Consider the following 57,671-nt stretch of genomic DNA (forward strand, 5'->3'; position numbering starts at 1 on the left):
TGACGTTCCTGACGACCAAAGTCACCATCCGGATCCTTCTTGCGCATCCTTGTAAACGCAAGGGCTTCATCCCCGTTTTGTAGGGTAATCATTCCATCCTTAAACAAGTATCCTTTATAGGAAAACGGAAAATCATTTTTAACGACAACACCATCTAGTAAATCAATAGTATCCTGGAACCCTTCCATATTAACGCGAACATAATGGTCAATCGGTATATCCAGGAATTGTTCTACTGTATTCACAGTCATCTGCATTCCACCATAGGCATACGAATGATTAATCTTCGTTACACGGCCGTCTCCAACAATTTCGGTTCTTGTATCCCTAGGAATACTGACCATCTTCATACTATCTTTCTTTCGATTCACCGTTACCAACATTAGCGCATCGCTACGTCCTACATCATTGTTTCTTTCGTCCACACCAGCTAATAGAAACGTAAGTGATTCTTCGATGTCTTCGCCACTCTTTCTTTGTATAGGATTCAAATCTTGTAGTTGGAAAGAGGATTTTTCATCATGATGTCCCATTAATCCATCTTCTTCTAAAGGCGTATAAACAGAGTCGACTGTGTTTCTTACCTCGGAATACATATAAAACAACCAGCCGCACACGCTAAAGAATAAGATAATAAAAATAAGCCACACACGTTTTCTTTTAAGTATTTTTTTCTTGCGTGTCATTTTCATTTTAAGATTCCTCATTTATTAATAGTCTTGCAAAACATAATTATATCAGAAAATGGAATTAAGAGGAGTAAATAGAAAGAAATTCATCAATAGACAGAGGGTTTATCTACAGTAATATACAAAAAAGGTATTAATTTTATACCATTCGACACAGTTCGCTATTCCCAATATAGGATTATACTGGTAGAATTGGAAACATCATTGTAATAACAGGAAGTTAAAACCATTAAATAAATGCAAATTACTCAATTTGATAAAGGTGTGTAGGTCTAATGATAGATGTCCACAGTCATATATTACCTAATATGGATGACGGCCCTCAAAATGTAGAAGAAAGTAAAAATATGGCGAAAGCCGCTATGAATGATGGAATCCATACCATCATCGCTACCCCACATCACCAAAATGGAACCTACCTTACATACCCTGATTCCATTCGAAAGTCCGTCTCCAACCTCAACCAAGTACTAGAAGAAGCCAACGTTCCCATTACCATCCTTCCTGGTCAAGAAACACGCATTAACGGAGACATGGTAACCGACTTACAACAAGGAAACATCCTACCACTCAACGAAACAAGCGGCTATGTCTTTGTCGAACTGCCATCTGATCACGTACCACGATATACCGGACAAATGCTATTTGATATCCAAGTAGCTGGATACAAACCAATCATTGTCCACCCAGAACGCAATAGCGAACTGATTCAACATCCAGATCAACTTTATATATTTGTGAAAAACGGCACATTCACCCAAGTGACTGCTGCCAGCGTTTGTGGGAAATTCGGTAAAAAAATCCGTAAGTTCTCCCACCAACTTATAGAGGCCAACTTAACACACTTGATTTCGTCTGATGCCCATAATACCTCCACCCGTAATTTCTGCATGCGAGAAGCCTACGAAGAAATTGAAAGAGAATATGGCATCTCAGCTAAATACACTTTCAGTGAAAATGCAGAGCTACTAGTAGAAGGAAAAGTCCTAGCCATGGACGTCCCAGAACGAATCAAAAAACGCAAAATACTAGGATTATTCTAACAACATCCAAATGAATCGAACGTGCAAAGAATCAACAACAAGGTGATGTCTCCTAACCTCTATCAACGGAGGCACTCGGCCACACTGTGGGTGCAGCACAAGCTGGACACCTTAGACGCAAGTCGTCACCGGTGGGGTGTGAGGTAGGGTTTAATGCCCTGTTTTTTTAATTTACATAGGAAATTGGGATAAATATCTAATGAGTGAGTAGGTGATCGTATTTATTCATTAGGTGATTATCAGCAGTTTTAACAAAAGACTTGAAACCACAATTGTCTTAAAAAGGAAATATCTTGACTAATCATTAGCACTTTAAATTTTTACTAAACAATATTCACGGAGGTAATTACATTGGTACAAACATTAACAAACGAATCCAATCCCCATGGTGGTACACTTGTAAACCAAATAGATGAATCACAAAAAGCTAGAGAAGAAGCGGAATCACTTCAGAAGTTAACCATTTCCGATTGGTCCGTTTCTGACCTTGAATTAATCGGTATTGGTGGATTCAGTCCACTTACTGGTTTTATGAAGGAACAAGATTACACTCGTGTTGTAGAAGAAATGCGCCTTAAAACAGGTGAGATTTGGAGTATTCCAATTACCCTTCCTGTTAGCGAAAAAGAAGCAAAGCGCTTCGACTTAGGTGAAAAAATCGCACTGCAAGGAGAAGACGGCATCATTTACGGTACGCTAATAGTAGAAGAAAAATATACGTATGATAAAGAAAACGAAGCAGAAAAAGTGTACGGTACCAAAGAAGAAGCACATCCTGGTGTGAAGAAGGTATATGACAAAGGAAATGTTTATCTTGGTGGCCCGATAACTCTTATTAATCGTCCTAATCACGGCGAATTCTCTGACTTCTATTTAGATCCAGCAGAAACTCGTCAACTGTTCGCTGATCTTGGTTGGAAAACAGTAGTAGGATTCCAAACTCGTAACCCAGTCCATCGTGCACACGAGCACATTCAAAAAACAGCCCTAGAAGCGGTAGATGGTCTACTTCTTAACCCACTTGTTGGCGAAACAAAGTCTGATGACATTCCAGCAGATGTTCGTATGGAAAGCTATCAAGCTATCCTTAATAACTATTATGTAGAAGGTCGTGTACGTCTTGTTATCTACCCTGCTGCGATGCGTTACGCAGGTCCACGTGAAGCAATTCTTCACGCAACAGTTCGTAAAAACTACGGTTGCACGCATTTTATTGTTGGTCGTGATCACGCTGGGGTAGGCGACTATTATGGCACATATGATGCGCAGCGTTTAATCGAAACAGTAGAAGACGAACTAGGCATTGCCATCTTCAAGTTCGAACACGCATTTTATTGCACTGTATGTGAGAACATGGCATCTGCGAAAACGTGCCCTCACGATAAAGAAAACCATGTTCATTTAAGTGGAACTAAAGTTAGAGAATTGCTACGTAATGGAGAACGTCCTCCAAAAGAATTCTCCCGTCCTGAAGTAGCGGACGTACTGATTAAAGGTATGAAGCAGGACTAGAGGTGACAACTACATGACAGCTGAAATGATCATTGTGATCATAGCTATCTTACTAATGTTGGTCGGGCTATTCTTCGAGATAGCCCGACCGGATTTGTTGGTATTTGGGACTTTATTCTTTTTTCTGATGATGGGCTATGTAGATACAGAACAAGCACTATCTGGTTTTTCTAATGAAGGGATGCTTACAATCGCATTGCTTTTTATTGTAGCGGGAGTTTTTGAGAGAAGTGGACTGATTGAGAGGTTGATAGGGAAATTTTTAGCTAATACCAATTCTGAAAGAGGAGCTTTAATGAAATTGCTACTTCCTATTTCGGGTTTCTCTGCCTTTGTAAATAATACCCCAATCGTAGTTACACTTACGCCCATTATTAAAAAATGGGCCGCTGAAAACAACATTTCACCTTCTAAGTTTTTAATTCCTTTGTCTTATGCATCCATTATTGGAGGAACTATCACTTTAATGGGGACTTCAACAAACCTAGTTATCCATGGTTTGCTATTGCAAGAGGGAGATTTAGGGTTTACCTTTTTTCAGCTAGCGTGGGTTGGATTACCAGTTACTATTATAGGAGTAATCTATTTAATCCTATTTGGACCCAAAATTCTGCCAAATAATCAGAGTTTAATTGACAAGGTGAAAATGAACACTAAAGACTACTTAAGTGAAATGGCAGTTACCTATGAGTTTCCCTCCAAGGGGCGGACAGTTGAAGAGGCTGGTTTAAGAAACTTAAAGGGATTATATCTCATTGAAATACTTAGAGAGAACAAAAGCATCTCTCCTGTCACGGGAGAAACAATGATTCTCGAAGGTGATAGGCTCTTATTTACAGGTATGCTTTCTACAATTGCGGATTTGCAAAAACGAAAAGGTTTAACTCTTGATACTGGAACAGATATTTCAATTGATGACGTAGAGCAACAAGAATCTCCGTTGGTAGAAGCAGTAGTGTCACATCAATCGTATTTGTTAGGGAGAACCATCAAGCAAAGTCGTTTTCGTGAAAAGTATAATGCAGCCGTGCTTGCTGTTCATCGAAATGATGAGCTAGTACAGGGGAAAATCGGTGATATTGTTCCAAAAGCAGGAGATCTATTATTACTTGTTACAGGGGAAAATTTTGACCCTCACCAAGACCATCGTGATTTTTATACTACATCACCTGTCGACGAGCAAAAGTTTTATGAAAGTGAAAATAAGGGTTGGTTTGCTCTCGTTTTACTCCTCAGTATGATTGCCTTAGTAACATTTCAGGTTATTTCTATTTTTAAGGCAATGGTTATAACCGTAGGAGTATTAATTGTTACTAAAGCCATTACCCCTAGGCAAGCTAAACAATCCGTTCAATTTCAGGTGTTGTTGTTAATAGCAAGTGCATTAGGTATAGGGAGTGTTATTAAGGAAACAGGAACAGCAGAATTTCTAGGGAACTCTCTAGTTAACTCACTTGCTCCTTTAGGAGTAATTGCAATTCTAGGTTCAATTTATATGATGACCAATATATTTACGGAGTTAATTACAAATAATGCAGCTGCAGTTATTATGTTCCCAATTGGGTTGGAAGTAGCATCCAGTGTTGGTATAGAGCCTATTGGTATGGCGGTGTTAGTAGCAATAGCAGCTTCTGCTAGTTTCTTATCGCCTATAGGTTATCAAACCAACCTAATTGTCTATGGCCCAGGCGGCTATACCTTTAAAGATTATTTAAAGAGTGGTTTTCCACTAACGCTATTAGTTATGATAACCACGATAATGATTGTACATATAAAGTATATTTAGGAGTGTTACATAGTGGAATCAACTAATATTACTTGGCATAATTCTAAAGTTACTAAAGAAGATCGCCAAAAACAAAAAAATCATAAAAGCCCTGTCATTTGGTTTACTGGACTTTCTGGTTCAGGAAAATCAACAGTTTCCGTAGAACTGGAAAAAGCATTATTTGAACATGGTGTTCATGCTTATCGTCTAGATGGGGATAACATTCGCCATGGACTTAACAATAACCTTGGATTTAGTCCTGAAGATCGTAAAGAGAACATTCGACGTATTGGGGAGGTAGCTAATTTACTGAATGATGCAGGTTTAGTTACACTCACAGCATTTATTTCTCCTTATAGGGAAGACCGTAATCAAGTAAGGCAACTACTTGAAGATGGAGATTTCATTGAGGTTTTTGTGAAATGTTCTTTGGAAGAATGCGAAAAGCGAGATCCAAAAGGGCTTTATCAAAAAGCGAGAGATGGGGAAATCAAAGGTTTTACAGGAATTGATGCACCATATGATGAACCAGAACAACCAGAAGTAACGGTGGAAACAGATGAAATGGAGTTAAAGGAATCTGTTGAAGTAATAATGGATTATTTAAAAGAAAATAATCATATTTAAATAACTTATATGCCTGCAATCATTAAAGAGAGCAGTCCTGTAAATAAAAACGTATATGCTACAAATTTCGCTACATATTAGTGAAGAGGAAATCATGAACGGTGAGATTGTCCAGAAAGATAATAGAGTGATAAAGGCGAAGCGAGTTTAGATTTTACTCACTTCGCCTTTTTTAAGCAATTGTTGATGAAAGATTATTTTTTCATAACGGGTGTACCTGCTCTATTATATTGAAGGTAAACTATAACTTGGTCATTGCAACACCACACCATCAAAATGGAACCTTCAATAAATTTCTATTCGTAACGTTTTAGGATTATTCTAACAACATTACAAAACATGAAAGGGGGAGGATATATGTCTTTTAGTAAGCGATTGGCATTATTGATCTTCATAGATTCTATGATTGTTTCCTTTTCTATCTATATGTCGCATTTCTTTTTAAATCCTTACTATGCTATCTTTGATAATACTATATTAATGTCATCAATTATTCTACTTGTTTGTCATCATTTATTCTCTTGGTTATTAGGCATGTACAGGAAAGTGTGGAGATATGCCAGTATGGAAGAACTGGTAGGTATTATTATTGTAGTGACATCATCAATTGCAATTACCGCTGTAATTCAGCTCATAACTATTGGTGCGATTTATGAGAGAGCATTAACAGTGACATGGATGTTACATATTCTGTTAATAGGTGGCGTTCGTTTCGCATGGAGATACTATAAGACTTATGGTGTTACTTTTCGACCAAAAGGAAAAAGAGTAAATGTAATAAAAAATAATGAAAATATTCAAAGAACATTAATTGTGGGAGCAGGTTCAGCAGGACAAATGCTTGCACGACAAATGAAAAATAACAAGGAAGAACATTCTCAGCTTATAGGTTTTGTGGATGACGATGAGACGATGCATGGGCTAAGTATATCTGGTATCCCGGTTCTTGGAGGTGCTCACCAATTAAGCTCAATAGCTGAGGCCAGAAATATTGATCATATCGTTATAGCGATGCCTTCAGTAGAGCTTCATCGTAGAAAAGAAGTTATTCAACAAGCACAAGCAGTTGTAAAGAATGTTCAAACGCTACCCATGATCGAAGATATAGCTATGGGAAACGTCTCCACTAGCCAAGTCCGTGATGTGTCTATTGAAGACCTTCTTGGAAGAGAACCAGTAGAATTAGATATGGAATCAATTTCTTCTGAAATTAACGGAAAAACGGTTCTTGTGACAGGTGCGGGTGGATCAATAGGTTCGGAAATTTGCAGGCAAATTGTAAAATTCAAACCTTATCGTCTAGTTCTTTTAGGTCACGGTGAAAATAGCATTTATACCATACATATGGAGTTATCAAAGTTAGATTTAGATATCAGTATTGTTCCTGTCATAGCAGATGTGCAGGATCGTGAACGTATGTTTGATGTGGTCCGAGAGTTTAGTCCTTCTTATATCTATCATGCAGCAGCACATAAACATGTTCCATTAATGGAAGCTAATCCTAAAGAAGCTGTTAAGAATAATGTAATGGGGACAAAGAATATAGCAGAAGCAGCTAGCACATTTGGTGTTCGTAATTTTGTACTGATTTCATCCGACAAAGCAGTGAACCCTCCTAATGTGATGGGGGCAAGTAAGCGTATTGCTGAAATGATTATTCAATCATTGAATGGCGTGAGTGACACAAACTTTGTTGCAGTGCGTTTTGGAAATGTACTGGGCAGTCGCGGTAGTGTCATTCCATTATTTAAAAAGCAAATAGAAAGTGGCGGACCAGTAACCGTAACCCATCCAGAAATGACACGTTACTTTATGACAATTCCGGAAGCTTCAAGACTTGTTTTGCAGGCAGGTGCCTTAGCGCGTGGTGGAGAAATTTTTGTGCTAGATATGGGTGAATCTGTGAAAATTGTAGACCTTGCTCGTAACTTAATACATCTATCTGGATTCACCGAAGACGATATATCTATAGAATTTGCTGGAGTTAGACCAGGAGAGAAATTGTATGAAGAGTTGCTTAATAATAATGAGGTATATGACAAACCAATATTTCCAAAGATTTTCATTGGTAAGCCAGTTGAGATTAAGGATGAGTATGTTGAATACTTAATTGATCATCATGAGTCTTTTCAATTAGATCAATTAAGATATTATGTACTATCTCTAGCAAACAATGAAACTATGGATAACTTCAGTTATGCAAAATAGAGGAGAATGTATATGGAGAAAATATTAGTCACAGGTGCAGCCGGTTTTATTGGCTCTCATGTAAGTAGTAGATTATTAAAAGAAGGACATACAGTAATAGGAATTGATAACCTAAACGATTATTACGACCCTTCCCTTAAAGAGGATAGACTAAACAAAATTGACAAGGAAAACTTTTATTTTGAAAAAGTATCTTTAGAGGATAAGGCGGAAATGGAAAATGTATTCCAAGAACATAAGCCTAGTATTGTTATTAACCTTGCAGCTCAAGCAGGAGTAAGGTACAGCCTTGAAAACCCTCATGCCTATATAGATGCAAACGTAGTAGGGTTTATTAATGTATTAGAAGGATGTAGACATCATGATATCAAACATTTGATCTATGCATCTTCCAGTTCTGTGTACGGAGCCAACACAAAATTGCCATTTTCAGTTCATGATAATATCGACCATCCAGTTAGCCTCTATGCAGCTACTAAAAAATCGAACGAGTTAATGGCACATACCTATAGTCATTTGTATAATTTACCAACAACTGGGCTTCGGTTTTTCACTGTTTATGGCCCATGGGGTAGGCCAGACATGGCATTATTCTTATTTACAAAGGCAATTATGAATGGTGAACCTATTAAGGTTTTTAACAATGGTGATATGATGCGTGACTTCACTTATATTGATGATATTGTAGAAAGTATTACAAGATTGACCAATCAACCACCTGAACCAAATGAAGATTGGTCAGGAGATGCACCAGATCCAGGGACGAGTTACGCATCATACAAAGTATATAATATTGGTAATAATTCGCCTGTAAAATTAATGGATTTCATTTATGAAATAGAACAAAAACTTGGAACTGAAGCAAAGAAAGAATTCTTACCTTTACAAGCAGGAGATGTTCCTCAAACGTATGCTGATGTGGAGGATTTATTTAATGCAGTTAATTTTAGACCACAAACAACTATAAAAGAAGGCATCAATAACTTTATTGACTGGTACCTAGATTATTATAAGGAGAATACAATACATGGCTAATAATATTGCAGTAGTTGGTTTAGGATATGTAGGGCTTCCCGTAGCCGTTGCATTTGGTAAAACAGAAAAGATTATAGGCTTTGATATTAATGAAGAGCGTATTAATACACTAAATGAGGGTGTTGATTTTACTAATGAGATAGAACCGAAAGATCTTCAAGAAGCAAATATTGAATTCACTAGCGACCCTTCGAAATTGGAGGAAACCAACTTTATTATTGTTGCTGTTCCAACTCCAATAACTGAAAATAAACAGCCGGATTTAACACCTGTTATCAAGGCCTCTGAAACGTTAGGGAAACATTTACAACCTGGAACAACTGTTGTTTATGAATCTACTGTGTATCCAGGAGCTACCGAAGAAGTATGTGTTCCAGTGTTAGAAGAGCATTCAGGCTTAAAAGCAGGTGAAGATTTCTTTGTGGGGTATTCCCCTGAAAGGATCAACCCTGGCGATAAGGAGCACACTTTTACAAAAATCACGAAAGTGGTTGCAGGACAAAGTGAAAAGATAACAAATGATATAGCAGAAGTATATAGTGGTGTAGTTGAAGCAGGTGTACATAGAGCAGAATCAATTAAAGTAGCAGAAGCTGCCAAAGTAATTGAAAATACACAAAGAGATTTAAATATTTCCTTGATGAATGAACTGGCAATGATATTTGACCGTCTGGACATTGATACAAACGATGTATTAAGAGCTGCCAGAACTAAATGGAACTTCTTGCCGTTTAGTCCTGGACTAGTAGGTGGTCACTGTATAGGAGTTGATCCATATTATTTAACTCATAAAGCAGAGAGTATAGGATATCATCCTCAGGTAATTCTAGCGGGTAGAAGAATTAATGATAACATGGGTAAATATATAGCAACTTCCTTAGTAAAACAAATGATTCATAGGAACCTTCCAATTCAAGGTGCTAGAGTAACTGTAATGGGTCTAACATTCAAAGAGAATGTTCCGGACCTTAGAAATTCTAGGGTGATTGATATCATTAGAGAACTAGAAGACTTTGGAGTAGAAGTACAGGTTACTGATGCTTTAGCGAATCCAATAGAGGCTTATGAGGAATATAATATTGATTTAATTCACTATAATGAACTTAGACCGGCAGATGCTGTGGTAATGGCTGTTCCTCATGATGAATACCTTAAGCAAGGTTGGGGGCAGTTTGAATACTTATTAAAGCATGGTAGAGGTATAGTTGTGGACATTAAAGGAAAATTAGATCATAAAAATTATCCAGATAACATAAGTTTATGGAGATTATAATGTATTATTATTTTAATTAATTTGATAGTAAATTGTTAAAAAATTTTTTATGAACATATTAATTCTAGAAGGTGGATAGTTATGAATACTATATTTGTTACTGGTGCTATACAAAAAAAACAAGCCCACTCTTTACAAGGTTACAATAAATATGAAGTTGCAAGAATATTAGAATTAGATGTAGAAAGAATAGAAGTTGTTAATGATTATAATTATTCGTCACCTAAAGATGTAATTCCAAAAGAAGAAATTTCAATAGTTTTTAAAGCGGGCACATTACAAGGTGATTATATACACGTTTGTACAACAACAGAGGTTATGACTTTACATGCTGAAACACTTGAGAAAGTAAATTACTTTTCACACAAATCATTTAATGATCTACACCATGTTAGAATGACCAAGAATGGAAATTACTTAGTGGTGAATACTGGATTAGACTTGCTAATGGAATTTTCATATGAAGGTGAATTATTAGCTCAATGGCCGGTGCACGATGATGTTGAAACTTATAATAGTGATGTTGACTATAGAAAAATTCCTTCAACTAAACCACATACTTCTCATCCCAATTATGTAACAATATTAGATAATCATTATTGGGTTACCAGGTTTAAACAAAAAGATGCAATAAATATTCATAATAATAATAAGGCTAAAATAAATATCGAAGGAATGCATGATGGTATTGCATACAAAAATTTCATTTATTATACCACTGTTAATGGCCATATTGTTAAATATGATACAGTAACTCATACTTATGAAGATTATGATTTAAATAAATTAGAAGAAAGCTTTATTACCACTTTTAAAGCTTTAGGCTGGTGTCGTGGATTAAAGGTAGTTGATGAAGAGACTGTGATAGTAGGTTTTTCTCGATTGCGACCAACAAAGCAAAAAGATTATACTCAGTGGCTAAATGGAAATATTGATAAGTTGAAAAGTAGTCGTCACTTACCAACTAGGATTGCAAAATATAACTTAAAGAAAAAAGAAAAGATGTGGGAAATAAATCTTGAAAAGCAAGGGCTTAACGTAGTTTTTTCAATTCTTTAGAAAACTTCTTTTAGCAATGAGGATAATCAAATGATAACTAAAGTATTAAATAATAATATGAATGTGTTAAAACGTAAACATAATAAAGAGATTATGAGTGGTGCTGTCTATGGCATCTTAATAAAAATCTTTGCTTTCCTTATAAATTATTTACTTATATGGTATATAGCACAAAGATATGGCGCTTCTCAAATGGGGATATTTAACTTAATAATTACATTTCTTAATATATTTACCATATTATCCATGTTAGGAACAGGAAATGGAAGCATAAGATATATATCTAATTACAAGAAACAATCATCAAACGTTGAGTTGATATATTTTGTGAAAAAGATATTATTTTTAGGCTTTATTGGTACATTAAGTATTACAACTTTACTTGTATTTTTTAATGTACCAATTGCTGTTACGTTTTTTGATGGAAATGTATCGTTGGTATATATTATATGTTTCACTTTACCATTTTATGTGTTTAATAGGTACACTACATTTATTTATCGTGGATTAAAAAAAGTTAGTACTTCACTTATGTTTGAGAGCGTTTATTTTCGAGTATTAGTTTTAATAATACTACTCTTATTATCGATAGTTAACTTTGGGATCATAAATTATGAGGTAGCTGCCAGTGTTATTATATCTGCAATATTAGTTTCAATTGTTAGTTTTATTTATCTTTATAAAGATAGCTTTTTTTCAAAAAAAACTAATAATTATAAAACATTAAATAATTATTCTCCCTCTTCTAAAGATATTTTAAATATTTCTTTACCAATGATGATTTCATCAGCTACTCATTTAATGCTATTTTGGACAGATACATTAATGTTAGGCGCTTTCTTAGGTCCAGAGGAGGTGGGAATCTACAATGTGGCTTTAAGAATTTCGTTACTAACTAGCTTCTTTTTAATTGCTATAAATAACATTATAGCTCCTAAAATTTCTGAGCTATATTGGAATTCCGAGTATCAGAATTTGAAAGAAATTATTCAATTTTCTTCTAAGATATTGTTTGTTTCTTCTACACCTGTGTTAGTAATTATTATACTTTTTTCAGGTTTTTTCTTGAACATTTTTGGATCTGAATACACGAGTGGTAAATATGTTTTAATAGTATTATGTTTCTCTCAATTGATAAATTCAGTTACAGGATTTAATTATCAATTATTAAATATGACCGGTAGTCAAAGCTTGGTTCAAAAAGTATTAATAGCTGTGTTATGTTTGAATGTTATTTTGAATGTATTCCTAATATTAATTTTTGGAATGATAGGGGCAGCCATAGCTACATCACTTACCTCAATAATTAGGGATTTAACATTAACTTATCACTCAAATAAGAAACTTGGATACAGAATATATTATTTACCATTTAGTAGGAGGGAGTAAATTGCAAATTATCTTCATATTTACTTCGATTATAGGAACTCTCTTCTTCTTACTTTGTAAAAGAAGGTTTGATTTATTTTCACTAGCATATTTTAGCTCTTTAGTGTATTTTTTACCGGCTTACTTTGGTTTTGTTTATACCATTTATGGGGATAAAATTTCTCTTTCTAGCTCCACTTATATTATAATGACGATTTTGTTAAGTTCATTAATAATTTCCGCTCTTTTATTTGATAAAGTTAAAGTGAAAAAAAGTATATTTAAAAAAATAGAAGGGCAACATTTTTTTTTAACAAGCTTATTACTCTTTTCTGGATTATTTATATTTTTAACATTGATTGGTGCAGAAGGGCTTTTTAAGAGTGAAAAAAAAGAAATTAGGGATCAACTATCATATTCTTTTCTATTATGGGGAGTTACTGCCAGTCTAGGGTTAATACATTCTGTAATTACAAAAAGGAAAAGCTATATAATCGTTTTCACTTTATTTTTAATAGTTAACTTACTAATAGGAAATAGAACTTCTATTATATTAGCTGTAATGTCTATTATATTATTTCACTTCTATAGAAATGGTTCAAAACCAATAATACAGCAAGTAAGTGTGAAAAAGATTTTCTTAATTTTATGTTTCATTTATATTTCTTTTATGGGGAAAATCATATATGGATCTTTTAATCAAGGTGGAATTAATTCCGTAGTAAGCAATTTGTTTAAATGGGAGAACATAGAAAGAAGCTTCTCTAATAGTGAACCATTTGGCAGACAATTAATCTTAGAGACGATTGTTCAGACGAATTTTAATCTAGATTTAAATTATGTATTAATATTATTAGTAAATTTTATACCTATTCCTATTTCTATTTTTGGCTTTAACTCTGGAATTTTTAATGAGAAGTTCCAAACTACATTATTTCCTAATGCTGATTATGGGATGGCATACAATTTTTGGGCTGAAGGTTATGCTATAAAAGGATTTTTTGGGATTGTAATTTTTATCCTAATTTATAACATAGGAATTGCTTTATTCAATACCATGCTTCAATCAGATATTAGTCTTATAAATACAGTAGCATTATTGATGGGTACTTACTGGACATTTTATATACATAGAAATTCCATGGGAACTATTTTTTCCTTTGAGAAACAAATCTTCTTCGTTGCTATAGGTGCACTTATTTTATCAGTAATATTATATATTTTTAATAGAGGAATTACAAAAAGAGTGGTGGATGATTAGTGAAGATAAATATTACACATGTTATATCTGGATTGGATAAAGGTGGAGCTGAAACTATGCTATTTAAGCTCCTTAATAACATAAATTTAGATAAATATAATATAACCGTAATTTCTCTCACTGGTAAGGGATTTTACGGAGAAAAAATAGAAAATTTAGGTATCCCTGTATTCACTCTTGATTTACAAAAAAAACTTTTATTTCCATTTGAAATCTTTAGAGCTTATAAGATTACAAAAAAAGCAGATTTAATTCAATCATGGATGTATCATGCTGATTTATTTTCAGTGTTTCTAGCGAAGTTTTTCAGGAAAAAAGTTTTATTTTGGGGTATTAGACATAATAACACTGACTTTAAAGAGAATAAGTTTACAACAGTTTTAATAGTGAAAATTAATAAGATGTTATCTAAAATACCAAATAAAATAATAAGTTGTTCAGAAAATGGTATGAGGGAGCATATTAATATTGGTTATAATGCTAATAACTTTTTAGTTATACCAAATGGTTTTTATTTACCTGACTTAAATGCTTTTAATAAGAGTGAAAAAAATATGTTAGACCCTAAAATTACAAAAATTATTCACGTGGGAAGGTGGAATAAACTTAAAGATTATAGCAATCTATTAAGTTCATTGAAGTATGTAATGGATAAAGGGTATTCCTTTGAATTAACTTTGTGTGGTAAAGATATTGATTCAAATAATACCGAGCTGTTAAAGATGATAGAGTCAAATAAACTATCAGATAGAGTTAAATTACTTGGAAGAAGAAACGATGTACTACATTTGATGCAATCTTCTGATGTTTTAGTCTCTTCTTCATCTGGAGAGGGTTTTTCGAATGTAATTGGGGAAGCAATGGCATGTGAAACTCCATGTATCGTTACTGATGTCGGTGATTCTAGTTATATAGTAAATAATGAAGAATATACAGTACCTCCAAAGGACTATGTTTCTTTAGGAAATGCAATAATTAATTTTATTAACAAATCTTCTTATGAAGTTAAAAATGATGGAAAATTAGCTAGGCAAAGAGTTTTAGAGAAATTTGAAATATCTAAAGTCGTTGAGGATTTTGAAAAGCTATATGATAATTATAATGTTTAAATAGCTAAACATTTAGGCTTAGGAGGTTTTATGAGAACAAAAAAAATTGTGATATTCGTAGCTAATAGAGGATTTGCATTAACTAATTCAAGAGAGAGAATTATCAAGGAATTCATTAATATGGGGTGGAGGGTAGTCGTAGCTACATCAAAAGATCATCATTCTACAAAATTAATTGAGTTAGGAGCTGAATTTGAAGAAGTCAATTTTAACAGAGGTGGATTATCGATAGGGAAGGATTTAAAAGCTCTTTTTGATTTAATAAAAATCTATATGAAACACAAACCTAGCTTAATTCACCATTTTCATGCCAAACCGATACTTTTCGGAACTATTGCAACATTTTTTCACAATAAAGCAAAAATTGTAAATACAGTAACGGGTTTGGGGCATTCATTTATTAAGGGAGGATTTCTAAAGAGAGTAAGCTCCCTGGGATACAAACTACTCTTATCAAAAGCTGATCGAACTATTTTTCAAAATAGAGATGACTATAAAATGTTCTTAGACAAAAAATGGGTGTTTGATAACAACTCATCATTGATAATCAGTTCAGGAGTTGATATTGAAAAATACTCACCTCTAGCTAAAAATAATTCAAAAATAAATGTAATAATGGTAGGGAGGTTATTATGGCAAAAAGGTGTAAAAGAATACATAGAAGCTTCAAAAATACTTAAGGACACCCATCCTAATGTAACCTTCAATCTTGCTGGAGAATTTGATGATATACACCCTGATGCAGTTGATAAAAGATATGTTTATGATGCTCAAGAAAAAAGTATAATAAATTATTTAGGATTCGTAGATATGGAACAAGTATTAAAAGAAACAGATATACTAGTATTACCTTCATATAGAGAAGGAGTGCCAAGAACTATCTTAGAAGCATCTGCATGTGCTATACCTGTTGTAACCACAAATGCTCCAGGTTGTAAGGAAGCAGTTCTTAATAATGAAACTGGCTACTTAGTTCCTATTAAAAACAGTGAGCTACTAGCTGAATCTATTTTGAAACTATTAAATTCCTCAAGGCTACGCCAAGAATTTGGTAACAGAGGAAGGCAGTTTATTGAAAAGAATTTTGATATTAGCGAAATAACCAAGCAACATTTTCATGTATATAAAAAAATAAATGCATTATGAGGTGAAAAAATGTCGTATATACCGGTTATTATTATAGGTGCTGGAAGATCCGGGACAAACATGTTGAGGGATACGCTTACAAAGATTTCTGGTGTGAAAACTTGGCCTTGTGATGAAATAAATTATATATGGCGCCATTATAACGTTTCTTATCCTAATGATGAATTCACTTCTGACATGGCAACTGAAAAGGTTAAGAAATATATTCATAAGAAATTTGATGAGATGGGAAATAATTCTCATACAACTCATTTGATAGAAAAGACATGTGCCAACTCCTTAAGGGTGGACTTTCTATATGAAATATTTCCAAATGCAAAGTTTATACATATAGTCAGGGATGGGAGAGACGTAGTTGAGTCAGCTAAAAAAAGGTGGACGGCTTCTCTAGAACCATCTTACCTTTCCAAAAAGCTTAAATTTGTTCCCAAAACTGATTTGCCATATTACGGTTTTAATTATTTTATAAACAGATTATATAAAATCTTTTCAAATAATAATAGGTTAGCTTATTGGGGGCCAAAATTTTCTGGGATGGAAGATAAACTTAAAAGTTATTCTTTAGAAGAGGTTTGCGCATTCCAATGGAAAGAATCTGTAGATAAAGCAACAAATTCTTTTACTAAAATCCCTGAAGAACAAGTCTACATGGTTTATTATGAAAATTTAACCGCAGAACCTGAGAAATATATTAAAGATATATGTGAATTTATGGGGGTTAGTTACCAAGACTCTACTTTATTTAAGATAACTGAAGACATTAATAATCACAGTGTTGGGAAAGGGATCACAAAACTTAGGGAAAATAAAAAACTAGAAAAAGTGAACACAATAGTAGCAGATAGTATGGAGAAACATAATTATGAAACATGAATTATCACTTAAGAAACGTTTTTTAAAAAGGGTTTTTGATATCACTGTTTCATTTACTGGATTAATTTTATTTAGTTGGTTGATTATTGGTGCCTTTTTAATTGCTTGTATTGATACTAAAAGTAACGGTTTTTTTATACAGAAAAGAGTAGGAAGATGGGGGAACCGTTTTTCTGTTATTAAAATTAAGACCATGAAAAAAATAGATAAGCTGGATAGTACTGTAACAACTTCGAATGATGTAAGGATAACAACAAGCGGTAAAGTATTTAGGAAGCTAAAAATAGATGAATTACCTCAATTACTAAATGTATTAGTAGGACAAATGAGTTTTGTTGGCCCTAGACCAGATGTTCCTGGATATGCTGATGGATTAGCTGGTAATGATAGAGTGGTTTTAAGTATTAGACCAGGTATTACAGGCCCTGCTACACTGTACTATAGAGATGAAGAGGAGATACTCGCTAATCAAACAGATTCTCAGTATTATAACGATTATGTGATATATCCTCATAAAGTAAAATTAAACAAACAATATATTTATAACTACTCTTTGAAAAATGACATCTATTATATATGGAAGACCATCTTTAAATAACTTACATATAGCTACTGATATTGATGTTAAATTAAGAAGAAAGGATGTGAGCAATTGGAAAAAAACAGTTCTAACTCTAAGCAGAAACTTTATCTATCATCACCTCATATGGGAGGAAATGAGCAACTTTATGTGCAAGAAGCTTTTGATTCTAATTGGATTGCTCCTTTAGGGCCTAATGTAAATAAGTTTGAAGAAGAATTAGCAAACTATGCTGGAGTAAATGCTGCTTCTGCACTAAGTTCTGGTACTGCGGCAATACATTTAGCCTTACGGTTATTAGGAGTACAAGAAGGGGATAAAGTTTTTTGTTCTACCTTAACTTTTGTTGCAAGTGCTAATCCAATTATGTACCAAGCAGCTGAACCAATTTTCATAGACTCCGAACCTGAAACGTGGAATATCTCTCCTGTTGCCTTGAAAAATGCCTTCGATGATTCATATAAAAAAGGTGAACTACCTAAAGCAGTTATTGTAGTTAATCTTTACGGGCAGAGTGCGAAATTAGATGAAATTTTAGATATATGTGAACAATATGAGGTACCAGTAATAGAAGATGCTGCTGAATCATTAGGTTCTTCTTATAAAGGGCAAAAAAGTGGATCTTTTGGGCATTTTGGAATATATTCCTTTAACGGAAACAAGATAATCACTACATCTGGAGGGGGAATGCTTGTTTCAAATGATGAAGAAGCCATAAAACAATCCAGATTCCTTGCAGCACAGGCTAGGGATAATGCTTTGCATTATCAACATAGTACTTATGGATATAATTATCGAATGAGTAATATTCTTGCGGGTGTAGGAAGAGGTCAGTTAGAGGTGCTTGATCTACGAGTGGAGCAAAAACGTAGTATATTTAATAGGTATGTTGAAGGATTAAATCATATTGAGGGTATAGAATTTATGCCTGAATTAGAGGGCACCTTTTCTAATCGTTGGCTAACAGCTTGTTTAATAGACAGAGAAAAATTACAAGTGAACCCAAGTGACATTATTGGTGCTTTAGCTGAAGAAAACATAGAAGCTCGACCTGTATGGAAACCTTTACATATGCAGCCCGCTTATGAACAAAGTATGTTTTTCCCCCATGATTCTCAAATTGTTTCTGAGGATCTTTTCGCACGAGGAATTTGTTTACCATCTGGAACAAATATGTCAGTGGAAGATCAAAATAGGGTTATTGAAATAATAAAAAAAGTATTAAACTAAAATGTAATCTAATTAGGTTGGAGGCATTATCCCAATGAAAAATGTCATTAAAGCAGCAATAGAAGCAGGTCAAGAAATTATGAGTATTTATGAGAAAGATTTCAATGTGGAATACAAAGAAGATGAATCTCCATTAACAGAAGCCGACCAAAAAGCACACGCTGTGATTGAAAAAAATTTAAAACAACACTTTCCTAATATACCTATCCTTAGTGAAGAAGGAAATCAACTTACCTATGAAGAGCGCAAAGAATGGAAGGAGTTCTGGTTGGTAGATCCTCTAGATGGTACAAAAGAATTCATTAAGAAAAATGGTGAATTTACTGTCAATATTGCTTTTATTCGTGATGGTAAACCTGTAAGCGGAGTTGTTTATGCTCCAGCTCTTGGTGAGTTGTATGTTGCAGACGAAGAAAAAGGAGCTTATAAAGTAGCCAGCGTACTTAATAAGGAAGCAAGCCAAGCAGAGGCTATGAAACTACCAATTGCTCTACCTGATGGACATGTAGCTAAGGTGGTTGCGAGCCGTTCCCATATGTCTGAAGAAACGGCAGCTTTTATTAAGGACTTAGAAAAAGTATATGAAAAAGTAGAAACGGTTTCTGCTGGCAGCTCCCTAAAGCTCTGTTTAGTTGCGGAAGGAAAAGCTGATTTCTACCCACGCTACGCTCCAACAATGGAATGGGACACTGCTGCTGGACAGTCTATTGTTGAATTAGCAGGTGGTAAAGTAGAGGTAGCTAATGAGGAAACTCCTCTTAAGTATAACAAGGAAGTATTGAAGAATCCTTGGTTCTTGGCAACCACCCATTCAATTCACCTTTTATAGGTGAATATATCTTTTATACATATTCCTTTCTGCAATGGTACTAAAACAGGTTTCAATATTGTTTATTATCAAAGAAAGATGAAGTAAAATGAGCACTTCAGTAATAAAGTAAAACTGATATTTATCTTTATAAAAGATCGTATTATTTAGATAAGTTATATCTAAATAATACGACTTTTACAAAAATCAGGCTTAAAAAATTATAACCCAATCGAAATATACTTCGTCTCCAAATACTCCTCAATTCCATGATGACCACCTTCACGACCAAGTCCACTCTGCTTAAACCCTCCAAATGGAGCTTGTGGGGTAGATGGTAGCCCATCATTTAATCCAACGATGCCGTATTCTAACTGTTCACTTATCGTAATTCCTTTTGTCATGTTTTCGGTAAATACATAAGCGGATAATCCGTAAATCGTATCATTGGCTCTCTGGATTGCTTCTCCTTCCGTTTGGAACGTAGCGATTGGTACCAGTGGGCCGAATGTTTCCTCTGACATGCAGATCATATCTTCTTTGGCATCTGTTAGTACGACTGGACTGAAGTAGAGGCTGTCTTGATTTTCTCCTTTATAGATGACGTTCGCACCTTTTTCTTCCGCGTCTTGGACATGCTTTTGTACTTTGGCTACTGCTTCCTCGTTAATGAGTGGGCCGAGGTCTACTCCTTCCTCTAAACCATTTCCTATCTTTAGTTTCTTGACTTCTTCTATTAATTTTTCTGTGAATGCCTCTATTAGGGATTCATGCACATAGATGCGGTTGGAGCTCAAGCATGTCTGTCCAGCATTTCGGAATTTTGATCCCATGACGCCATCTACTGCTTTGTCTAGGTCTGCGTCATCCATCACAATTACAGGTGCGTGACCTCCTAACTCTAGTGAGACTTTTTTTACATTGTTTGCTGACCCTTTCATTAATTGTCTTCCGACTGCTGTAGAGCCTGTGAATGTTAATTTTCGAACGCGCTCATCTTCTAACCATGCTTCTCCAATAGCCTTTGGGTCACCTGTCACAACGTTGATGACGCCTTTCGGTACGCCAGCTTGTTCTGCTAGATTGGCTAGTTTCATAGCGGTGATTGGTGTCTGTTCCGCTGGCTTGATGACCACGGTGCATCCCGTCGCGAGGGCGGGTGCAACTTTTCGAGTAATCATGGCAGCTGGGAAGTTCCATGGTGTGATGACGGCTACTACACCAACAGGTTGTTTATGCACAAATAGTCGTTTGTCTCGTTGGGTGGCAGGAATTTGTTCTCCGTACACGCGCTTTCCTTCTTCTGCATACCAGGAGATAAAGCCATTCGCGTAGTTTATTTCGCCTCGTGATTCTTTTAACGGTTTTCCTTGTTCGATTGTCATCGTACGTGCTAAGTCTTCTTTATTCTCATTGATAAGGTCATGCCATTTTCGGATGATGGCACTTCGTTCATGGGCAGAGTACTGGGACCAGCTTTTAAATGCTTCGGATGCAGCGTCCACTGCTTGACTTGCTTCTTCTGCTCCACCATGTGGAACGGTTGCGATGATGTCTCCTGTTGCCGGGTTGGTCACGTCTAATGGGGCTAGTTCCTGACCGGTTTCTTCCCCATTTATCTTTAGAGCATAGTGTTCCATGTTTGTCCTCCTCTTCGGTAGTTAGGATATTTTGCGTTTTTCCTCGTCATCTTCCATATCTTTTGTGAAAATCTCATCGTTTTCGCCTGTGAAGAATTGCTTGCCATATACTAATAGCGTAAGGATGATCCCGACTGCGAACGCCCATGTTGCGCCTTTAATGGCTAGGACGGCAGCGATGATTCCGGCAATGCCAAGGTCACGGTGACTTCTCGATTCTAAAATACCAACACGGACACTGACATATCCTTGGATTAATAACGTTAGGGCTAGGGCAATGCCTAGAATCGGCTCAACCAAGCTTACGATTGGCATCAGAATGAGCCCTGTATTCGTTCCCCAACGGAAGGAGCCTGATCCACCAAATAAGGAATTCATCGCTTTTTTACCTTCCTTGTAGCGTTCAATGACCACAACCTGCATCGCTGCCCAAAGTGGACCTGCCATGGTAACGTCAGGACCAAGAATACTCATAAGCGAGTTACGTCCACCGAAAATCATGTGAGCACGGTTTTCGTTGTAATCCACTTTTTCATCTTTTCGAACATCGTCCGCCTCTGAGATGAGGGCTTTACTTTGTAGCACATCCCCAAATAGGACAATGTACGCTGCTAATACGGTTGGCACTGCTTTAATAAATAGCATCAAGGACGGGAAGCCGACGCCGAAAACAGTGTATTCACTCCAAAGCGTACTGAAGTCAGGGTTAATCAATCCCCACTCGATCGTTGGCCATGGTGCTTCGCCAAATAGGGGACCAATGATGACAGCTAACACGATAATCGGAAAGACGCCTAATTTACCGATTAAGCCCCAGACAGGACTCTGGTTCTTGAGTTTGTTGAAATGCTTGGAAAAAATAATATAAAATGCAATACCTACGGCAATCGATATCGACCATGGAAAGCTTTCGAAGCGTCCACCTGCTTCAAATATGGACTTAACGGCTGCAAACCCTGCACCAATGATAACGCCAGATTTAATAGCTGGTGGTACAAAGGTGACGACTTTTCGGGCGAGTCCTGTTACACCCAAGAAGACGGAAAAGAGTCCAAGCGTTAACTGGAAGGCGACGAGGGCATGCACCCGGTCCACCCCTTCTGGAAACGTCGATACATAAACCATAATCAACGGGATTGCTGGTGTGATCCATCCTGGAACAACGGGATCGCCAAGCAGGTGGTGGGTTAAGTACAAAATACCGTTTAACAGCACCACAGCTAGGGCAACTTCAAATGGCATCCCTAACAATTCCGTCATTAATGGGATGGCGGCCAAGTCTACCGCACACATCATCAGTCCTTGTACATAGTCTGGCCATTCGAATTTATAGTGGACGAATGGAAGCCTTAATTTGAATGGGCCTAACGGGATATAGGGAGATTCTTCGCCATCGGTACGATTTTTCCACATGTTGCATACCTCTTTTCTTAAAGATTTTTGGCACACTAGCGCTTAGTATGCAGATTGATAGATTTGCTCAATTTCGTTTTTTCCTAATTTACGAGGGTTGTTGGTTAGCAAGCGTTCTATTTTACTAGCATCTTCCGCCATAGCGGCTATGTCCTGTTCGGGTATATCAAAAGCACGTAAGCCAGTAGGGATATTCACTTCGTTGCAAAGCCGTTCCATCGCTGTTACCGCTTTGTCCGCTGCTTCGGAGTCGGACAGGTGATCCACTTTTTCACCGAAGGCTTCGGCAATGGTTCGGAAGCGTTCGACACAAGCGATTTTATTCCATTCCATCACATAAGGAAGGAGGAGAGCGTTACTAACGCCGTGGGCGATATTATAGCGCCCGCCTAGTGGATAGGCTAGAGCGTGTACAGCTCCTACACCTGCATTGCCAAACGCCATCCCCGCCATCAGGCTTGCGGTAGCCATGTTTTCCCGCGCTTTGATATGGTCAGGGTTCGCATAGGCTTTCGGTAGATTTTTCGATATCATCTTGATGGCCTGAATGGCTAGGGCATCGGTAATAGGGGAGGCATGTACAGATATGTATGCCTCAATCGCATGCACCAGCGCATCCACACCACTCGCAGCCGTCACGGAAGGAGGCATGGTTAGCGTCATTTCCGGTGCTACGATGGCGACATCCGGTAGTAGGTAATCACTGACGATGCCTTTTTTCAGCTGCGCTTCCTTATCGGAGAGAATGGAGATGTTCGTTACCTCCGAACCTGTACCAGCTGTCGTCGGGAGCGTGATGATGGGGCTCCCTTTTTGCGGAACAAGGTCTGTTCCAATCAGGTCACTTAATGAACCTTGGTGAACGGAGAGGGCCGAGACACTCTTGGCGATATCAATCGCACTACCGCCACCAATGGCGATTAGGCTATCGTGGTTTCCTTTTTCGAATACGTCGGCGCATTCTTCTACGATCTTGAGCTCCGGGTCGGGTTTTACACCCGTGAACACCTCATAAGAAAGCCCTTTCAATAATGGGGTTATTTGATTGACCACACCAACCTTTTGTAAAATCTCGTCCGTTACGATTAACGGATTGGAGACCTGAAGTCGATGCAATTCTTCTGTGAGTTTTTCGGTTGCGCCATTACCCGTAATGAGTTTGTTGGCAATTTTAAATGTACTGATTGTCATAGGATAGGAACTCCTTTCTGGTTTACTTTTCTATGTGCAAAAATTATGCCAACTTCGTAAAATGTCAGAAAATATCGACAATGGCGCGAGGTGAAGTTGAAAACGCTGTCATAAAACTGTTGCAATTTTGATTAGAAATGTAATCAAAAAAGAGGAGGGTGATTGAATGTGTAATCACTCTCCCCATTTTTTCATTTTCTGAACGATAGTCGATTGGCTTACTTCTAATACTTCTGCCACTTTTCTCGTTGTTTTGTATTTTCGCATCGCTTTGGTGATCATCGTACGTTCCACTTCTTCGATTGCTTGTTTGAGCGGGATGATGTCATCCTCTTCTCTTGGCGCATGCTTGCTGCTTTGGATCAGTTCCTCTGGTAGGTCGTCGCGAGTAATGTGATCTTCAGGTGTCGTCACGACTAACTGTTCGATGAGATTCTTTAACTCTCGGATGTTACCAGGCCAGTCAAAATCATAAAACGCATCGATGGCCTCAAGCGTGATTGTCTTATCGAATCCGTAGGCTGCATTGTATTCGTTTAGGAAATGCTCGGTCATTGCATGGATCTCTTTTTTTCGCTCCCGTAATGGAGGAATGTGAATAGGGACGACATTCAAACGGTAATAAAGGTCTTCCCGGAACGCGCCCGTCTTTACAAGCTGTTTGAGATTTTTGTGAGATGCCGCAATGATGCGGACATCAATATGCTTAAGCTTGGACGACCCAACTGGATAAAAGGCCTGGTCTTCAATCACTTTTAATAGTTTTACTTGCAGCTCTAACGGCAAGTCGCCGATTTCATCCAAAAATAACGTCCCCTGATCCGCCACTTCCAGCAATCCTTTTTTTCCTTTCGATAAAGCTCCCGTAAACGCACCGGCTTCATAGCCGAATAGTTCCGCTTCGATCAAGTTGGTCGGGAGGGCTCCGCAGTTCAGCTCTAGAAAACTATTGTTGCTACGAATCGATTTCTCGTGAACATGCTTCGCAATCATCGTCTTGCCAACCCCCGTCTCCCCGTGCATGAGAATCTGGGCATCGGTTTTGGCGACCCGTTCGATGATGCTAAGGAGGTTTTTCATTTTATCGCTAACGTAGAAAGGGGAATCTTCTGATTTGGAGTACGCTTCTTTGAAACTTTGGCGTAGATTTTTCAACTCTTGCAGGTCTTCCACTTGGTGCTTTAACTCTAATAGCTCCGTAATGTCTCGTACACTATTGATCACATAGAGGATATCTCCGTTGTTAGAAAAAATCGGTGTTCCAGAAACAATGATATTTCGCCCATTGGCAATCTTCTGCATCAGCGTCACAGGCCTTTCTTCTTTTAGCACATGAAGTGAAGCAGACTTCGATATATAACCAGCCTTAATCACATCCTCCATATGAGACCCGACCAGCTGTTCCGCTTTTAAATCCGTAATCCGCTCATACGCCTGATTCACCTTTACCGTCACACCATCCCCATTGGTGATAAACACCCCATCATGAAGCGAGTTGACGATGTCCGTGAAAATGGGACTGTCTAGAATCTCGCTGTACTGGTGATCTATGTGGCTCGATGTTTCCTTATTCCTCCGTAGCTGAGCCTGTAGAATGTCTCCCAACGACTGACTAAGATCCTCACTATCCAATATATCCCGCATATTTTCAATAGATAACGTTCCGATGACGTCCCCTTCATCGTTGATCACTTTAATCCGTTCCACGGTAGAATCTGAAAACTGTTCGATTGCCCTACTGATGTGCGCGTTTTTATGTAATTGCATGGGTGGGTCCTCCAATCCTGGCTGTTTTGTCTCATTTTATCATGAGTGGGATGGGGGGACAGGTACCTCGTTTCATTTATTATGAATAAATGTACTACTTATTTATCTCCTTATATTTTCCACGAACTAACGTGATGGTATGATAGTCATAGGAACTATTGATGAGTAGAAAGGAGTGTAAACCTTTTGGATTCGGCCTATCTACATAATTCAGTCTTTAATATTGAACTGAAGAGGAAAGAGTTAGAAGGAAAGAAGATGTCACGTGATGAAATCAAACAATGGTTTGAGAATAACTATCGTGTTTTTTCCAAAAAGAGTGCGTTCACTTGCTTATGTTGTCACAAACCAGTGAATATGAATCTAACAAAAGAGGAAGGAAGACCTTTTTATTTTAGACATAATGACGAGAGTGAATGCTCTTACTCTGAAAATACAAAGACCTATGAAAAGCATGTATCTAAACATGAAGAAAAGACAAAAAAAGATATTGGTCTCACCATCTTTAGGGAGATATTAGAAGGGGAACTCAGACCTTTCGATGCAGAGATTGAGAGAGGTACTCATTATAAGAAGAAACTTTCCTTTATTCCTGATTTTATTGTGAAGTTTCCTAATTCTGAGGAGAAATGGGCGATTGATTATTTTACTGCGATAGATCAAGGTAAAAACTCAGGAAGTTATGCTCGCCATTTATCAAAACGAATGGAAACCTACAAAGAAGAAGGGTTTGAGTCATTTTCTTTCGTTGATTATAGTTGGCTTTCTTTTCTAGAAGTAACTAATAAAGGGACGCTCCTTACTGCAGAAACTTATGTAACTAGTAAAACATCTGAAGATGAGGTATGGGATACATTTTTGGAGAATCATGTAAAAGACGATTTGTTAGACTTTTTTATGAAATATACTGAGGCGACTATGGAGGAGTTTGATACTAGAAATATCGCATATGTAGATGTGTACAATGGTCTATGTACAGCCTTTCGTTTTATACCGATATCAAGGCAGAATCGTAATATAACTTATTATAAACTTTCATCTTCTCAAGTACCTCTAGCGCAAGCGCTATCAGTAAATGCTGATCAAAATCACTTTGTACTTACCCAGGAGAATGAAGACGATAAAAGAAATAAATTTTTAAATGAACTAATGGAGAAGAAGCAACAGATTGAAGCAGAAGAGCAAGAACGAAAAGAAGAACTAGAAAAAAATAGAGCAGAAAAAGATAAAATTAAACAAGAAGAGTTAGAGCAAAAGAGAAAGATGTGGGCTGAAGAAGAAGATAAACGAAAAGAGAGATTGAGAACCCAAGAGCAAGTGGACGAACAAACTGAAAAAGAGATGCAAGAAAGGATGAGAAGAGCCTCTTTAAGACCTATCGAAGTTCACCCAGATCAGTGGAACTATCGTAGTCAAAGGCAGCGCCGGTATAGAAATTACACGTATCAACAAAGTCCACCGAAAACCTTGTCTATGGAAACAGAAGAGAGTGCAGACCAAACGAAAAGAGAGAGGGTTAAACAGGTTCTTTTATCTCAGCCTATTAAGGGCGAATCGTATATTGATGAGGATAAAGGGGCTTGGAGGAAAGTAATATTGAAATGGATAAAGGAAAATCAATCTGGGGGAAAGATATTTGTTTCCTTGCAACAGGTTATCGATTATATGAAAAGCTTAGGGATTTCCTTTAATCAAAGCGATAAGGTCATTAAGTATCCGATACAAGAGTTTTTTGAGTTTTATGAGAAGACGGTGAATGGGGAGTTTAAGAAGAATGTTGAGATTATTATTCAGGAATGAATAAAATGGTTTAGAGTATTACGGCTAATTGGGTATTGGGTTATATGAAATTCCTGATACCATTATCACATAAACGATAGGGGGACAAAGATAGGATTTTTTTATTGTTTAGTTATGCCAATAGTTAGGAATTAAGAAGAAGTTATATTCTTACCATTAATGTAAATTGAATAGTAGAGGATTTATCATTTCTGAATGGTTTTAATTTAATGAAGAAAATCCAATTAAGCTATCGCTTACAAATGATTTTTATAAGAATATAACTTTATATAGAATGTTAGGGGGGCGGTCTATGTTATAACTAAATTAAATTTAGAATAACAGGAAACTACTAATAACCCCTATTCTCTTATCTTCAGTAATTTCACAAAACTCTATGTCAGATATTTGTTTCGTATGCGATAGGTCTCTTTTCTTATGAAAAAATAATGACATGCCAAAAGAATCATATCTATATATCTAATAAAGCCATAATAATAGTCAGGATCCAAAAACTTATTATTATAAACCAAACCACACTTCCTATAATTATTTTTTCAATACGATCTTTCTTGTTATAAAGCTCGTCTGTTTGATAATCCATTTTTTCTAACGGCTCTTCTATAGTTTCCAAAAAATGTGTTTGTGAGATTTCCACTATAGGCGAGTCATTGGATAAAGAGGTTAACTGGATATTAAAGTACTTTTCATAATATTTCACAAAAGATGATAACGGTGAATTTGGCTTGTATACATTGTTAATACATTGATAGATATTTTCCAACTTCTTGTATGATGATGCTTGTTGAATATGAGTATCTGGAATCTCTAATATTCGAAGGAGCTTTTGTAAGTCTTCGTAAAAAATTTCTATATTTTTTATACTATTTACATTATGGATGTCATTATTGGATATGTGTGAGGCTAGAGTATTATAATATTCGTAATATAGACTATTTAAGTTATTATGATAATGTTGGATTAATTTTTGCAACTGAGAGTTATTATTTTCTCTTATACTTATTAAATATTTTCTGAGCTCTTTTTTTTTAGAGTTTATTCTTTCATAATCTGAATCTTGTCCTCCTATCTTTTTATTATATTGGAGTTGCTCGTCTATAAAATGCTTAATATCGCTCTTTTCTGGCCACTTCCTATTATTTAAATCGTTCCATTTTATTTCAATGTATTTTTTTCGCTCTTTATTTTTCAGCATTTGTTTATTGTATTTCCTTATGGATTTATTTAGGTCTTTTAATAAACTACTAAATAAATAAAGGTTTTTTTGTTGAGTTTCCAAATACAAAAGGTTAACTTTAGTAGCCCTTGAATAGGAAGCAATAAAGTTATACATTTCTTCTAAGTAATCATAGCTTTGAATTGGAGAGGATGGTAGCTGTTTCCGTAAACCGTGTACTTCATTTTCTAACTGTTTCTTCCTCTCAAGTGTGTTCACATAAAATTCTTCAATATATGGATAATCCCTTAACATGAAATTTTCTACAATATTTTCATAATAGTTAGTTTTCAAGGTATCTTTTTGCTGTAGAAGTTCCTGATAAAGATGGGAAAGTAAATTAATATATTTTTTGTACATACTTTCTTTCTTTAGAGTGTGATCATTTATTATTGAGTTAATAAGTGTATCAATTCTTTCCCAATTGCTATAATAGAGTAACTCTTCATCTCCATTAATCTTTGCATCTAATGCTTCTTTAGCAGATACGCCAATAACATGAGTAAAAAAAGATTGTAATCTTCTCATATTAAAATCAATAAAGTCCTCTAACTCTTCTTCTTCCTCATTATGTAAATCAATTGCATTGATAATGCCATAAGTAGGAATATTGTATTCCTGAAGCATCTTTATGTTATGCGTCTCTTGTTCTGTTCCAGTATGTTGGTAATGAAATAACCAAAAAGCCACGTCAGCTTGATTTAAATTTGTTTTCGTAACCATTTCATGATGTTCATGGCCAGAGTTTAAACCAGGAGAGTCAATAATAGTTAAATTCTTCAATAATGGATTAGGTAATTGAAGTTCTATATATGATAACTGATTACGAATGGTGGTCAAATCTCCTTGTTTTTCTGAAGATAGGGAGGGGAGATCCTCTATAGAGAAATGCGCTTTAGCACCGTTTTTGTAGTATCCATACAAAGTAGTGTGTTCCCCATAAGTCAGTTTTGTTAAAACGGCTGTGGCAGGGACGATGTCCACGCTTAACTTTTCTTCTTGCAACAGTGCATTGATAAATGTAGATTTCCCGCTGTTAAATTCGCCTGCAATGAGAATGGTTTTATTTTCATGAAGATTTTCTTTTAGTTGTTCAACTTCTGGTAATATTTTGTCTGTGTGTGTATTGTTTTCTAACCAATCATATAGCTTTTCCAATTCAGTTTGAAGTGTATGTACCCAACTCAAGAGTCTCTCCCCCTTCTGTAATATAAGTTTAAAAGGTAAGGCTTTATAGATGTTAGTAAGTAATAAAATAATTTTTTATTTCGTCGGATAAGAAAAAGAGGTCAATTACTTTTTAAATCTATCCTAAATTATTGAAGGGACTTCCATCTGGGTTTGTTCGTATATAGCCCCCTCCTTGTTCTTTTGAACGATTAGTGTTGGTATTGCCATCTCCATCTCGAAAATATCCTTCTACATATGTGCCGTCAGATCGATAATATCCATCCACGTAATGTGGATCTACGAAATGTGTGTTTGCCATATTAAGGTGCAATTCTGGAAATTCATGTTGATGTGCATATTTTAATGGATCAATATGTTGTAAGATATCTTGATTGGAAAAGTATTGATTATTTAGGGTTGGTACTTCAAATGTTTCTAGGGATTGAAATTCTGATTGACTAAAATCTTGATCGAACATTTTTGAAGGTTCTGTTGTTTCAAGGTTAAAAAAATCACTCATGGTATCTCTCCTACTTACGTATTTTTAGTGAATCATACTCATTTTCAAGTTCTTTTTTCATTTGGTTCATATGCTTTATGAAGGTTTCTAATTCATGAATGTAGCTTTGGTCAAGCTCTACTCTCTGTTTCTTGGAATCGATATTTACTTTAAGGTTTTTATGAAGGTGTTCTATTAATGTAGTAAACTCATTCAATGTATTATTTTTAATTTTTTCAGTAGAATTTCGAAGGAAATTACACATGTGTCTTTCAAAATCATAAAACATTTGTTGAAGCAAATGTTCCGTATTGTAAATTAACTCTGGTTTGACTCGCTCCCATTGTTTTTCTTTTATTTTATCTTGTAAGAAAGGTAAACCTGCCATTCCTACTACAGGAATGAGAACAGTTCCTCCCAGAGCAAGTACAATAGCACTTGCCCCACCCATAGTAACACCAGCTTTAACAGAAGGATTACTTGCACCTGGGTTATCTAGACTTATGGTAGAGTCATAATTTAATAGTGACATTTCATGGTCTGATTGAATATGCACGCTCTGCTGGAATGATTGAGTTAAAGCTTTGGATATTTGTTTCTCCAGTTTTTTTAGTAGGGTGAAAATATATTCACTATACTGTTGAATCCATTGGTCAAAGCGTGTACGTATTGTCATTGGGATTTGTGACTCAACTAGCGCCTTTATATTGCCTCCTTGAGAAAATTCAATTTTATTTATGATTTCTTTTTCAAGTGATTCTTGAAAAGCGCGTACAGATTTTAAAACTATATGCTGTATTTCCTCTGTACGTTCTGTTAAATAATTGTTGATTTGTTGCTCACTTTCATCCCGCTTTTCTTTCCAGTGTTGTAGTGATTGTTCTTCTGCTTGTAACGCTTCTAAAGATTGATTTGCCATTGATTTAACTGTTTCAATCTCTTGTTTTAGGTTCATATGTATGTGTTCTAAACGAAGCATCATATGTTTTTCTTTTTCTTGCTGTTTTCTACCTTCAAAAGCAATAGTCTGTAATTGTGCTTCAATGGATGGTAAACCGGATGTTTCTAGTAATGCATTATCACCAGTTATTTTAGCTTTAAGAGCTTCTTTAGAAGAAACAGTATAAATAATAGGGTTCACCATTTCAGTTATGGAACAAAGTCTTCGCTTGAGATAGTCAAGTGTATCTTCTAACTCTTCATCGTCCTCTATACGGTCCACAAAATTGGCTACAAATATAATGCGATCAGTACCATATTTTAAGATAGTATCTTTTAAAAAGGTAACTTCTGATTGCTTTAAGGGTGATGTGATATCTAATAAAAATACTATAGCGTCTGCACGTGGGATAAATTGGTTTGTAATATCAACACGGTGTTCATTTAAATCGTTAACACCAGGTGTATCAACTAATGTAACCCTATTTTTCAATAGAGGAGCAGGTTTAAATAACTTTAAGTATTTCACATCGTTTGGATTAAAGTTAGCTTCAGCAGTGTACGATTGTAGTGATTCATAAGATAGATTTTTTGTCTCGATTTCTCCATTTGGTTTGACTACTTGATAGTAATTTTGATTTCCATAAAAAATGGAGTGAATGGCTGCGGTAGTTGGTGTGATATCTGTCGGGAGTGTATCTTCTCCCAGTAGAGCATTTACGAATGTTGATTTGCCATGTTTGAATTCTCCAACTATCACAAATGTAAAGTAATCATTGATAATGTCTGTCTGTAATTCTTTTAACTTCTCTAGTTGGGGGCTGTCTTGTAGCAACTTAATTGTTTTATCCTTTGTTTCGTCTATCTTTTCTAAAATAGCATGTTGCATGTTACTCACTGTACCACACCAGCCTTTTCGTTCTGTTCTAAAGTAATTATAGTTTCTTCAAGACTTTGTTTGATATAATGAAAACGTTGCTCTTGCTGTTTTAAACCTTCTAATCGTTCTTGAACTTCTGCTTCCTCAAGTTGTGTATTCTCTAATAAAGTATTAAGCTGATGTTCTGTTTCATTTATTTTGTTCTGGATTATTTTCATATAGCGTTTTTTTACCGTTTCGGTGATTCCTTTCCATTCTTGTTTAAATACTTCTTTTTTCTTTCGTTTTGAATCATAAAATTGATTTTGTAGTTGACGTTCAATTTTATCTACTTTACTCTCTCTATCTCCAAATAACCAATTAAGTCCCGCATTTACAATAGAAGCGACACCTTCTACAAGACCTGTCAAAACGAAACCTGCAGCAACAAAAGCTTTATTAAAAATTGAAGAACTGGAACTCCATGATTGACTTAAATCACTATAAATATCCTGAAAGAATGATTCTTGATTTTTTTCTTCCAAGTCAATTGGTAGGTTGTTTGTTCCTGATTCCGCTTGGTTGTTATAGAGGAAATTCATATTCGAATCAATGGTTAGCCATTCATGCTGCAAGTGTTTTGTATTGGATTCTACAACTTCTTCAATAGTATCTTGGATCTTCTTTATTTTTCTGGTATGTAATTCTCTTTCTAATGGAGCAGTACTATTTTCCACAGCTCTGCTAATTTCTTCAATATGAGCATACTTGTTGTCTTCAAACGTGCTCGTTCCTGTTTCTTGAACCTGGTCTAATTCCCATTCATACCATTTGGTTAGTTCGTGGTATTTTTGCTCTAGCTTTCGATCAATCTTTTGGAGTGCCTCGTCTCCAATTGTTTTTATATGGTCAAGTTTTTGTCTAAATTCACTCACTTTACCATGAAGTCCATTAATTTCTTGGGTTAAAGATGATTTTTCCTGAGGAATTTGTTTTTCCAGAGTATCTTGAATTACACGAATTGAACGCTGTACTGGTCTTTGTAGCTTCACATTGCCCCGATCATACTGTAAGAATTCCGCCAGTTCCTTCTCTAGTTCAAGAAAGCCTGTCTCCTCTATGGACCAAGGTTCAATAATTCTCCCTCGTTTTGTTTTCATTTCTTCTCCATTGACTTTACGACGTGCATTTAAGGCTTGAAGAGAAGATACCATAAAGATCTTAGGCTCTGTATGTAAAATGTTAGCAAGCTCTGTTTCTGCGTGTTGGATAACTTTTTGTCTGTCTCCTTCGGTTTTCAAATCGTCTTTAAAATTTATGACCACAAAGATTTTTTGAATGTCATTACGTAATAAGCGATCTCGCAGAAAACTACGTTCAGAATCTGATAAGATTTTGTTTGCTGATAATAATAGAATAGCAGCGTCTGATGTAGGAATAATTGAGTTAGTAATATGCTCACGGTTAGGGTCCATATCATTTGTACCAGGTGTATCAATAATATCGACTTGATCTTTCAAAAATGGTAATGGGTGATGTATTCTTGCATATTTTATTTGCTTTAGATAATTAATAGTTTGTTCATATTCTTTCTCAGAAGCAGGATCTCCTTGAATAGCTTCTTTTGGAGCGACTAGTGATTTGAAATCTTTTTCTTGAATTTTTTCAGAGGTCTTCTTGTCATCTTGAAAGTGAAGATTAATGGAAGGTTCTTCAGCGTAAGAAATGACATTTAAAATGGTGGTAGTTGGACGGGCCAAAGAAGGCAGGATTTTCTTGCCTAATAAAGCATTGATAAAAGTTGATTTACCTCGTGAAAATTCCCCTACAACGGTGATTTGAAAGTTGTTTTGTTCAATATCATTATATAATTCATTGATTTCCTCAGTTTTATGATGTTCTCTACGTTCATTATATAATTTTGAAATTTGATTAAGTTGGGTTAAAACATTATGTCTAGCATTAGTATATGCCTCGAGTTTAAAACTCAATTGGTATCCTCCTTTCATATTTATATTCTCTAAGTGGGTACGAATCCAGTAAATGTGTCCGATTCCATAAAACTTTATTTCTTAATAGTAAGAGTAGTGAGTCTGATTTGCTAACCTAGGTTCAAATAAATAGTTTTAATCAAATTTATATGTTGGTTAAATACAAGTGGAAGCCAATCACTTTGCGTATATGAGTTAGCTGAAACAAAGGGAAAGTTAATTAAAATTTTCCTTTATTTTAGTACAAAATGCTTATAAATGATAGGGGGATAAGGTTTTAGGGGAAGATTTCATGTAATTTAGTTTATTTTCCTGTAAATGTGTGGTGAATAGTTTTGATGATGACAAGCATTTTCCGCTTAAGTCTATAAGTGTTTTCTTAGTTTTAATCGAACTCAATTTCCTAAATGCGGATTTGTGATTTCTAACTATTACCAAAAACGCCTGCAATATCTAAAACAAATAGAGCTCTATAACACACCTGTTCTTACTAACGAATCGATTATTAATATGAGTAATGAATAACAATCATATAAGGAGTGCTATAGGTATGACAAAACGAGTAGCCTGGGATAATGGACATGGTTTTAACACTTTCGGCAAGAGGTCGCCAGATGGGGAGAGGGAGTGGTCGTTTAATGATGAGGTTGGAACAGCAGGAATTCATCGGTTAAGGCAGTATGAGGGTGTGGAAGTGTTTAGGTTGGATGATCCTACAGGGAAGCGTGATGTACCGTTAACGGAGCGGACGAATAAAGCAAATCAATGGAAGGCGGATATCCTCGTTTCCTGCCACCACAATGCGTATCAAGGGAAATGGGGGAGCCATACGGGGATTGAAACATATACCTATGTTGGTCATTGGCCTGAAGCGAAAAGATTAGCTAATTTAGTTCATAAGCGTGTGGTAGATGTATATGGTTTAGCTGATCGAGGGCTCAAGAAAGCTGATTTTCATATGTTACGAGAATCGGTCATGCCAGCTGTATTATGCGAGTTGGGTTTTATGGATTCTACTATTGATATAAGGAAGCTGCGAAATAGAGCGTTACTTCAACAAGCAGGCGAAGCTATAGCGGATGGTATTGCGGACTATTTAGGATTGAAACTTAAGGATTCGGATTCTTTTGTGATTGAGATGGAAGGGATGAGTCTTACGAAGCGTGAAGAGGTGGAACAATGGTTACGTGAGCGGGGATGGGTTTATAGTATAAAGAATGGGTGAGATGAGGGGACAGGTCCCTCATCCCATTTTTTGGGACGAGGAACCTGTCCCCGCGTCCCATCCCACACATGTTACACTATACATATGAAAATTCGACAAAGGAGTTTATTAGATGAGTCAGGGACGGAATGATTTGTGTGCTTGTGGAAGTGGCAAGAAGTATAAGAAGTGTTGTATGAAGAAGGAACAGGTGGTGGAATTAAAGGAGCGTAAAGAGGAGAGGTTTCATAGACAAAAGCAATCGTTAGTGTATCAATTAGAAGAATTTTTTGCAGGTAGCTTAACCCCTTCCAAGGTACGTGAAATGAATGACGTATTTTATAATCGTATTACCTACCGTAGAAAGGATATGGAGGGCTTCTTTCAATTTTGGATGTACTTCTTTTACCGATATGATAATGGACTGCGTGGGATTGAATGGTTCTGGAAAGAAATGGGCAATCGTCTTTCAACACAAGAGGCCGAGATGGCGAAAAGATGGTTGGAGATGAAGCCTCGGTTTCTCACAGCGATTGAGGAGAAGGATGAGGTCATTGTATATGAAGATTATCGAACCGGGGAGACCTTTCCGTGTGCAAAAGATCTGGGTACTACGGCAACCCAGCTTGCCTGGAGTAGCACAGTCGCGTTGCTTGAGCCACTGGGGGATGTGTATTATTTTAACGGATTGAGAATGTTCCAAAGTCCTAACAAGTTACAGAAAGCGTATGAGCATGTAGACGCGCTGGCGGAAGACGCAGGGAAAGAGTTTGACGAAGCGGTGATGGAAGCTTACCCTGATATATTAGAAATTTTCCTTACAAATGCTTATCGTTCCCGGGAAGAGGTACCTATTTCTACCTATACGTACACATTCCGAGTGAAGGAATCAACAAGTGCTACGTCCTTTCTAATGAATGAGCCAGACGTGTTTATAGAAAATCAGGGAGTAGAAGAAGTTCAATTTTCTTGGGTGAAAAACTGGCTACTCTATAAAGATAATGAAGCAGCTGGGGATATTCAACTTGGAGAAGTTTATGCAAAGCTGACTGCCAAAGATGGCTTTCTAACCGCCGTTCTTTACACGAAAGACTATCAGGATACCTTGCTGGAAAAAATGAACGATAATAGTTTGGAATACCTTGGTATGGAGGAAGAAGTGATTGGCTATGGACCTTCGGTAACCCTTTCCCAAAACGCAATCTATCTCCAAGAAGGAGTCCCAGAATATTTTATCCCCATTGCTCAAACAGCTCTAACCGTTGATCTAGATGTGGAAATCCCTACACTAGGAAATAAATCTCTCCGTGAGTCAGTAGCCCAGGGAGAAACGGAAAAAGTTGAATGGTGGCTACGTGGGTCAGAGTATAATGAGCAATATCGTATGCTAGAAGAATTTGGCCATTTAACCGTTACACCTGATTATAATACGATACGTCGAAAGCTAGGCATGCCGCTGTCACCGTTTGTCACAGGTGGGGAAAAGCGTCAATCTTCTATTCAACCTATACAGATGAAAGACCCTAACCTGAACTATATCATTGAGGGAGAAGTCTCTTACTATCAGGACTTAGGTATCACACCAGAGACGAAGGATGCGTTCTATGCCCGTGACTTGGTTCTATTTTTCAAGGAAAAAGTACAAGGCAAATCCCAAGCCACGTACCGTAAATATAGGGCATCATTATATGATATTAGAATATTGCTAGAAGTGAGTGGAGTAGGCAGCTGGGAAGAATGCGACGAGGCATTTTGGTGCCGTTATGTAGTCGAGGAACTTGTCGATATGTATTACATGGTAAGCCCAACCCATATGAAAGAAATGATTTCCGTGATCAAGGCATTTGTGAAATGGTTGGACGACCATAAAAACCTAGGCATCTATCATGACGTAGCCCGCTACTTTAAAGAACATGAAGCAGAAATCTTCTCAAAAACCGTAAGCGTCAAGTGAGATGGGAGTGGGATGAGGGGACAGGTTCATCGTCCCACTAAAGTGGGACGGAGGGACAGGTCCCTCGTCTCATTAAGTCACTAGAAATCGTAGCCAATATCCGGTGAGTTTGGTGTATTCACTTAATACGATTCGCTTATCATATTCATTCATTTTGCCTGATGTTTCAAAAGGAGAAGGGGCAACGGCATAACTCAGATTCATATCTGTAGAAGAGAAGATTGTTTCAAATGTATATCTCGACCTTAGCGTATGGTAATCACTCGTTACTACGACAGCGGAGGTGATGTCCCTTTTTTCCATGATATCTTTGGAGAAAAGGGCATTTTCGTATGTACTGGTGGCTTTGTTTTCTTCTAGGATGACCTCCTCTGGAATCCCGAGTTTGATTGCTTCCTCTATTGTTGTGGTTGGCTCTGTGGCGTTGGTTAAAATGATTTTTTCTCCATACCCCTTTTGATAAAGCTTGACGGCATGCTCTAATCTCCCATCATTACCACTTAGCACAATGATTGCTTCTGATTTTTGAGGGTTTCCTTCAATGACCAGATGCTCCCTGCCGAGTATAGAGTAAGTAATGATGAGGATGATTAGAAGGCACAGGGGAACTAACCCTGCGATGAAAAGGTTTCGTATGAGAATGCGTTTGTTCATGGGTTATCCATTCCTATCTGTGTCGTTTATTAGGATTGCTACTTCTATTTACCCTCATTTAGCTTCAAAGATTCGTGTGGAGTATGTTGCGTGTTCCGTTTTTTTAACTTTTCGATTAACCATGCCAAGCAATACCCAGAAAAATGGAGCGACGGTAATGACGCTTATATTAAAGAAAGCTTGTACGAGATACGCCAAAAGTGCTGCGATGATGCCAGCTTCCAGGAAGGACTGTTGAGCATATTTGATATTTTGTAAGATAGGTATGCTTTTTATGAATGTGGTACTTAAGAGTATAAGATACACAACTAAAGCTGGAACGCCCATTGTCACGGCTAGCTGTAAGTATTCATTATGTGCTTTATCGACGATGATGTCTTCATTTCCACTAAAATAGATACGCTTCTCCTCCGGTCGATCTGGGAACACATCTGCGAATGTGTCGGGTCCTGACCCAAGCCATATGTGTTCTGGAACGAGTGGGAGTGCGTTTTTCCATATGTATAGCCTGCTTGATCCTGCGTGTTGATTGCCTTCGATTACTTGCTTTCCTTCATCTACTAATCCCGCGGTTCGTTTTACCAATGATCCATCCTCTGTCAGGCCTATTCCTATAAATAGCACGAGAAAACTGAACGAAAGAGCGAGCCATTTTTTCCAGAGTTGCTTGTGTTTGAAAACGTAATATGTAAGAAAAAGAAACCCAACAAACGTTCCAACCCAGGCGCTACGGGTGGAGGAGTAGAGCATGGATGCGAACAAGATGGATAGCAGTAGGAAGTAATACACGTTCTGTGACCTTTTTGTAGTAGATAGGTAGAATCCCATCCCAATCATCAGCATAATCGTTACATACGACCCGTAGAAATTCGGATTGCCAAAGAAACCATAACTCCTGTCCCAGCCTTCAGCGTGAGTGGTTCGTGGGAGGAAGTCTAGCTGGAAGTGTTGCAGAATTGCATAGATGGCAACCAGTCCGGATACGAATGTTAGATATGTCAGGAGGCGTCTGTCCTCTTTTTCTGTGAAAAACAAATACACGAATAGAAATAGCGTGATATAGCCCACCCATGCAATCAACCCTTCTAACCGACCCGATGCCCCAATGTAGGAAGTGGATGGATCGACGGAAAAGAGGGTGGATAGGGCGATTAGGAATAGAAAGGAACCAGCCAGGATGATGGGCGTGTTCCATCTCGGTGTGAGCTTTTTTTGGAGTAGCTGCCATAGGATATACAACCAAACCACAACCGTCATCCACTTTAAGTAAAAGAACTTCGTCGTGGTGAACGAGTAGTCTAGGAAGGTGGGGTAGATTAGTACGGGAAATAACGTTAAGAATAGTAGGATGACGTTTTTCATAGGCTCACTCATTTCTGTATCTAGTCCTTTTTTACTCTATCATATGTGGCAGAATCTGTGACCCACGAATTTCCAATAGTGGGATGAGGGGACAGGTCCCATAGCCGTCAAGCTAACAAAATTAAAAGGAAAGTAATAGAATGAAGTCACCACTTAATTCTATTATTTTCCAACTTAAGGTGAATTCTAATCCGTTATAGTCAAGAACTTCAAAAAACATTACCTACAACGTCTTACTTATATACTAAATCCAAAACATCAAACGGACTTTGGTGACCCTTCCTGTGCTCTTTCACCCCATGTCGACTGACATTTTCGTAGACGGTGAGGAAGAGTTTATACACCTTCCTAACCCCAGCTTCTAGACAAGCATTAAGGGAAGGAAGAGCTTCTTTGATTTGGTTCATGGCCTTATATTCAGAGATCTCTTTTTGATGCTTATGATACAAGTAATGGCGACATAGAAACATGGTCATGGAAGAAAGAAGGATACTTATCAACGTTCCGTATAAATGACATTCCAGCCGTTCTTGCTTCATCTTTCGCACTTTATTGATTCCAAAGAGGGATTTCCATACTTTGAATAAGATTTCAATCTGCCATCTTAAGGTGTATAAAGGATACAAGTCTTGAGGAGCTAATTGTTCATGTGTTATGTTGGTCACAAGAACTTGGATATCTTTTCTTTGTTGGGCAGATTGGACGTGCTTTCCTTTCTGCCCTTTTATATGTAAAGCCCTTTTTCGTTTCTTCTGTTGTTCAGGGGTTAGCTTCTGAGCCACAACGCGCCCTATGAAGGAATGTCGTGTGTCCCCACCTACTTGGACAAACCCATAATCTATCGCTTCTCCCGAAGCTTTTTCTTTCAAATCTTCCTCTGGTTTGATTTGCGTCCATCCCTCTATGGCATTTCCCGCCCAAAATGTCGTTCTAGAAGGAGCTCTCGTGATAAAGGAAGCTCCCCGCTTATCTATTTCCTCCATAATTGTTGCCGCATAATACCCTATATCTCGCAATACAAGGTCTCATGGCAAGAGGGAATCCATAATCTCGCGGGCGGCTGATTTGTCGCTCTTCTTTTGAGGATGAACCTCCTGGTGAAGAAAGCTCCCAGATATCAAGTCATAATCAAATTGGATACTCACTCCCGAATTCTGAAATCCTGGATAATCAGGGTGTTCGCCCTCCACCTCAAAAGAAGTGGAATCCATTATACGAATACGTGAAAATTGGTAGCTAACATCTATGTGAGTAGGGACACCGATTTGACTGGCTGCTAATTGCTTGTAAATCTTATGTAAGAAGGCAACAGCCTGGGCATTAAATCGCTCATGTAATGCCTGCTTAGAGATAGATGCTTGAAATGAATGAGAGATATGGCCACATAGAGTGGGTAAGGTGTCGTTCCCTATTGATTTATCAGATAAAGTACAAAGACCGAGAAAGGTTACAGGTGTAAGTTTACTGGATCGTATGGAAAAGCCTGTCTCGTGTGCGGTTTTGTTTACGGAATCTGGGTTCAATGTGTTTTGAATAGCCTTTGTTAACGTCCAAATATGTTTCGTTAGATCCATAGAATCATCCTTCCTAGAAAGTTTTACTAGGAAGGATAACGTTTATGGAGGGGGTTATGGAATCGTTAAGCTTAGCTTGACGGCTATGGGGACAGGTCCCTCGTCTCAATTATATATGTTAATAGTAACCTAGTAATTGGGATACATAATAAAAGGTATTAAAATTTAAATATTAATAGGTGAATAGTTCTAATTAACAGAAAATGTATTATAAATAATGATTTCGACTTGATTCGCTATTAACTGTTTTGGTTTTAATTGGTAAAATAAAACATATTGCTCAAAAATGAAAATGTTATATAATTCAAAAATCCTATTAAGATTGAAGGTGTATAGGTGTAATGATAGATGTACATTGTCACATTTTACCGAATTCGGACGATGGAGCCAAAACTATGGAAGAAAGCATTAGTATGGCAAAAGCTGCACTAAATGATGGGATTACTGCTGTGATCGCCACCCCTCACCATAAAGACGGAATCTATGAAAACGAGCGAGAGGACATTCTGAAAAAAGTACAATCTCTTAACGAAGTATTAGAAGAAAGGGGGCTCCCTTTAACTATTTTGCCTGGTCAAGAAACTCGTATAAATGGCGATATGATTTCGGATTTGGAACAAGGACGAATCCTTCCTCTAAACGAAACAAGTGGATACGTTTTCGTAGAACTTCCCTCTGATCATGTGCCTCGGTATATGAGTCAAATGCTTTTTGATATCCAAATGAGTGGTTACAAACCTATTATCGTTCATCCAGAACGTAATCGAGAACTGTTACAGAATCCTGATATGTTGTATCGATTCGTGAAAAATGGAGCCTTTACTCAGGTGACCGCTGCAAGCGTTTGCGGAAAGTTTGGGAAAAAAATCAAGAAATTCACCCATCAATTAATCGAATCTAATGGGTTTAGCATGAGGGAAGCCTATGATGAAGTGGAGAAAAAGTTTGGTATCTCGGTGCGATACTTGTTTTCTGAGAATGCAGAACTTTTGGTAGATGAAAAAATACTTGCCATGGATATGCCATCTAAAGTAAAGCAACGTAAAATACTAGGACTTTTTAAGTAATGAGAGGGAAAGGAAGGGTGAAACCCCTTGCAGTCTATATAGATTGCAAGGGGCTTATTTGATAGAGATGGTTTGGGGCAAGGGGATAAGTATTTCTGGTTACTGGAATGAGACGAGGAACCTGTCCCCTCATCCCACCCACCACTCCCACAAAAATTTCCTCCCGTTTACCTTGTATTCCAATCCATAGCATGTGAAAATGAGGAATCAACAGGATACATAAAAACGTCACGTATAACACTGGAAGGAAGGTAACATGACGACAAAATTATTTTATCAAAATCCTTATCAAACGGAGTTTGAAACGCAAGTTGCGCGAACTGGTGAGCAAGAGAGACGCCCATACATAGTGTTAGAAGAAACTGCTTTCTACCCAACTGGCGGAGGACAGCCGCATGATACCGGCAGCCTGAATGGTGTGGAAGTTGTCGATGTAGAAGAAGTAGACGGAGAAGTGCGCCATTACCTAACGCAACCTCTAGAAGAAACGAGCGTACATGGAGTGGTAGATTGGAATCGCCGCTTTGACCATATGCAACAGCACAATGGTCAGCACATCTTATCGGCAGTCATGCAGGATGAGTATGGCATGCAGACGGTAAGCTTTCATTTAGGAAAAGACACCGTATCGATTGATCTAGATGCCAAGAACCTGTCGGAAGCTATCATGAAAGAAGCGGAGCAAAAAGTAAACAGAATTATCCAAGAAAACCGTCCCATTCAAACGAAATGGCTCTCATCAGAAGAAGCCAATCAATACCCCCTTCGAAAAGCGCTATCTGTCGAGGAAGCGGTACGTCTCGTCATCATTCCAGAAGTGGACTATAACGGATGTGGCGGCACGCACCCTCATGCTACTGGCGAAGTGATGGCGTTAAAACTACTAGGATGGACACGCCAAAAGAAGCAGGTTCGTCTAGAATTTGCCTGTGGGTATCGCGTGCTGGAACAGCTAGGGAACAAGCACAAAGTTTTATCTGGTATCAAGAATACAATCAAACGTCCAGAAGCAGAACTTGCGCAAGAAGTAGATAATCTAGTCCAAGAAACGAAACAAAAAGACAAGCAAATCACCGAATTACAAGAGCAACTTCTCGAGTATGAAGCTCGTGATTTGATGGCCTATACCCAAGTAGATAGCGGCATCAGAGTCGTACAACACGTATTGATCAAACGTCCGATCAAATCGCTGCAAACCCTTGCCAAGAACATGACCAACCATTATCCTGACGCACTAGTTATCCTAGTGAGCGACCAAGAAGCCCAACTTCAGTTTGTCCTGGCCCGTGGAGAGGATTTAACTGGCGATATGAACAAAATCGCCAAAGAAGTAATGCCTCTTATCGAAGGGAAAGGTGGAGGAAAGCCGAACTTCGTACAAGGTGGGGGGAGTAAATCCCTTGAGGGAAGTGAATTTGCAGAGAAACTGAGGGAGACAGCACTTATGTTTATGAACTGGTACTAAATGAATGGGACGCGGGGACAGGTCCCTCGTCCCATTTTATTCCCTATAATGGTTATACCTGTATTCAGCTATTAATGGTAAGATATTATCAAAAAAGTGAGCATTATCTGCTGTAGTTTTATATCCACCATCATTATGTTGGAGCTTCTTCATGCTATCAAAAAGTACTTGAACCTTTTCCTTTTCATCATTATTTAAATAAGCAATGATTAACAATGCATACGCTGAGGGAGACTCGTAATCTACTGTTGGGGATTTCGTATTTCTGGAATATCTCCCGTAGATTTTTCCTCTATTCTTTAACTCTTCCTCTACAAATTGGAAAAACGTATTGGTGTTAACCCCTAAAAGATTGGCGTTTAATGCAATAAGGCTTTGATCAATCATGTTTACTTCTTGTTGAGCTTTAAATGTTTTTGTTTTTAACCTGTACACTTCAGGGAAAAACACATTTTCATTTACTTCCTGAAGTATAGATACATATTTTCCTAAGACCTCTTCTTCGAAATATCCAATCGCTTCTGCATCTGTATAAGACAAACGCAACTCTTTTGAGGGCTCTTGAGCTTTCATATCGTAAAAATCTACTATAATATTATTCGCCATTTGCTTTTCTTGAATGAATTCTTTGATTTCATCAGCCAAAACACGATATTCTTGATTCTCCCATTTACTACTTGCTTTATATAAAGACTTCATTATTCGTAAATCATCTACGGAAGAGTTGGAATGTGCTTCATGGTCTCTCCAAGCAACAAAGCCATTTTGAGAAATATCCCTAACGATAGCTGCCTGTTGTTTAAATTCCTTCTTTTGGTTCGATAATACCAAGTAATGCATATATAGACCTATACTTTCTGTTAATGCTTCATCACCATTTATAAAAGTTGTAATCTTCCCGTTATCCTTCACAAAGTTTTCTTGAATAAACTTCTCAGATGATGGCTTATTAGTCGTTAGGATGATAAATACAATTCCAACCGTGAGTACGACCATCACCATTCCTGTGAATAACTTCTTCACGAATTCCACCTCTTAGAACCTAATTGTTTTATCCCATTGGATATGGTTACCTTTCCTTCTGTTCTTCATGTAAAAATACATGCTGCGTATGAGTAAGATAAGAAATACTTGTGAATATGTGAAGTACATTATGATGGAGATGAAGCTATTATAAACACTTACAGTTTCATCAAACACCATGGCACTTGCATGCTGAATGGTATAAACAATGTAGCTCATATACCAAAACATGATGAGCGGGCTTTGAACAAACTCCGTATTCATTCCAAATATACTAAGCACAAACCATACATGTGAAATGGAAAGTAATATAACAAAGAATAGGTAGACAGATATGTGATGTAATGTATGAAAAATAGTCCTGTCTTTCCATGATTCTTTATTGAATAAGGATTTCTCTAATAAATATATATTACCTTGAAACCATCTTGTTCTTTGCTTAACTAAAGCTTTAATTGTTTCAGGTTCTTGTTCCCATGTTTTAGCTTTCGACACGATGGGAAGAACATAGCCTTTTGAGGAGAGTCTCATTGTTAGCTCTGCATCTTCAGCAAGAGCATATGGATCGTAATCTCCTAGGTCATTAATAATGTCTCTACGTAGTAACATGTTGGTCCCAGTTAATGACCCTACTCTAAAGAGAGCCCATCTTCCGCTTTGCATCATTAGTTGGTGGACCTGGAATTCCAAACCTATCATCCGTGTGAGCCAATTCTTGTTCATGTTTAAAGTTTTTACGTACCCGACTGCACCTGCAGCATTTTTTGTGGTTTCTGCTTTATTTACTAATAGTTTAACTGCATCGGGTTCTGGTTGATTGTCAGCATCATAGATAACGAAATAAGGACTTTCAGATATAGATAAACCGTAGTTTAAAACCCTCGATTTCCCTTTAGGTTCTCCGGGCGGAACTTTTATGTGATGAATGTTCTTATACACGTTACTAAACTCGTCAGCTATTTCCTCAGTCTCATCATGAGAATTGTCATTTAATAGATAAATGTGAATGTTGCCAGGATACTGTATCCCTGCCATTGCTTCTAGTGTTTTTTGTATAACTTTTCCCTCATTATGTGCTGGAATTAAAATATCGACAGGGGGATAGTTTGTATTTGAATTTTTGCTATTTTTACTACGGTCTATTACGCCGGCGATAGTGAGAAGAGAATATAGTAAAAGCATAATCCAGAAAAAAATCATAATTATTATTAAGATGTATGCCATAGTTCATCCCCTCTATAAGACTCCTCATTTAAGAAGTCATCGTCCATTTCTCTCTCCGTAACGGTATATTGGTTGTCATTTATGTTTATTTCTTTAGATAGGAGCTCTTCAAATCGTTTTAGTACAATGGATTTACCGTATTCATTTGTATTTTGAAGAAGCACTACAAATGTATTCTTGTCATATCGACCAACTAAGTCATAATTTCCTCTTACGGACTTTAATAAGGTATTACCGAATGTTTTTATTAAAGCATTTCTGGCGCGCTTAGTGTCACCATTTATAGAGATGAAAAGTAAATATCCTCTCTCATTTCTTCTCTTCAAGCCAGTCCAAACCACCTTCGTTTTCTCAATGAATTCATTTTTCGTGAAGACATTACTTTGAGTTTCGAAACGCTGTAATTTACTTAGTTCGTTTTTCATTTGACTATAATTCCTCCTATCTCTTTTTAGGATGAAGAAAATAATCCACATTAAAGTAACACTTGCAACGAATGAAACATGATCCAAAACAATAGGAAGTTGTTCGATGGAGGTAAGCCTGATTTGATAGGCTTCATATGTTAAGTAAAACCCTACCGCCAATATTTCTATTATTAAGATAATAAATCCAATAGCACTTGTAAAAAAAGTAAATAAGAAACCTGTAATCAGAGTTAAAATGATGTAATAATCCCCAAGAAATTGGCTTTCTCCATTAGTAAGAGTAACTGTAGTGAAAAGAAGAGCGAGAAACAATAAATAGATTAGTTTAGGTTTTTCCATTTTCTTTCCCTCCAATAGATAATTGCTAATTACATATATATATCTAGATACAATTCCCTTGTTACTATGGATTAAATCATATTACTTGTGAGACGCAGGGACAGGTCCCTCGTCCCATTTGGGATGAGGGACCTGTCCCTGCGTCTCATTTTTACAATTTTTATAGTAAATTCAACCCATTCATTTTCCAAGTCGTGCTACAATTGGTTGTATTATATTTCTTGTAGTAGAGCAATTTTACAGGGGGATTATGGATGGGGTTTTTTCGTGGGACAGGTAATGTCATAGGTACTGTTGGTGGTGGATTGATTGGTGGAACAGTCAAAATTGCCGGAAAAGCAGTTGGTACGAAATTTGATAAAACAGGAGATTGGATTGAAGATGTCGGAACTAGCGTAAATGGAGCATCGAAAGTAGCCTTCGATAGCGCAGGGCAATTTGTGGATGGTGCTGTACAGGGGACATATGGAATTGCTACGAAAAGCGGTTACCATCGAAATGCTGGATGGGGTGATCTTAAAGATTCTTCAACTCGAACGGTAAAAGGTGTAGGTACTACGTTGAAATATACAGCAAATGGAGCTTATACGACGTATCAAGGAGCTGTCTCCGGAGATAAGGAGTTATTGATGAGAGGTGTGAAGGATGTCGGGAAAGTAGCTGCCGTATCTACGCTAGCTATTGGAATTATTGATGTCATGGATGATGATTCAATAGAAGCAGAAACGCGTAATGACCATTTAAACGGTAGCGATCATCCAGAGACTAGTGTCCCTTTTCAAGAAAGAACGATAACTCTACCGAATGGTGATGAGGTTACTGGTACTTATCCTGTGTTCGATTCCGGATTTAGTGTTCAACTATCTGAAGAGATGTATACATCTAGTGATGATGTCCATTTTGAAATTGCCAATGATACGCTCTATCAAGCCATTCAAGAAGAACCAAATGTTGCGTCACAATTAGGGTTAGGTATGAATGATGTGAATCAACTAGCTGTTGGGGAGACTCCAGAAGGATATGTGTGGCATCATCATGAATCCCCTGGTGTTATGCAATTTGTGAATGAAGATGTTCATGAGAATACCGGTCATTCAGGTGGACGGGTTCTATGGGGTGGAGGAAGTGAAGCTAGATAACGAAAAGCATTTAGATAAGGGGGGATATTAGTGGAAAAGCTGTCACCAAAAAACTTATATATGTTGCCGTCTTTTAAAGAAGAGAATGTTAATTACCTATATCAGAGTTTAAAGTACGCTAAGAGTATGCATGCTATTGTGCACCGACTGAATAAGAAACAGAGAAATCCTTTGATTCTTCCACCAACTTATCATGATATTCCAGTTGAGGAGATTAGTGATGAGCTCGATAATATACTTCCGAAAGCTTCTGCAGAAACTTTATCCTTATGCGATGGTGAGAATTTACGAACCCAACACCTTCAGTTTTTAATAAATAATACAAAAAGCTCGGGCAAATTGTTAAGCTCTTCAGCATTTACTCCAACACCAAACGAAGTACCAATACAAGTTATAACAGGTGCAGCAATTTATTCTACAAATAACAAGCATATTAGCCATATGGGGAGCAATCAACAATGGCTTAACCAACTTGTAGGATTCTTCAAGGACATGACAGAAATGAATGTTTATATAGACTCTTCCATTTCGTTTGACTCTTTTCTATTTTATCCGACTGGTACCATAAAGGCGTTTATTACATATGATTTGTTAGAGATGGGAAACAATCAGGATTCTTGGAAGATTAGAAAGCATAACCTGTTGGTCTTTTATTACTTGATTGAGGAATTACAGCTTTATACTTCGGAAAATACGGAAGTGATTTCTGTGCTGACCAAAGAATATGACTCTGAATATAATCGACTGTATCAGGCATTACAGCGATCAGACTTCTTGTTGTCTGATTTTGAATCGATTGAAGCCTTCATTAACACTACTCATTACTCGAAAATGGAGCGAAATGAAATTGGTGTTTTTTTGGATACTGCAAACATTTTCACTGGTTTACAAAGCTTGAAGGTAGATTTTCATCACTTATTTACTTTAATGTTCGGAACCTTTATGCAAAATCACATCAAGGATCAATACGCTACTATTTATTACCCGGAATTTGAGGAGGAGAGTAAGGCCATCTATGCTCACCAGAAAGTTGAAGAGTTGAGGAAGTATTTAGAATCACAAGGTTTCACCATCTTAGAGACACATAATCAAAAGTCAAAAGCAAAAGAAGTAGTGCACGGGATAGAGCTTGATATAGATGATCAAGTGCTAATCAGCAAAATGGAAGAGCGGAAAGAGAAGTATAATGAATTGATTCTTTTTACGGGTGATTTCCACTTCTACAATATAGCTTGTGAATACAGGGATAGTGGGAAAAAAGTGAATCTTATCTCCCTGTCTGAAGCGGATACATCACAAGATATGGTTCGAGAATTCCAGGAAAGTCACTCCTTTATAACGGATTATTCGCAATGTTTTAAATTATATTAATTGGAGGATCAACATGGGGTACATAAAGCTGTTTGGAAGTAAATTATTCGGGATGGGATTAGCTGTTGCATCCATTTTTATTTTAGTATGGATCTTACCAAGTGAAGAAAATTTCTTTTTAGCTGAGGTAATAGAATTTCCTATTATTATAAGCACATTTCTTCTGTTGATGGGGATAACCGTGTATGCAACCAACAAAAATAAAGAGATTTACCAACATTTAAAAGTCCACGCGAATCCAAGTTCTTCGGAGCATTTTCGATTGCTTAAGGATTTACAGTATGAATACTTGCAGGATAACGAAGAAAAGGACCCGTTATCTCGAGAACATATACAATCGATTATTGAATCTTATTTTGCACAATATTACCTTCGAGGTAAATACAATGTTGCTCAACGTCTTAAATTAATACAAACGTTAGGATCTATAACGATTCTTGTTGGAGTGCTAGGAACGTTTGTGGGACTAGTTTTAGCTTTACGAGGAATTAATGAAAATGATATTCAAAATTCCATTATGCCTATATTGTCAGGAATCAATACTGCCTTTTATACGAGTATAGCCGGAATTATCTGCTCTGTTGTTATTAATTTACATACTAAGTTTAAAAATTCAGATCAACTCTTTCTAAATTTAATGCTGACTGTTGAAAATTCCATACTAGCTGAAGAGCAAGAATCAGCCAATAATCAAGTTGTAGAGGCCATTGCAGAAGTAGGAAATGAAATCAAAAGCTTAAAGCAGTCATTTATTGATGTTCAACGTTTTTCAGAGGGTTTTGAACGAGCAACGAACAATATGAATCAGTTTAATGCGGATTTTGGTAAAACGACATCACGCCTTAAGTCTATGTTTACTGATATGGAAACCATTATGGAAAGTTTTAATGAGCGGTCTCAACAAATTCATGATGATTTTGGACGTTTATTTGACTATTTTCAACAACAAGAAACATTCCAGCAAGAACTTTATACAGGCGTTCAATCAACCAATGAACGAATCCATACATTTATGGATCAACACCAAGCTTATCAACATCAACAAATACTAACGATGCAAAACTTGCATCAAGAGCAACAGCAATTCTTCAATGATACTTACACTTCCTTCGATTCTATAAAGGAGCAGATTGAGGGGGCTATTCATAAATCAATGGATACGATGCATGATGCCTATGAATCAATGAGTAATTTCTTAGGTGAGATGCTGGATAAACAAGAATCTATCGTTCAATCACAACTAAAATTTGAAAATAAAAACACACAGTTGATGGAAAACGTAGATAATGCAACCTCTACCATGAAGGATGTTCTAGAAAATACATCATTTGAACAACTATCATCTATCACCAGTGGCTGGACAGAGCAAACTGAAAAATTATCGTCTACGTTGGAGAATACAACGGAAGCACTTCATACGATGCAGGAAAAAAGTGACCATAGCACAAAACTTTTAGGTGATATTAATGAAGGTTTAACTCAGCAAGCTCAACGTCAAACTGAAATGCAGGATCATTTTACAAACCATTTGGAAAAGTATGTAGACCAAAATAACTCGATTCATCATTCTTTTGAGGAAGCTATTGAGATTTTCAAACAACATAAGGTAAACAATGAACAATTGTCAAATTTAGCAGTAGAGATGAAGGAAGAGTTTGCACGAAATTATCAGACCATAACAAAACAGACATCTGAATTACACAATTCCCTGCAAGGATACATTGAGAAAACATCTAAGCAAATTGAGAGCTTTATCCGTCAAGCGGAGACTAATATGGACGAAAACCTTGGTAAATCAATAAAAGAATTCCGTAATTATGTTCAAACAACGAATGAAATTCTCGACAATAGATTTAATGAGTTACAGAACCATTTCTTAATCAATGATGAATTTAGAAGAGATTCTCTGACTTCATTAGAACAATCTATGAAATCCCTTGATCAAACCATTGGACACCTAGCCGAAAAAGTAGGCGAAGATCATCAAAAGCAATTGGTTTACGAAGGGTAGGGCTGGTCATTCATGAATAATAAATATAAGCGATTAGTTGAAGGGCCTGAAAATGACAATGATTTTTGGCCTTCATTCACAGATTTATTAGCCACTTTTCTTCTAGTAGTTTTGTTGATTTTAATAGCGATGATATTGAACATCCATAAAGATAACGTAGCCAAAGGGAAAGAACTAAATGAGAAACAAGATAAAATTGAAAAGCAAGAGAAAGAAATTGAAGAAAAAGAACAAAAAATAGCGATGATTACCGGATTACGCAAAGATATTATCGTAAGCATGCAAGAAGAATTTAAAGATACAAATTTAGATATCGAGATTGATAAACAAACTGGAGCCATCAAATTTAGTAATGACCTTCTCTTTGAAACCGGTAAGTCGGTCATTCGCCCAGAGTTTAAACAACAATTAAAACAATTTATCCCTGTTTATATGGATCTTCTATATAGTGGATATGAAGAACATTTATCAGAAATTGTTGTAGAGGGTCATACAGATAACGTGGGCTCATTCATGGATAACCTCGATTTATCACAGCAAAGAGCATTTAGCGTAACCAAATTCATCCTTAGCGATGAATTAGGAGATTTCAAATATAAAGATAAGGTGAAGATGGACATTACCGCTAACGGCAGATCAGAAACAATGCTGAAAAAGGTGGATGGCGTAGTAGATAAGAAGAAATCGAGAAGAGTAGAATTTAAGTTTCGACTGAAAAACTATAGTGATGTATATGATGAGGAATAGAATTTGAGTTAGAGAATAGGGAGTGAGATGAGGGGACAGGTCCCTTGTCTCACAGATATGAGGAGAATAAAATATGTACACAGGGCTTCCTAGGAAGAATATAAGTAAAAATTAAAATGTAAGTTTTAAATTTTGGTGTTATCTGATACAACATTATTGTTACAAGGTATTGTTCAAGTTAAGAAGCCTTTTGTTTATTTTATTTACATAAAAGGGTGTTTTAAAGTAATGAAAACAGTAAAAAGAGTTGCTTACTCTATCATTATTATAATTTCAGTTCTGGTAGTGGCTGCCATTATCTATGTTCAAGTTAAAAAGAATATGCTTCAATCTGAAGTCGAAGAATACCTATCTCAAAAAGGGCATTCAAAAGATGTTCTTCAAGAAGTGGACCCTAGCTTTGGTGTCTTACCTTATTTTGCTGTAACAGTTACATTCAAAAATGAGCCTGAGGCAACGTACAGTTACACTAGAGAAGATGGTCAAATCGTCCAGCTTGATTGTGAGCACAATGATCCAAATGCAGAAGAAAACTATGAATTTAAGCATTGTGAAAACTAGTCTTATTTGTGGGATGAGGGGACAGGTCCCTCGTTTCAAAATGGGATGAGGGACCTGTCCCTGCGTCCCATTCGTCCCATTTGGTTAGTGCCCTTTAATCCAGCTAGCAAAGAAGTTCCAATCTGCTATCGAACCATCGTTATGGAGGATCCCTAGAAACACACCATCTCCTCGACCAACTTGCCAAATGGCTTGAGCTGAGTTTGTTTTGTCGGATATTTCATGGTTGAATACATAGTTAATCAGTTCATCTTTACCTGGACCATGCGTTTCGGCAACATAGGCTACTAGATACATATCGATGCAATTTGGCCCTAAATCTTTTATATTACTACGCAGGATATGTTTCTTGATTAGGTCGATGTTTTCTTGTACGGTACCTTCTAATAGATAAGGTTTGATTTCGTCTATATTGTAGGCGTCGTAGCTTCGTTTATCCCAGGGCTTTAGCTGGTCTCGATTTCCGTTTGCTTCTTGAAGTTTTGTTATCATATTTTTTAGGTTGCTTACTGTGGGGATGATGTTGCTATGTATGTCTCGTCCGTTAATGTTGTTTGGTAGTAAGATGGTACTTGTTGAGTTAACGTGCATGGTTAAGCACTCCAATCGTTATTTTTTGGGATGAGGGGACAGGTCCCTCGTCTCACCAAGATTAGCTTTCTTTCGGAACCACTTCGACTTCGAATACAAAGGCTAAATCAGATTCTTTCACTTCATCTGGAATGCTAGTAGGAGTTCCCCCAGTTACTTCGATGCGATTATCGGTGGTACCTCTCCAATAGCCGAGATAAATGCTGTCTCCTGTTGTTAAAGTTTGGGATTCTTGTAGTAGAGAGGGAAACATATGGCTTATTTTTTCAGGGATGTTGTATGGAAGCGTAAATCTCCCTTTGTCTGACCCAAATGAAAACTCAATTGTATCTGAATTGGTTTTGTAAGAGATGGACGTTCTAGCCCAATTCGATAGGAATTCATCTTGTATCATTGCTGACCCATTATCTTTTGAACGGTTACCATTTTTGTATTTTATAATTTTCATAACTAATTGTTCTTCGGGGGTTAAATTCCCGCTAACACCAAAGAAGTGAATAGAGTTTTTCTTCAGCCCGGTATGAGGGAGAAGGTTCTTTTCCTCATCCGTGAGTTCGGTAGGTTCGATGGTGATTTTAGATTCTTTTGGAGTTGATTCGTCGCATGCTGCAATGAAAATGAGTAGTAATAGCGGAATGACTTTCTTCAATTTTGGGCCTCCTGTGTGGGATGAGGGGACAGGTCCCTCATCTCAGTCTAAATATTTATTAGGTAGAGAATATGTTCATGAAAGTAAGTAACAGGATGATGAATGATAAACCAATCGTAATCATTCCGGCTTTCTTTTTATTTTTTTGATATTCTTTCATGCCGTTATAGAAGTTTAAGACGAACATGAGTAACCCTAAAAGGCTAATTATTTCTAAGACATCGGTAACAAGATAAAATACAATGATAAGGAAACATGCGATAGGTGCAAATAGATCTAATTTGGAGATTGCTCTTAAAACGAGAAACACCACCTTTTCGTTCCATTTTCATCCATTCTATCAGAGTTAGCACGTATTCTAAATTAATTTGGGACGAGGGACCTGTCCCTTCGTCCCACTTACAGGGACTGCTTGATACATAGTGCTTATCAATTTATGAAATATAAAACAGCTACACCCAAAAAAGATAAGCTAAACGTAAACATTATTTCAAACCCTACCAGCGAATTATCTGTGAGAACAAATGTAACTAGAAAAATAAGCCCTCCGATGGCTATGATTGTTCCTTTGTTTAACTCATTAGTGGGGCGATTTTTAGAGTAAGTCAAGCCAAAGAAAGCAGTAGCTAGTAAGGATAATAAACCTACAATAATTTTTTCCAATCCAGGTAAGAAATTACGTTGTAAGAGAATCATCAAAATAAAAAATGCTATTGAAATGGTTACATACTTTAAAACTTTAATAATGGGACCCTCCTAAAGATAAAGGGTGAGGGGGGGAGACTCCCTCCCCTCATCCAAAACTAAATGTAATTGGAACTGGAAGTTTCAAAAAAGAATATGTTCATGAGGATGAATTTTATTAGATTATAATAACTGGATTAAAAGGAAAAACCACTTCAGATTCGATTTTCATCCATTTTATCAAAGTGTGTATTTCTTAACTAAATAAATTGGGACGAGGGACCTGTCCCTTCGTCCCACCAAGGGGCGTTTTAGCAATGACGAATCAAATAGAGAATCAACAAGCGTATATGGAAGTTACGAATATAACAGAGGTTGGGGAAGGGATGAGAGTTTGTCTCGACTTCATTGATTATTTGAAATCTAGTGAAGGTGTTTATGTAGGGAATACTGGACATGGGTATATGAAAGTGTTGTCTGAAAATCGTACTTCTGAAGGGTATCCACCACGTGCTTTTCGTATCAATGTTGGTGCGTTTCATCAGTATCTTTTTCAAGAAGAGAAGACATTGTATTTGGATGAAGTGAACCCTGGTGAAAACGTTTGGATAACGTATGAAGAAGAGAGTCGGCCTCTTGCGGTTGGGAGAGTGAAAATCGAAAAGAGGCCTTTTGTAAGAGTGGAATGTAAGACGGATAAAGGATCTATGATATCTGCAACGTTACAGCATTCTCCTAGTGTTCACTTGGTGGAGAAGACGAAAGGGGAGACATCGGTGTTGAATCTGGAGGTTGGTGATCAGGTGTTGTGTCTTGAGGATAAACCAGGGAGGCACTTGGGGGAACAGGTGGATGAAGAGATTATTGAGAAGTGAGGTGGGACGAAGGGACAGGTCTCTCATCCCATTCCGGAAAAAGTGAGACGAGGGACCTGTCCCCTCATCCCAAAAGGAGGTTTTTTATGAAAACAATAATAGAAGCTGCTATAGAGGCAGGTAAAGAGATTATGAAAATTTATGAAACAGATTTTAATGTAGAGTATAAGGAGGATGAATCTCCTCTTACGTTTGCGGACCAACGCTCCCATGAGGTTATTAAGAGAAAATTAAAGGATTATAATGATTCTATACCAATCCTAAGTGAGGAAGGGGACCATCTCCCTTTTGAAAAAAGAAAAGATTGGAAGGAATTCTGGTTAGTTGATCCAATTGATGGAACAAAAGAATTTATTAATAAAAACGGAGAATTCACTGTTAATATTGCACTTATCCGAGAAGGGAAACCAGTACTTGGGGTCGTTTATGCACCAGCGCTTGGAGATCTTTACTATGCTGATGAGAAGAAGGGTGCTTATAAAGTATCAGAAGTGCTAAGCTCAAAAAGTAAAAACGTGAAAGCTATTAAACTTCCATTTACCAAATCGGAAGATACAGTAGCTAAAGTTGTAGCAAGTCGTTCGCATATGTCTGAAGAAACAGCTACTTTTATTAATGGGCTGAAAGAAAACTACGAATCAATTGAAACTGTTTCTGTCGGAAGTTCATTAAAGCTATGTCTGATAGCGGAAGGCAAAGCAGATTACTATCCTCGATATGCTCCGACGATGGAATGGGATACGGCTGCTGGCCATGCTATTGTAGAACTTTCTGGAGGTAAGGTAGAAGTTGCAAACGAGGGTAAACCGTTAATCTACAATAAAGAACATCTGAAAAATCCATGGTTCTTGGCAACAAGAGCTTAGGTGATTGGGACGAGGGGACAGGTACCTCATCCCAGCCCCTTCTCAAAGTAAGAAATCCCTTGAGAACGCCATGCTCTCAAGGGAAGTAGTGGGACGAGGGACCTATCCCTCCCTACCAGTTTTACACAATGGCAAGCAATTCAGTTACAAAGACTACTAGAACAATCAAAGCAAATCCAAGTGAAGTGAAGGCTATTGTCTTGGTTTTAAAATATAATGTTTCTTTTTTACTTTGAAATTTACCGAAGTCTCTTATACTAATTGTAATCATATATAAGGCTGATAGTATCGCTAAGCCATACATTATCATTCGAATTCCTTCCATTATATCTACTCTCCTTTTTATAACTTACAAGATTGGTTGTTACAGTGATTGACGGGGATGGTTCGTCTATGTTTCGAAATAAAATAGTATGCAAGATGCCCGATACGTGTCAGATGGGCCAGGTATAGTAGAGGTAGTAAGAACCATCTACTAGGAGTTCTTTTCGTAATTTCAATAACAGCAGTTAATCCTTTTTCGAGTTGATTTGTTTGCTTGTTAAGCGCATGCATATAGGTGTTTAATTGTTCTAAGGGAACTCCCAATTCAATGTGTACAGAATCTTCTCGAAACGACTTGAATTGTAATAAATTGTACCTGTCTCGTTTCTGCCATTTTGCTACAATAGTCTGGCAAAACGAACAAGAGCCATCGTAATATATTAAAACTTTAGATTTCGGTGCTAGTCTTTTGGCTAACATTAGTATCGCTCCTTTTCATGATGACTGAAAGAGTCCTTTTGGCTATAACCCTTCCTTTTTTATATTCTTTATCGGTTATGAATAACAAATCTAGTGCGATCATGATCAGCCCAAATTGGATAAGCCCCATCACGAAGATAATACCAAGATGGAATAGAATGGAACCAAATAGAGTGATAATTTTTGTGTACTTGTTTGTGACCAGAAAGGGAAAAAACAATTGCATGAGAATGGAACTATAGGCCCCGAAAAATAAAAGCAGTGGAGAGTTTATAATATAAGGTGCGACAGAAGGTAAAGTGAATTCATCCACATTCAATATATAATATAAGGCTGTTCCATGTTGCCACATATCTCCTTGTGCTTTGAAAAAACCAGAGAAAAAGTATAATATACATACTTGTGCTAAACAGATGAAAATCGCGTAGTTATGGAAGATGTTTTTAATATTCTTGCTTTTATTGTTTGTGTCTTGTTTTGTCTCAACGGAGAAATATTCATTAATATTAGCGAACATTAAGAAAAAAAGTACAATAAATAAAATGTTGTTTCCGCCATCCATGATAAAGGGGTTCTCATTATATAAAGACCAAACGAATAAAAAATTGATTGGCGTTATAAAGTTTGTTTTAAGGCCGATAAGAAACAAGAAGTTTACTAAAATACCAAGTATATAGATTGTTTCGAACCAAACGATAGAATTATTTAGTGTATATAACGAGAAGAAATGGACATTTGAATCAGCTGGAACAAATGAATGTATTCCCCAGACATCATGTCGTTGAAAGTAGTAAACCAAGTAGGTGAACATAATATGAATTCCCACAGCTAGTCGAACAATACTACTACCAACAAGAAAATACTGCTTTTCACTGATATAGTGATATGGTTTTGCAAATAGGTTGCTCGTCAATTATGTATCCTCCTTTTTTTTACACTCTTACATCTGGAATGTAATAGTATCGATAATTACTCTCACCATCTTTTCCGTATTCAGGAAATTCTTCTATAACAAATTTAATCTCTAATTCATGAATGTCCTTTTTATCTGCTAATTGAGTTAGT

General features: G+C 36.9%; 50 protein-coding genes and 1 pseudogene (2 of these 51 cut by a window edge). 28 read left to right on the forward strand and 23 right to left on the reverse strand.

The genetic code is table 11. The annotated features are described in order from the left end of the window. Positions 1–692, reverse strand: partial view of an LCP family glycopolymer transferase gene (locus N782_RS00260; protein ID WP_036815038.1) — the 5' portion only. The gene continues 283 nt to the left of window position 1, outside the view; only the first 692 of its 975 coding nucleotides appear in the window; it begins with the start codon at positions 690–692; its stop codon lies beyond the left edge, outside the window. A gap of 272 nt (positions 693–964) precedes the next feature. On the opposite strand from N782_RS00260, the gene N782_RS00265 reads away from it, so the two are divergent. The 16 genes from N782_RS00265 to cysQ (N782_RS00340) all read left to right on the forward strand — a co-directional run bounded on the left by N782_RS00265 (position 965) and on the right by cysQ (N782_RS00340) (position 19,610). Further along, positions 965–1,732, forward strand: coding sequence for a tyrosine-protein phosphatase (locus N782_RS00265; RefSeq protein WP_036815041.1), 768 nt, complete (start codon positions 965–967; stop codon positions 1,730–1,732). Positions 1,733–2,083: 351 nt separating this feature from the next. Beyond that, positions 2,084–3,244, forward strand: coding sequence for a sulfate adenylyltransferase (gene sat / locus N782_RS00270; protein WP_420805568.1), 1,161 nt, complete (start codon positions 2,084–2,086; stop codon positions 3,242–3,244). Between the two features lie 13 nt (positions 3,245–3,257). After that, positions 3,258–5,030: an SLC13 family permease gene (locus tag N782_RS00275; protein ID WP_036815044.1), complete on the forward strand. Its 1,773-nt coding sequence runs from the start codon at positions 3,258–3,260 to the stop codon at positions 5,028–5,030. Between the two features lie 9 nt (positions 5,031–5,039). Then, positions 5,040–5,639, forward strand: a complete 600-nt coding sequence (gene cysC / locus N782_RS00280) for an adenylyl-sulfate kinase (protein WP_036815046.1) — start codon at positions 5,040–5,042, stop codon at positions 5,637–5,639. Between the two features lie 357 nt (positions 5,640–5,996). Then, on the forward strand, positions 5,997–7,847 hold the full coding sequence (locus N782_RS00285) for a polysaccharide biosynthesis protein (RefSeq protein WP_036815050.1): 1,851 nt from the start codon (positions 5,997–5,999) through the stop codon (positions 7,845–7,847). Positions 7,848–7,859: 12 nt separating this feature from the next. Continuing rightward, a complete protein-coding gene (locus tag N782_RS00290; RefSeq protein WP_036815054.1) occupies positions 7,860–8,882 on the forward strand; it encodes an NAD-dependent epimerase in 1,023 nt (340 codons plus the stop codon). Then, a complete protein-coding gene (locus N782_RS00295) occupies positions 8,875–10,155 on the forward strand; it encodes a nucleotide sugar dehydrogenase (RefSeq protein ID WP_036815056.1) in 1,281 nt (426 codons plus the stop codon). The genes N782_RS00290 and N782_RS00295 overlap by 8 nt, the downstream gene beginning before the upstream one ends. A gap of 81 nt (positions 10,156–10,236) precedes the next feature. Beyond that, entirely contained in the window at positions 10,237–11,214 is a 978-nt protein-coding gene (locus N782_RS00300) for a hypothetical protein (protein WP_036815059.1), read from the forward strand. Positions 11,215–11,244: 30 nt separating this feature from the next. Beyond that, complete coding sequence (locus N782_RS00305; RefSeq protein ID WP_036815062.1) at positions 11,245–12,603, forward strand: flippase; 1,359 nt, start codon at positions 11,245–11,247, stop codon at positions 12,601–12,603. 1 nt (position 12,604) lies between these two features. After that, positions 12,605–13,843 carry an O-antigen polymerase gene (locus tag N782_RS00310; protein WP_036815064.1) on the forward strand — a complete coding sequence of 413 codons (1,239 nt, stop codon included), beginning with the start codon at positions 12,605–12,607 and terminating at the stop codon, positions 13,841–13,843. Beyond that, a complete protein-coding gene (locus tag N782_RS00315; protein ID WP_052111068.1) occupies positions 13,843–14,952 on the forward strand; it encodes a glycosyltransferase in 1,110 nt (369 codons plus the stop codon). The genes N782_RS00310 and N782_RS00315 overlap by 1 nt, the downstream gene beginning before the upstream one ends. 30 nt (positions 14,953–14,982) lie before the next feature. Further along, positions 14,983–16,098 carry a glycosyltransferase family 4 protein gene (locus tag N782_RS00320; RefSeq protein ID WP_036815067.1) on the forward strand — a complete coding sequence of 372 codons (1,116 nt, stop codon included), beginning with the start codon at positions 14,983–14,985 and terminating at the stop codon, positions 16,096–16,098. Between the two features lie 9 nt (positions 16,099–16,107). Further along, on the forward strand, positions 16,108–16,971 hold the full coding sequence (locus N782_RS00325) for a sulfotransferase family protein (protein ID WP_036815070.1): 864 nt from the start codon (positions 16,108–16,110) through the stop codon (positions 16,969–16,971). Next, positions 16,961–17,569 carry a sugar transferase gene (locus tag N782_RS00330; RefSeq protein WP_036815073.1) on the forward strand — a complete coding sequence of 203 codons (609 nt, stop codon included), beginning with the start codon at positions 16,961–16,963 and terminating at the stop codon, positions 17,567–17,569. Before N782_RS00325 ends, N782_RS00330 begins: the two co-directional genes overlap by 11 nt. A 108-nt stretch (positions 17,570–17,677) precedes the next feature. Continuing rightward, positions 17,678–18,781 (forward strand): DegT/DnrJ/EryC1/StrS family aminotransferase, encoded by a 1,104-nt coding sequence (locus N782_RS00335; protein ID WP_052111082.1) that lies wholly within the window; start codon positions 17,678–17,680, stop codon positions 18,779–18,781. A gap of 34 nt (positions 18,782–18,815) precedes the next feature. Further along, positions 18,816–19,610, forward strand: coding sequence for a 3'(2'),5'-bisphosphate nucleotidase CysQ (gene cysQ, locus N782_RS00340; protein WP_036815079.1), 795 nt, complete (start codon positions 18,816–18,818; stop codon positions 19,608–19,610). Positions 19,611–19,810: 200 nt separating this feature from the next. Here the strand turns inward: cysQ (N782_RS00340) and N782_RS00345 are convergent, their stop codons facing one another. The 4 genes from N782_RS00345 to N782_RS00360 all read right to left on the reverse strand — a co-directional run bounded on the left by N782_RS00345 (position 19,811) and on the right by N782_RS00360 (position 25,600). Continuing rightward, positions 19,811–21,229, reverse strand: a complete 1,419-nt coding sequence (locus N782_RS00345) for an NAD-dependent succinate-semialdehyde dehydrogenase (RefSeq protein WP_036815082.1) — start codon at positions 21,227–21,229, stop codon at positions 19,811–19,813. 21 nt (positions 21,230–21,250) lie between these two features. Further along, the gene (locus N782_RS00350) at positions 21,251–22,642 is read right to left on the reverse strand and encodes a membrane protein (protein ID WP_036815085.1); all 1,392 of its coding nucleotides are present in this window, start codon (positions 22,640–22,642) and stop codon (positions 21,251–21,253) included. 42 nt (positions 22,643–22,684) lie between these two features. Next, a complete protein-coding gene (locus N782_RS00355; protein ID WP_036815086.1) occupies positions 22,685–23,833 on the reverse strand; it encodes an iron-containing alcohol dehydrogenase in 1,149 nt (382 codons plus the stop codon). Positions 23,834–24,007: 174 nt separating this feature from the next. Beyond that, complete coding sequence (locus N782_RS00360) at positions 24,008–25,600, reverse strand: sigma-54 interaction domain-containing protein (protein ID WP_084102921.1); 1,593 nt, start codon at positions 25,598–25,600, stop codon at positions 24,008–24,010. A gap of 186 nt (positions 25,601–25,786) precedes the next feature. On the opposite strand from N782_RS00360, the gene N782_RS00365 reads away from it, so the two are divergent. Then, positions 25,787–27,400, forward strand: coding sequence for a competence protein CoiA family protein (locus tag N782_RS00365; protein WP_036815088.1), 1,614 nt, complete (start codon positions 25,787–25,789; stop codon positions 27,398–27,400). Positions 27,401–27,851: 451 nt separating this feature from the next. Here the strand turns inward: N782_RS00365 and N782_RS00370 are convergent, their stop codons facing one another. The 4 genes from N782_RS00370 to N782_RS00385 all read right to left on the reverse strand — a co-directional run bounded on the left by N782_RS00370 (position 27,852) and on the right by N782_RS00385 (position 34,074). Then, positions 27,852–29,804 (reverse strand): dynamin family protein, encoded by a 1,953-nt coding sequence (locus N782_RS00370; protein WP_036815090.1) that lies wholly within the window; start codon positions 29,802–29,804, stop codon positions 27,852–27,854. Positions 29,805–29,922: 118 nt separating this feature from the next. Then, positions 29,923–30,306, reverse strand: a complete 384-nt coding sequence (locus N782_RS21875) for a DUF3892 domain-containing protein (protein WP_052111069.1) — start codon at positions 30,304–30,306, stop codon at positions 29,923–29,925. Positions 30,307–30,316: 10 nt separating this feature from the next. After that, positions 30,317–32,113, reverse strand: a complete 1,797-nt coding sequence (locus N782_RS00380) for a dynamin family protein (RefSeq protein WP_161783046.1) — start codon at positions 32,111–32,113, stop codon at positions 30,317–30,319. Between the two features lie 5 nt (positions 32,114–32,118). Beyond that, positions 32,119–34,074: a dynamin family protein gene (locus N782_RS00385; RefSeq protein WP_036815097.1), complete on the reverse strand. Its 1,956-nt coding sequence runs from the start codon at positions 34,072–34,074 to the stop codon at positions 32,119–32,121. A gap of 550 nt (positions 34,075–34,624) precedes the next feature. Between N782_RS00385 and N782_RS00390 the strand changes: the two genes are divergently transcribed. Together N782_RS00390 and N782_RS20535 are read left to right on the forward strand one after the other, a co-directional pair. After that, positions 34,625–35,299, forward strand: coding sequence for an N-acetylmuramoyl-L-alanine amidase (locus N782_RS00390; RefSeq protein WP_052111070.1), 675 nt, complete (start codon positions 34,625–34,627; stop codon positions 35,297–35,299). 112 nt (positions 35,300–35,411) lie between these two features. Beyond that, entirely contained in the window at positions 35,412–37,232 is a 1,821-nt protein-coding gene (locus N782_RS20535) for an SEC-C metal-binding domain-containing protein (protein WP_052111071.1), read from the forward strand. Between the two features lie 72 nt (positions 37,233–37,304). Here the strand turns inward: N782_RS20535 and N782_RS00400 are convergent, their stop codons facing one another. The 3 genes and pseudogenes from N782_RS00400 to N782_RS20880 all read right to left on the reverse strand — a co-directional run bounded on the left by N782_RS00400 (position 37,305) and on the right by N782_RS20880 (position 40,822). Then, the gene (locus N782_RS00400) at positions 37,305–37,886 is read right to left on the reverse strand and encodes a YdcF family protein (protein ID WP_052111072.1); all 582 of its coding nucleotides are present in this window, start codon (positions 37,884–37,886) and stop codon (positions 37,305–37,307) included. Between the two features lie 54 nt (positions 37,887–37,940). Continuing rightward, positions 37,941–39,260 (reverse strand): O-antigen ligase family protein, encoded by a 1,320-nt coding sequence (locus tag N782_RS00405; protein WP_084102924.1) that lies wholly within the window; start codon positions 39,258–39,260, stop codon positions 37,941–37,943. Between the two features lie 221 nt (positions 39,261–39,481). Next, positions 39,482–40,822: pseudogene (locus N782_RS20880) on the reverse strand (IS4 family transposase). A 341-nt stretch (positions 40,823–41,163) separates the two neighbouring features. Here N782_RS20880 and N782_RS00420 point away from each other — a divergent pair. Further along, complete coding sequence (locus N782_RS00420) at positions 41,164–41,889, forward strand: tyrosine-protein phosphatase (protein WP_036815109.1); 726 nt, start codon at positions 41,164–41,166, stop codon at positions 41,887–41,889. Positions 41,890–42,145: 256 nt separating this feature from the next. Continuing rightward, positions 42,146–43,354 (forward strand): serine-tRNA(Ala) deacylase AlaX, encoded by a 1,209-nt coding sequence (locus tag N782_RS00425; protein WP_036815113.1) that lies wholly within the window; start codon positions 42,146–42,148, stop codon positions 43,352–43,354. 36 nt (positions 43,355–43,390) lie between these two features. Here N782_RS00425 and N782_RS00430 read toward each other — a convergent pair whose 3' ends face one another. Genes N782_RS00430 through N782_RS00440 form a run of 3 tightly spaced genes read right to left on the reverse strand, consistent with a single transcriptional unit; the run spans position 43,391 to position 46,368 of the window. Further along, a complete protein-coding gene (locus N782_RS00430; protein ID WP_036815116.1) occupies positions 43,391–44,377 on the reverse strand; it encodes a hypothetical protein in 987 nt (328 codons plus the stop codon). A 12-nt stretch (positions 44,378–44,389) separates the two neighbouring features. Then, positions 44,390–45,601, reverse strand: coding sequence for a glycosyltransferase family 2 protein (locus N782_RS00435; RefSeq protein WP_036815119.1), 1,212 nt, complete (start codon positions 45,599–45,601; stop codon positions 44,390–44,392). Beyond that, positions 45,586–46,368, reverse strand: coding sequence for a diguanylate cyclase domain-containing protein (locus N782_RS00440; protein ID WP_036815121.1), 783 nt, complete (start codon positions 46,366–46,368; stop codon positions 45,586–45,588). The genes N782_RS00435 and N782_RS00440 overlap by 16 nt, the downstream gene beginning before the upstream one ends. A 254-nt stretch (positions 46,369–46,622) precedes the next feature. Between N782_RS00440 and N782_RS20540 the strand changes: the two genes are divergently transcribed. The 5 genes from N782_RS20540 to N782_RS00465 all read left to right on the forward strand — a co-directional run bounded on the left by N782_RS20540 (position 46,623) and on the right by N782_RS00465 (position 52,197). After that, on the forward strand, positions 46,623–47,507 hold the full coding sequence (locus N782_RS20540; RefSeq protein WP_052111073.1) for an HNH endonuclease: 885 nt from the start codon (positions 46,623–46,625) through the stop codon (positions 47,505–47,507). A 30-nt stretch (positions 47,508–47,537) separates the two neighbouring features. Further along, complete coding sequence (locus N782_RS00450; protein ID WP_036815123.1) at positions 47,538–48,878, forward strand: NYN domain-containing protein; 1,341 nt, start codon at positions 47,538–47,540, stop codon at positions 48,876–48,878. Positions 48,879–48,891: 13 nt separating this feature from the next. Beyond that, the gene (locus tag N782_RS00455; protein WP_036815126.1) at positions 48,892–50,889 is read left to right on the forward strand and encodes a MotA/TolQ/ExbB proton channel family protein; all 1,998 of its coding nucleotides are present in this window, start codon (positions 48,892–48,894) and stop codon (positions 50,887–50,889) included. Positions 50,890–50,901: 12 nt separating this feature from the next. Continuing rightward, positions 50,902–51,636, forward strand: coding sequence for an OmpA family protein (locus N782_RS00460; protein ID WP_036815128.1), 735 nt, complete (start codon positions 50,902–50,904; stop codon positions 51,634–51,636). 228 nt (positions 51,637–51,864) lie between these two features. Further along, the gene (locus tag N782_RS00465) at positions 51,865–52,197 is read left to right on the forward strand and encodes a DUF3139 domain-containing protein (protein WP_036815129.1); all 333 of its coding nucleotides are present in this window, start codon (positions 51,865–51,867) and stop codon (positions 52,195–52,197) included. Positions 52,198–52,281: 84 nt separating this feature from the next. On the opposite strand, the gene N782_RS00470 is transcribed toward N782_RS00465, so the two are convergent. The 4 genes from N782_RS00470 to N782_RS21380 all read right to left on the reverse strand — a co-directional run bounded on the left by N782_RS00470 (position 52,282) and on the right by N782_RS21380 (position 54,133). Next, positions 52,282–52,788: a hypothetical protein gene (locus N782_RS00470; RefSeq protein ID WP_036815131.1), complete on the reverse strand. Its 507-nt coding sequence runs from the start codon at positions 52,786–52,788 to the stop codon at positions 52,282–52,284. Between the two features lie 61 nt (positions 52,789–52,849). Next, on the reverse strand, positions 52,850–53,437 hold the full coding sequence (locus tag N782_RS00475; protein ID WP_036815133.1) for a hypothetical protein: 588 nt from the start codon (positions 53,435–53,437) through the stop codon (positions 52,850–52,852). 58 nt (positions 53,438–53,495) lie between these two features. Then, positions 53,496–53,747, reverse strand: coding sequence for a hypothetical protein (locus N782_RS21375; protein ID WP_237582223.1), 252 nt, complete (start codon positions 53,745–53,747; stop codon positions 53,496–53,498). Positions 53,748–53,866: 119 nt separating this feature from the next. Next, positions 53,867–54,133, reverse strand: a complete 267-nt coding sequence (locus N782_RS21380) for a hypothetical protein (RefSeq protein ID WP_036815137.1) — start codon at positions 54,131–54,133, stop codon at positions 53,867–53,869. A 305-nt stretch (positions 54,134–54,438) separates the two neighbouring features. Between N782_RS21380 and N782_RS00490 the strand changes: the two genes are divergently transcribed. Both N782_RS00490 and cysQ (N782_RS00495) read left to right on the forward strand, forming a co-directional pair. Further along, on the forward strand, positions 54,439–54,996 hold the full coding sequence (locus N782_RS00490) for a 3-dehydroquinate synthase II domain-containing protein (RefSeq protein WP_036815139.1): 558 nt from the start codon (positions 54,439–54,441) through the stop codon (positions 54,994–54,996). 86 nt (positions 54,997–55,082) lie between these two features. After that, entirely contained in the window at positions 55,083–55,862 is a 780-nt protein-coding gene (cysQ, locus tag N782_RS00495) for a 3'(2'),5'-bisphosphate nucleotidase CysQ (protein ID WP_036815140.1), read from the forward strand. Between the two features lie 121 nt (positions 55,863–55,983). Here cysQ (N782_RS00495) and N782_RS00500 read toward each other — a convergent pair whose 3' ends face one another. The 4 genes in view from N782_RS00500 to N782_RS20545 are tightly spaced (at most 32 nt apart) and all read right to left on the reverse strand, a layout consistent with a single transcriptional unit that may run on beyond the window. After that, complete coding sequence (locus tag N782_RS00500; protein WP_152600684.1) at positions 55,984–56,172, reverse strand: hypothetical protein; 189 nt, start codon at positions 56,170–56,172, stop codon at positions 55,984–55,986. A gap of 32 nt (positions 56,173–56,204) precedes the next feature. Continuing rightward, a complete protein-coding gene (locus N782_RS00505; protein WP_036815144.1) occupies positions 56,205–56,606 on the reverse strand; it encodes a thiol-disulfide oxidoreductase DCC family protein in 402 nt (133 codons plus the stop codon). Next, on the reverse strand, positions 56,575–57,519 hold the full coding sequence (locus N782_RS00510) for an HTTM domain-containing protein (protein WP_052111074.1): 945 nt from the start codon (positions 57,517–57,519) through the stop codon (positions 56,575–56,577). Before N782_RS00510 ends, N782_RS00505 begins: the two co-directional genes overlap by 32 nt. A 19-nt stretch (positions 57,520–57,538) precedes the next feature. Continuing rightward, positions 57,539–57,671 carry the 3' end of a DUF5819 family protein gene (locus N782_RS20545; protein ID WP_052111075.1) on the reverse strand. Its footprint extends 449 nt past the window's final position, so only the last 133 of its 582 coding nucleotides appear in the window; the start codon falls outside the window, past its right edge; the stop codon is at positions 57,539–57,541.

Source organism: Pontibacillus yanchengensis Y32, assembly GCF_000770635.1.
Taxonomy (GTDB): domain Bacteria; phylum Bacillota; class Bacilli; order Bacillales; family BH030062; genus Pontibacillus; species Pontibacillus yanchengensis.

Bases quoted from the DNA above. Each gene is read 5' to 3' on its own strand.
- N782_RS00265 (WP_036815041.1), top strand. From the start codon at position 965: ATGATAGATGTCCACAGTCATATATTACCTAATATGGATGACGGCCCT.
- N782_RS00275 (WP_036815044.1), top strand. From the start codon at position 3,258: ATGACAGCTGAAATGATCATTGTGATCATAGCTATCTTACTAATGTTG.
- N782_RS00285 (WP_036815050.1), top strand. From the start codon at position 5,997: ATGTCTTTTAGTAAGCGATTGGCATTATTGATCTTCATAGATTCTATG.
- N782_RS00290 (WP_036815054.1), top strand. From the start codon at position 7,860: ATGGAGAAAATATTAGTCACAGGTGCAGCCGGTTTTATTGGCTCTCAT.
- N782_RS00295 (WP_036815056.1), top strand. From the start codon at position 8,875: ATGGCTAATAATATTGCAGTAGTTGGTTTAGGATATGTAGGGCTTCCC.
- N782_RS00300 (WP_036815059.1), top strand. From the start codon at position 10,237: ATGAATACTATATTTGTTACTGGTGCTATACAAAAAAAACAAGCCCAC.
- N782_RS00305 (WP_036815062.1), top strand. From the start codon at position 11,245: ATGATAACTAAAGTATTAAATAATAATATGAATGTGTTAAAACGTAAA.
- N782_RS00320 (WP_036815067.1), top strand. From the start codon at position 14,983: ATGAGAACAAAAAAAATTGTGATATTCGTAGCTAATAGAGGATTTGCA.
- N782_RS00325 (WP_036815070.1), top strand. From the start codon at position 16,108: ATGTCGTATATACCGGTTATTATTATAGGTGCTGGAAGATCCGGGACA.
- N782_RS00330 (WP_036815073.1), top strand. From the start codon at position 16,961: ATGAAACATGAATTATCACTTAAGAAACGTTTTTTAAAAAGGGTTTTT.
- N782_RS00335 (WP_052111082.1), top strand. From the start codon at position 17,678: ATGGGAGGAAATGAGCAACTTTATGTGCAAGAAGCTTTTGATTCTAAT.
- cysQ (WP_036815079.1), top strand. From the start codon at position 18,816: ATGAAAAATGTCATTAAAGCAGCAATAGAAGCAGGTCAAGAAATTATG.
- N782_RS00345 (WP_036815082.1), bottom strand. From the start codon at position 21,229: ATGGAACACTATGCTCTAAAGATAAATGGGGAAGAAACCGGTCAGGAA.
- N782_RS00350 (WP_036815085.1), bottom strand. From the start codon at position 22,642: ATGTGGAAAAATCGTACCGATGGCGAAGAATCTCCCTATATCCCGTTA.
- N782_RS00355 (WP_036815086.1), bottom strand. From the start codon at position 23,833: ATGACAATCAGTACATTTAAAATTGCCAACAAACTCATTACGGGTAAT.
- N782_RS00360 (WP_084102921.1), bottom strand. From the start codon at position 25,600: ATGCAATTACATAAAAACGCGCACATCAGTAGGGCAATCGAACAGTTT.
- N782_RS21875 (WP_052111069.1), bottom strand. From the start codon at position 30,306: ATGAGTGATTTTTTTAACCTTGAAACAACAGAACCTTCAAAAATGTTC.
- N782_RS00380 (WP_161783046.1), bottom strand. From the start codon at position 32,113: ATGCAACATGCTATTTTAGAAAAGATAGACGAAACAAAGGATAAAACA.
- N782_RS00390 (WP_052111070.1), top strand. From the start codon at position 34,625: ATGACAAAACGAGTAGCCTGGGATAATGGACATGGTTTTAACACTTTC.
- N782_RS20535 (WP_052111071.1), top strand. From the start codon at position 35,412: ATGAGTCAGGGACGGAATGATTTGTGTGCTTGTGGAAGTGGCAAGAAG.
- N782_RS00400 (WP_052111072.1), bottom strand. From the start codon at position 37,886: ATGAACAAACGCATTCTCATACGAAACCTTTTCATCGCAGGGTTAGTT.
- N782_RS00405 (WP_084102924.1), bottom strand. From the start codon at position 39,260: ATGAGTGAGCCTATGAAAAACGTCATCCTACTATTCTTAACGTTATTT.
- N782_RS00420 (WP_036815109.1), top strand. From the start codon at position 41,164: ATGATAGATGTACATTGTCACATTTTACCGAATTCGGACGATGGAGCC.
- N782_RS00425 (WP_036815113.1), top strand. From the start codon at position 42,146: ATGACGACAAAATTATTTTATCAAAATCCTTATCAAACGGAGTTTGAA.
- N782_RS00435 (WP_036815119.1), bottom strand. From the start codon at position 45,601: ATGGCATACATCTTAATAATAATTATGATTTTTTTCTGGATTATGCTT.
- N782_RS00440 (WP_036815121.1), bottom strand. From the start codon at position 46,368: ATGGAAAAACCTAAACTAATCTATTTATTGTTTCTCGCTCTTCTTTTC.
- N782_RS20540 (WP_052111073.1), top strand. From the start codon at position 46,623: ATGGGGTTTTTTCGTGGGACAGGTAATGTCATAGGTACTGTTGGTGGT.
- N782_RS00455 (WP_036815126.1), top strand. From the start codon at position 48,892: ATGGGGTACATAAAGCTGTTTGGAAGTAAATTATTCGGGATGGGATTA.
- N782_RS00460 (WP_036815128.1), top strand. From the start codon at position 50,902: ATGAATAATAAATATAAGCGATTAGTTGAAGGGCCTGAAAATGACAAT.
- N782_RS00465 (WP_036815129.1), top strand. From the start codon at position 51,865: ATGAAAACAGTAAAAAGAGTTGCTTACTCTATCATTATTATAATTTCA.
- N782_RS00470 (WP_036815131.1), bottom strand. From the start codon at position 52,788: ATGCACGTTAACTCAACAAGTACCATCTTACTACCAAACAACATTAAC.
- N782_RS21380 (WP_036815137.1), bottom strand. From the start codon at position 54,133: ATGATTCTCTTACAACGTAATTTCTTACCTGGATTGGAAAAAATTATT.
- N782_RS00490 (WP_036815139.1), top strand. From the start codon at position 54,439: ATGACGAATCAAATAGAGAATCAACAAGCGTATATGGAAGTTACGAAT.
- cysQ (WP_036815140.1), top strand. From the start codon at position 55,083: ATGAAAACAATAATAGAAGCTGCTATAGAGGCAGGTAAAGAGATTATG.
- N782_RS00500 (WP_152600684.1), bottom strand. From the start codon at position 56,172: ATGATAATGTATGGCTTAGCGATACTATCAGCCTTATATATGATTACA.
- N782_RS00505 (WP_036815144.1), bottom strand. From the start codon at position 56,606: ATGTTAGCCAAAAGACTAGCACCGAAATCTAAAGTTTTAATATATTAC.